This window comes from Acutalibacter sp. JLR.KK004 (assembly GCF_036941085.1).
GTDB lineage: Bacteria > Bacillota > Clostridia > Oscillospirales > Acutalibacteraceae > Acutalibacter.
Genome location: NZ_JAYMNQ010000001.1, coordinates 729,938 through 787,608, shown reverse-complemented (window position 1 = coordinate 787,608; position 57,671 = coordinate 729,938). Strand labels below are relative to the sequence as shown.

Here is a 57,671-nt window from a genome sequence, read left to right as displayed (position 1 = left end):
GCACACCGCCACTTCTTACGCGGAGCTGAAAAAGCCCGAAATGCTCCTGAAGTTCTTCCTGCGCTTTGCCCTGACAAAATACGCCGTGGGAATGGCCTGGCCCATTGTAACGGGCATTGTCACGGTATGCGGGGCACTGACAGGCTCTGTCTTTGTAAGCGCGGGCCTGACCGACGGCAACGCCTGGGCCGGGATAACCGCTCCGGACTTCGGGGGGAATTCCATCATGGACATTATCGCCAGCACCGTGGGCGCGCTCTTAAACCCCCTTGCCAAGGTGCCGGAGCTGCTTTTGGGGCTTTTAGGCTTTATCGTGGCCCTGGTGCTGTCCGTCACCCTCATGCTTACGGTCATCGGCAGGTTTTTTAAAATCTACCTGTTCGCGGCCCTGTCCCCCATCCCATTAAGCTGCTTCGGGGCGGAGGACACCCGGCACATCGGGCGGGGGTTCCTCCATTCCTTTGCCGCCGTAAGCCTGGAGGGCCTTGTCATCGGCCTCGCCATGATTGTCTTTGCCGCCTACTCCCAGAACCCCCTTATCACTTTTGAGAGCTGGGGGATTTTCAACTGGCTGGGGGCCGCGGCGGAGGAAATCACCTATATGTTCACCCTTATCTTTAACATGCTGCTCCTGCTGGGCCTCATCAAGGGGGCAGACCAGGCAGTGCAGCAGATTTTCAGCCATCATTAACATGAGAAAGGAAGAAAGCGTATGCAGATAAAAGCTGCCCAGGAGGTGCGGGACTGCCAGACAGAGGTATTCTTTGGCATGAACCTGCGCCAGCTCGTCTTTACAGGGCTTGCGGGTGCTTCGGCTGTCCTGTGCTGGTTCCTGCTGCGGGACAGGCTGTCCATGGAAACCATCAGTTGGCTGTGCATCCTCGCGGCCCTGCCCTTTGGGGCCTTCGGGTTTGTGCGCTGGCACGGGATGTACCTGGAACAAATCCTCCCGGCCCTGTTCCGTTCCCGGATCCTGCACCGGGACGTCCTGTATTTCCGCACGGACTGTACGGAAAAGAAGCTTCTGGAATTATACATGCAGGAGGAAAGGAAGGGGAAAGCCCATGCTTTTAAGCGAAAAGAAGGTAAAGACAAAACACCGTGACCCCCAGTATTTCAAAAAGCCCCGGCGCACCCAGGACGCTGTGCCTCTGGAGCGGGCCTATGAGAACGGGATGATCCTTTCCGGGGGCGGGATATATTCCATGTGCTTCCGGTTTACGGACGTGAACTATTCCATAGCGGAGGAGGGCAGGCAGCAGGAATTCATCAAATCCCTGCGGGCCGCGGCCAAAAGCTGCACCCCGGCGGAGGTTTCCCAGATAACCATTTTCAACCGCCGCATAAACGAGGAGGCCCTGGAGCGCCTGCGCCATCCTCTGCAGGGGGACGGCTTCGACCCCCTCCGGCAGGAGCTGAACGCCATGCTGGAATCCCAGGCCGGGCGGGGCAGCGGCATTATCCAGGACAGGTTCTTCACCATGTCCGCTGCCCGCCCCACCCCCAGGGAGGCGGAAACCCACTTTGACCGGGCGGGCACGGAGCTTGCCCTGCGCTTTGCCGGCATGGGTTCCACACTGCGGCCCCTGGGCCTGTCCCAGCGGCTGCGGCTGCTCCGGGACTTCTACCGCCCGGGGGATGAAAACTTCTGGGACTTTGATTTCAGGGACATGCGCCGGCAGGGCATAAGCGTGAAGGACTGCGTGGCCCCCCTGTCTTTAAGCCTGAAAAGCAGCCACTTCAAGACAGGGGACAAATTCGGGCGGGTGCTTGCCATGACCCGCCACGCCAGCTTCATAGACGACAAGACCCTCAACAAGCTGACAGACCTGGACGTGGAGCTTGTCCTGTCCGTCAGCTTTATCCCCATCCCCACAGACGAGGCGGTAAAATTCTTCCAGGGCAGGCTGGATTCCGTAGAGGCAAATGCCCTGCGATCCCGGCAGAAGCAGCTCCAGCGCAGCCAGGTGGCGGGGCCGGAACCCTACCATTTCCGGAAGGACAGGGCCAATATCCAGGACGTCCTGGACGACATCACCCAGCGGGACTGCGGGGTGGTGGTAGCCTGCGTCACCCTGTGCCATATGGCACAGAGCCTGGAGCAGCTTGACGCGGACACAGAGCTTATCCGCTCCACCGCCCGTTCCGCCAACTGCGAGCTGGACGTCTGCACAGACCAGCAGCTTGACGCCCTGAACACCGTCCTGCCCTATGGCCTCCAGCGGCTGCACATCGACCACGGCCTGACCACTGAGAGCCTTGCGGCCTTTGTGCCCTTCAACGCCCAGGAGATATGCGATCCCGGCGGGGTGCTTTACGGCCAGAACGTGGTGACCCGGAACCTGGTAGCTGTGGACAGGCTGGCAAAATCCTCCGGAAACGGCTTTGTCCTGGGTATGACCGGGGGCGGCAAATCCTTTTTCTGCAAGCAGGAACTTCTCTCCCTGCGCCTGCGGTATCCTCCGGAAAAGGCGGACTTCCTTATCCTGGATCCGGAATCCGAGTACAAAAAAGAGGTGCTGGAGCTGGGCGGGGAGATTTACCACATCGGCAAAGACAGCATCAACCCCTTTGACATGGAGCTGGACTTTGCGGAGAAAAACCCGCTCTCCTACAAGACAGAATTTATCACCGCCTGCTGCGAGAAGATTATGGGCGGGGGGCTGGACGCCCAGAGCAAGTCCCTGATAGACCGGGCTGTGCGCGGCGTGTACAGGGAGTACCTCCGCAGCCATGGGAAAACCGCCCCGCCCCTGATGGGGGATTTCAAGGATGCGCTGGAAGCCATGGGCCACAAAAAGGCAGGGGAGCTGTCCCTGGCCCTTGAGCGCTTTGTGGACGGCTATCTCAACGCCTTTGCCGCCCCCACCAATGTGGATTCTGACAACAGCCTTATCTGCTACAGCCTCAACGGCCTGCAGGATCAGATGAAGTCCCTGGGTACGGTTATCACCCTGGATCACCTCTTAAACCGGGTGATGCGCAATTTCCGCAGGGGGAAAATCACCTTTGTGTACGCGGACGAGTTCTCCCTCCTGTTCCAGGACGAGGAAACCGGGGCATTTTTCGGGAAGCTCTGGCGCAGGATCCGGAAATACAACGGCTTCTGCACCGGGGCCACCCAGTCCGTGGAGGAGGTGCTTGCCAGCGAATCCGGCAGGGCCATGCTGGCGAACACGGATTTCGTGGTGATGCTCAACCAGTCCCCTGCCAACGCCCAGCAGCTTTCCGAGCTTTTCGGGATCTCCAAAAACCAGCAGTCCTACTTTGAGAACGTCCCGCCGGGCCATGGCCTTGTGAAGGTGGGCGGGGCAATCGTCCCCTTTGTGGGGAACGTGCCCAGGGATACCCGGTGCTATGGGCTGATGGCGACAGATCCCAGGGAGGGAAGCTGGGCCTGCGGGGAAAGCCAGGAATAGCCCCTTCTGGAGCGCATAAAAAAGATACGAAAGTATGATATATAGCTTGACAACCACTGCCCACTGTGTTATAATTGTTTCAGACGGAAAGGAAAAGGCCGGGGGAACCCGGAAAATCTGACACAGGAGGCAGCAGGTTTATGAAGCGGGGGAAATTCTTTAAGAAGCTTTTAAGCATGGTTTTAACAGCGGGGATGCTCTTTGCTACCCTGGCGGGTACGGCAGGGGCGGCAGGCATGGGGGATTTTACAGACGTAAGCCCCAAAGACTGGTACTATGAGGCAGTGGAGTACGCGGTAGAAAACAAACTGTTTTCCGGCACAAGCAGCACAGAGTTCAGCCCGGAAACCCCTATGGACCGGGGGATGTTCGTGACCGTGCTGGGCAGGCTTGCCGGGGTATCGACAGGGTACGGAGCAGGCCGGGAAAACCCCTTTACAGACATACGCTCTGGGGATTACTTCTATCCCTACACCCTGTGGGCTGTGGACAACGGCATAACAGGGGGTACAGGGAACGGGAAATTCTCTCCCCGGGACAGCGTGAACCGGGAACAGATTGCCGCGTTCCTGCACCGGTATTTCCAGAAATTCGGCTTTGAGCTGAAGGAGCAGGAATCCCCCTTCGGGTACTTCCCGGACAGCGGGAAAGCCTCCTCCTTTGCGGTAGGGCCGCTGAAATGGGCTACAGCCTATGGGATCATCGGGGGCAGTGACGGGAAGCTGGTGCCCGGAGGGATTGCAACCCGGTGCCAGGTGGCACAGATGCTCCTGAATTTCAGCAAAATAGACGCTTATAAAGCAGACGGCGAAGCGCCTGCCCCCAAGCCTGGGGAAGATGACGGGGATAAGGATCCGGACAACACACCCACGCCTCCCCCCACCCCCTCTCCCAATCCTGGGGATGGTGATGACGATAACGCCGGCACAGAACCCAGCCCCACCCCCAAGCCCTGGGAAAACTACAACCCCACCTACACCCTGCCTACAGGGAAATCCCCGGTGGACGAAAACGGCGGGTATTATGACTATGACCTTGCCAATGAAATCCTCCGGCAAGTGAACGAACTGCGGGTAAAAGAAGGCCTGGGAGAACTCAAGCACCATCCTACCATCCAGAAATGGGCTGCTGTTAGGGCAAAGGAGCATAGCTATGGAACAATAGCCCATGTACGGCCTGATGGAAGCAAATGGGATACGGTGGGAGCAAAACTCCATGCTGAAAACCTTGTGCGTTCCCAAAATGATCCAGAGTATGATATTACAGGAGAGATTTCAAACGATTTACAGGCCAGCGCCAATAAACGGGTAACTGCATGGCTTAACTCTGTCTCACACCGCAATGCTATGTTTAAGGACGTTGACCAAGTAACTGGTGTTGCCGCTTACGTGATAGATGGCAATGTTTACGTAGCACAGCTTTTCAGTCAGCAGAACTGCTACTTTTATGACTATCTTATGGGCTAAGCGTATCACTGAGCACAGTACGGCATGTAGGAAAATATGCTGGACATCTTGAAAAGCCATGAAAGCTTTTTCAGAAACATCACACAGCGCACACACAGGATATCCGGCTGGAAAGTCTCTGGCGGAAGTGCAAAAAAGATACCGGATATAGCAGTATGCTGCCCAAGACAGGTGCATAGAACCATCTCTGATTATGCCAGCTCTGTAAAGATCCTTTTGGAGTGTGCGCTGCTAAAAGCCTATTGAATTTGCCGGCTCCTCTAATGACTGCGGAAACTGGCAACTGTAAAAGCAAAGGAGAATCCTATGAACGAAACACAGACCACCCCGGCGCAAGCTGTGGAGGAGGAAGAATATGATTATCCCGGCGTGTACGGCGGGGCGCGGCTGCGCTATTTGCAGGAATACGACCGGGAGTTGTACCAGTCTCTGGTATCCGGCGGCAGGCTGGAGGCGGAAATCCGGTATGTGGAGAAAGCCGCCCGGCAGAGGCTTGCAGACTGGATCCCCCACATGGCAAAAAAAGACGGGCTGGACGAAGCCCTGAAAATGCGGGATCCCATGAAGTGGGTGGGCGGCATGAACGCCATCAAGCACTGCGTGGAGGAAACCATCTACCACGACCTGGTGTACCAGGAAGATTAAAACATCATACTTTATACTTTGTAGACCCCCCGCTCCCATCTGGAAGCGGGGGGGTTCTCATGGAAAGGAGAGACTGCCTCATGATACTGAAAAAGCTGGCGGCGGCTGTTTTAACAGCCGGCCTCCTGCTTTCCTGCCACACCCCCTCCCAGGCCCTGGTTCGGGAAAGGCCGGAGCCTGACCTGGTATTTTACCGGGTAAAAGCTGAGGATACCTTTAAGGGGGAGCTGGAGCTTCCAGAGGGCAAAACCAAAGTGGACAGCGTAGAGGTAAAGGCCGGGGAATCCCCGGCCTTTGCTGTTTCCGCCTTTGACGATACCTCCCTCGCGTTCGAGGATCTGTACCGCAGCGTTTCCCAGACCCTCGTCCTCACAAGGGAAGCGGAGGAAGATGGTGAAAAGGGAGCGGAGGAGGAAATTACCGCCTGCCTTGCGGTATACGACAAGGTATCCCTGGAGCCGGAAACGGGCGGGGCCACCCTCACTGTGACAGACGGCAAAACCGGAACCCCCATCCCCGGCGCGGCCTATTCCCTCTACCGGGAAGGGAAACGGCAAAAGGATTTCACCACCAACGCACAGGGGGAAATCATCCTGCAAAACCTGGCGCCTGGGTTATATGAACTGCGCCCCGGCGCGGCCCCGGCAGGGTATCTCAGGGCGGAGGCTCCCGTTTCCTTTGAGATTCCCAGCCTGTCCCTCTCCGGAGGAGAAAGCTGGGTGCGCACCTCCCAGGGAAAAAAGTATCTGGCAGAGGACAATGAAATTTTCCTTGCCGGGGCGTTTTCCCCTGACATGGAGCTGGCAGGGCTGGGGGAGGAAAATATCCAGTCCATCACTATTACCTTTGAAAATTTCGGAGCGGCCTTGGGCAAGGAGGGCAGAAAGACGGTAAAAAGCTTCGTCACTACCAGGGAGGCGGAAAAGTATCTGAACTACCGGAAGGCCCAGGGGGAAATCTGCGGGCCTGTAAGGATTTCCTATACGTTAAAGGAAGAATGCCTTACGCTCACGCAGAAACTGGAAGCAAAGGCGGCGCCTGCCCCCACCCCTGCTCCCACGCCCCGGCCTGCGGCGACGCCCGTCCCCACTCCCCGCCCTGTGCAGCCCACCCAGCGGCCCGGCCAGAGCCAGGTTCATAATACCTACAAGGGGAATGCCACCCAGACGGCGGCTCCCGTTTCCACTCCCGCCCCTTCTGTAAACCCCATCACCACCCCGAACCCGGCAGACCTCCAGAACCTCACCATTGCTTGCACCTCCAACACGGACAGGCGGGAGGGCTTTGTCTTTGAAGTAACGGGCGCAGGGGCGGACAGCGCCGCCTTTCAAAAGGAATATAAGACCGACAGCCAGGGCCTCATCCGGGCAAACGTCCCTGCCGGCCTTTACACCATCGCCCCCAAAGACTGCCTTTCCAACAAGGGCTTTGCCCTGCCCGAACCCCAGACCGCACAGGTGGCGGCAGCGGGCAACGCCTATTTCTCTTTCTCCTTTCTGAGTTCGGAGCGGGATTTAACCCTTACGGTAGTGGACAATGAGGGCCTGCCCCTGGAGGGGGTATTGGTAGGGATTTTCGACCCTGCCCTGCTGGAAGAGGCCCCGCCAGACGCCAGGCCGGACAGCCATGCCGTAGATATCAGCCAGGAGATTTCCGAAATCCAGGAGCAGGAAGCCTTCGAGGCACTGCTGGCAAACCCCTTTGAAAAGAAGAACGCCCTGCGCACCGCCTATACGGACAGCGAGGGGCGCGCTGTTATCAAAAGCGCCCCCACCACTGCCCTGCTGGCTGTGCCCATGGACACGCCCCAGGGCTACACCATGGAAGCTGAAGCTACAGAGCTGCCGGAGGGAACGGGGACGGAATTTTCTGTACTGTGCGAATACATAGAGGTTTTCCTTTCCATCCTCAACAGCGGCACGGGCCAACCTGTCATGGGGGTAGAGGCCCAGCTCCTGGACAGCGCCGGGAAGGAACTGGCGGCATGGGTTACAGATGGAGAAGCGAAACCCTTCATACGGGTGCCCGCCGGCGTCTATTCGCTGCGCCTTGCCTTTGATGGGATGGAAATCACAGAAAGCTATACGGTGGAGCGTGTGCCCACAAAGCAGGAAATTGAGATAAAAACCCCCATCCGGGGCATTGTCCCAGAGGAGGATATCCCGGAGGACGCGCCCTGGTACCGCACTGCCTGGGCCGTCTGCGCTTACGTCCTGCTGGGCGGCGCGGCCCTGGGCGCGGGCGGGCATTACCTTTACAGATGGATCCGCAAGCGCCGGGGCGGGATTGCGTAAAACAAACTTTTTCTGCCCCCGGCGGAGGCGTTTTGAAATCCCGCGCGTATTTACAGGCAGAGAGGCCCCGGGGAGCATGAGCGCCCCGCCCTTATCAGAAGAAAGAAAATTTCATAGCCTGTGCATTTTTTACGGCTGGAGCCAATTTTGGCCCCGGCCTTTTTTTGCGCCCATTTTTAGAAAGGAGGCTGACAATATGCCGCAAAAACACCTGCTGCGCCGCCTGCGGGTGCCGCCCGGCCGCTGCGGGGCACGCTTTCGAAAAGCAGGACAGCATCATCAAAACCTTAAAAAATTATTGGGAAAGGACAATTCATTATGAAACGAAGCTGTAAGAAAATGCTTGCCGCCCTTCTGGCGGTTTTAGCGGTGCTGAGCACCTTCGCCCTGCCTGCCGGGGCCAAAGAGGCGGTTGAACCCGGAAGCCTGGGCAGCGTTACCGAAACCTTTATAGACGAAGCCACCGGGCGGGAAATCGCGGATCCCCGTACCGCCAAATCCTCCTGGACAAAGGAACCTCCCCACGTGGAGGGATATGAGTACCAGGGCTTCACCCAGGCCACGCGGTACGTCTACTCCCAGGAGGATCTGACCTATATCCTGGGATACCCGGACAAAACCGTGCATGGGGAATGGAACCTGACCCGAGCCGAAACCGCCGCCATCTTCTACCGCCTTCATGCAGGGGCCTTCCCCGCCCCCAAGCGCCAGATGAGCAGCACCACCTTCCGGGACGTGCCCCAAAACGCCTGGTACTATAAGGAACTGGAAATGTGCTACAACCTGGAACTGGCAAACGGCACGGACGGGAACAGGTTCGCGCCGGATTCCCCCATTACCAGGGCGGAATTCGCCGCCTTTGCCGCCCGCTTCGCCCAGCTTGAGAATTCCGGCAAGGCCCTCTTTAACGACGTGACTCCAGACCATTGGGCCTACCAGGCGGTTAACGCCGCCGCTGAGGCCGGCTGGATCAAAGGCTACCCGGACGGCTCCTTCAAGCCCGACGATTTCATCACCCGCGCCGAAGCCGTCTCCCTTATCAACCGTATGCGCAACCGGGTGATCACCGCTGAAGAGCTGAAGGCCCTGGGCATTGCAAACCCCTACACTGACCTGGTGGAAACCTACTGGGCCTATGGGGATCTGCTGGAGGCCACCATCAAGCACTCTGCGGCGGATTGGCACAAGCTGAACTTTACCGATGGGATGGACCAGGTAACAGAGCGCTTTGTGGATGAAAAGGGCCGCGAGATTGCCGAAAGCGTTACTACCAGCGGCACAGAAAAGTTTGCCCACAAGGACATTGAGAACTTCCACTACATGGGCTATATCACCGAGGTCACCTATGTGTACACAGACGGCAGGCCCGCTGCCGCCGTCACAAAGTCCGTGGACAAAAGGGAAGCCAAAGTGGGAGACACCCTCACCTATACCATTCAGGTGCAGAATGCCCCGGACGCCAGCGCGGATCTGGAGAACGCAGTCCTTACAGATCCCATCCCCTCTTTCCTCACCTTTACACGGGGCAGCGTGGAGGTGGACGGGGAAAGCGCCAGGCACTCCTACAATACCCAGACCAGGGAGCTTTCCGTAAAGCTGGGGGATATCAGGCCCGGAGAGGAAAAAACAGTGGTTTTTACCGCCCTTGTAAACGATACCGCTTACGGGCAGGCTTTTCGGAATACCGCCGTTGTCTCCTCAGATAACGGGGAACCCGGTACTGGCACGGACGAAGGCGTTTCCGTCAGTGACGGCAAGGCAAAAATCCTGGCGGAAAAGTCTGTGGATAAATCCGCTGCCCAGGTGGGGGACGTGCTCCACTACACCGTAAAGGCCGGCAATATGGAGGATGCCGATGTGGCCCTCGAAAACGCGGCGCTGGAGGACGTTATCCCGGAGGATCTGGAGTTTTCCTATGGAAGCGTGCAGGTGGACGGGGTTTCCGCCTCCTATTCCTTTGACAGCGCCAGCCGCCTGCTTTCCGTGAAACTGGGGGACTTGCAGCCCGGGGAGATGAAAACCGTCACCTTTGCCGCCGCCGTAAAGGACAGCGCCTATAACAAAACCATCCAGAACACCGCCGTGCTCTCCGCGGATAACTGCGGGGACACCCAAGCCAAAGACCAGGGGGTTGTCATCGGGGACGGCAAAGCCTGGCTCCAGGCGGAAAAGTCTGTAGACAAATCCACCGCCCAGGTGGGGGATACCCTCACCTACACCATTAAGGCTCAGAACGCCGGAGTTTCCGCCGTCAGCCTGCGGGATGTGAAGGTTACAGACTATATCCCCTCTTACGTGGACTTCGCCCCGGGCAGCGTGGAAATAGACGGTTCCACTGCCGTCCATTCCTATGACGGCGCCAGCCGCACCCTCACTGTAGAGCTGGGGGAGATTGCGCCGGATGAGGAAAAAACCGTCACCTTCCGGGCTGTGGTGAACAGCACAGCCTATAACAAATCCTTCCAGAACGTGGCTGTGCTCACAAGCGAAAACGCACCGGACGTCACCGTCAAGGACGGGGGGACGGTTATCGGGGACGGCTTTGCCCGGATGTACGCACAGAAGGCCGTTGACCGGGATACCGCCAGGGTGGGGGATATCCTCACTTACACCGTCACCGCCCAGAATTCCGACGCCGCCACTGTGAACCTGCGCAGCGCCGTTATGACGGACGTGCTGCCGGAGTATGTCACCTTCTGCTATGGCAGCGTGCAGGTGGACGGGCTTTCCGCCCCCTATGCCTATGACAACGCCGGCCGCGCCCTTACGGTAGAGCTGGGGGATCTGGCCCCGGCCCAGATAAAGACCATTACCTTTAACGCCGCTGTCAACAGCAGCGCTTACGGGCAGACCTTCCAGAACACCGCCGTGCTGTCCAGCGAAAACGACAACGACAAGCCCGCCGCAGATACAGGCGTCACCGTTGACCCCGGCGAAGCCCAGGGCAGCGTGGGCGCGAAAACCGTAGACCGGCCCTATGCCCATGTGGGGGAGGAGCTGACCTACACCATCACCCTGGAAAACGGGCAGGCCGCTACCGCCCCCTGGGAGGGCGCGTCTGTGACAGACGTGATTCCGGAGCACCTGTCTTTTGTGGCAGGCTCTGTGGAGCAGGACGGGCAGGCCACCGCAAACTATGCCTATGACGCGGGCACAAAAACCCTGACCCTGCTGCCGGAAAGCATTGGTATTGGGGAGAGCACCCGCTTCACCTTCCGGGTTACGGTAGAGGATGGCGCCCAGGGCCAGTACATTGTAAACACCGCCGTACTCCACAGCCCTGGAAAAGAGGATTCCCAGCTTCCCGACACAGGGGTGCAGATTGACGGGGGAGAAACAAAGCCTGATATCAGCAAAACCGCCAATGTTACAGAGGCCCATCCGGGGGACGTCATCCGCTACACCCTCCAGGTGCAAAATGGGGCGGACGCCACAGCGGACTGGAAAAACGTGGTGGTGACAGACGTACTGCCTGCCGGGGTGAAACTGGTGTACGGCTCCGTCATGGTGAACGGGGATACCGGAGACTATGGCATGGAGGGCCAGTCCGTCACCCTGCGGTTAGGGGATCTGGTCCCCGGACAGAGCGCCCGCATCACCTTTGAGGCCCGTTTAGAGGACGCGGTGGAAAACACCACCATCTACAACACCGCCACTGCGAAAGGGGATAACGGGGAAAAGACCGTTACCGACCCCGGCGTAGCAGTCCTGCCCCTGACGCCTCAGAATCCCAACGATGTGGGGGGCAGCAAGGACGTGGACAAGACCGTGGTGCAGGCAAGGGATAAGGTTACCTATACCATCACCGCCCGCAACGGCGGCAAAGATTTATGGCAGGGCGTGCAGGCATACGACGTGCTGGATTCCTCCAGGCTGACCCTGATAAACGACACCGTGTACATTGACGGGGTGCGCTATATGATGGGCAGCGGCAAATGGTTCCTCCAGGACGGGCAGCTCGTTTTAAACCTAGGGGACATCCCTGCCGGGGAGAGCGTAGAGGCCAAATTTACCGTACAGTTTAAGGCGGACGCTGCAAACTCCACCTATATCAATTACGCCTCCCTCCAGAGCAATAACAAGCCCGCCGTGCATGTAAAGGCCCCGGAGGTAACGATCCTGGGTAACAGCGGAGGCAGTTCCAAGCCGGATGCGCCTGACCCCACTTCCGACATCCACTACAAGCTGTTCTCCGGGTTCGGGGAGCATGACGGCACCCTGCTCTATGAGTGGGAGCCTGATTCCAACATATCCCGCCTGCACATGTGCTATATGGCCTACCGCCTTATGTCCGACGGCTACAAGCAGAACCTGCCCATGGGTACTGTTTCCGTACCAGACCCCTCTGTAAACAAGGCATATGGCCTGACCCCGGTGCGGTACTTCATCTCCCATGGCGTGCTGGAGCGGGACGCCTTTGTAAACGGTTCCGGGGACAGCGTGTGGGCCACCAGGAAGCAGATTTATGCCCTGCTGGAATTCGCCACAGGCAAAACCCTGGGCAGCGATGCGGGACAGAACCCCATGAAGCGCATTGACGTGGCAAAGCTGGTGTGCCAGGTTACAGGCCGCGACCCGCGCTCCAATACCAACGGCTGCCTGGTGGTAAACTTTACGGATTCCGGTTCCAACAAAGCACTCATCGACGAGGTGAGCAACTCCCACGAGTATACCATGGACAGCATGGGCAATGAAACCTGGATCCGCACCATCTCCGAGCCACCCACTTACGAATAATCCGTCAGAGAAATACAGCAGAAAAGCATCAGGAGGGCCGGGGTTTTCCCGGCCTTTCTTTTTTTAAGAGGTGAAGCCGGTCTGATTTACAGGCATACCCTGCGGCGGCTGCGCGTGCCGCCTTAGAAAAAATTACACTCTATTTTAAGAGAGGATGATACGCACATGAAAAATAACAGCCATAAAAAGGAAGGGAAAGCCCCTGGAAAAGGCCTGGCCCAGAAGGGGGCTTCCCTGCTCCGCTCAAAAGCGCCCGGCCCTTCCCGGGAACAGGAAAGGCCCCCGGAGCAGTACGCCATAAGCGCGGCGGGGGGCAAAGCAAAGGACGCTGCGGATCCCCTCCTGGACCAGGGGAAGCAGGCTGTAAAAAGCTTTTTGAAAAAAGAGCTTTTGGGGGAGGGTTCCAGGGGCGGGAAAGGCAGTTCCCCTGAAGCAAAACAAGAGACGCCGGTTTCAAAAAATGGGATCCCGCCTGCCCTCTCCCCCTCTCCTGGGGAGGTTCCGTCTTTCAAGAAAATGCCGCCTGACAAGGGCAGCAGCTTCCCTCCCGCGAAACAGGAAGCGCCATCTGGCAGAAATATTTTTTCTGAACCAGGGCAGGAAGCTTCTGTCCCTTCTTTCAGGGAAGAACCACCCGGCAGAAAGGAAGCCCCCTTTCCCGCCCCGGCGCGGGCCTCCCCTGCCGGGGACAGGCCCCTGGATATCCGAAAGACAGAGAAAGCCCCTTTACAGCAGCGGAAGGAAGCTTCCCTGCAAATGGACGCCCCCCTGCGGGATATGTCCCAAAAGCCGGATATGCCCTCCGGGACGGAAGCCCCTGCCCCACCTGCAAGGCCCATATTTACCACCCAGACGGGCGGGGATATACGCGCGGCTCCTTCCAGGGACGCGCCCCTGCGAGTTTACAGGGAAAGCAGCCTGCACACCCGGACAGGCAGCCCGGAAGTCCGAATGGACAAAGCTTCCCTGCGGTTTTCCCCGGATGAAGCTTTGGAGCTGCGCACATACGCCCGGCAGATGCAGGCGCGGGAAGGGGACGGGATACATACAACAGAAAACAGGTCCCGCGCGGCGCAGCCAGACGAAAAGCCGCCGCAAAAGGGCCTGCCGCTGGAAAAGCGTTCTGCCCCGCAGGACGGGGCCACCCTACCAGAAAGCCCCTCCCTTGATGGGGGATTGACAGATCTGCCCCAGGCAGAGAATCCTTCATCCGCCCGCCATGGCTCCGCGCCTGCCCCACAACAGTACCGGCGGCAGCGGGCCCAGCCCGGGCCGGAGTTTAAGGCCAGGGGGCAAATTGCTGTAAGGGATACCCGCGGGACAGGGGTAAAAGTGAGGGAAAGCCGGGAGAACGCCTCCCTTGCCGCCAACAATGCCGGAGCCGGCCTGCGCACCTGGGAAAAGGATCCCCTGGCAAATTCCCTCAAGGCCCAGACAAAAAACGCCGCCCTGCACACAGGAGGGCAGGCCCTGCAGACCTCCGCTCTGCAGGGCGTTGGCGCGGGGGCCGCTTCTGCCGGGGCGGGGGCTGCTTCCGGCGGCGTCACCGCCGCAGTGGAAGCCGGGAAAAAGGCAGCGGATAAAATAAGGGAAATGGTGGAAAACGCCGCCAGGGCGGGAAAGCAGAAGGCAAAAAATGCCCTCTCCCCCTTGGCGGCGTTCCTGTTTGTCCCTCTGTTTTTCCTCCTCGCCCTGGGCGGGGCGGGCTTTGGCGGCTCTGCCTCCAACGTAAACCTCTCGGAGGACGTGCTGTCCCTTATGCCCCAGATTATAGAAGCCTGCGAGCGCCACCACATCCCGGAATATGCGCCCCTGGCGGCGGCAGTGATGATGCAGGAATCCGGAGGCCACGCGGATCTGGTAAACGGGGACGTGATGCAGTGCGCGGAGGGCATGGGGTACCCTGTGCACACCCCCGTGCCTGTAGAGGTTTCCATTGATTTCGGCGTAAGCATCCTGGCAGGCAACCTGCGAATGGCAGGCTCCACAGGGCCTGCGGATCTCCCCGCCATCAGCCTTGCCCTTCAGGGCTACAATTTCGGAAACGGGTATATCACCTGGGCGCTGGCGCGGGGCGGGTACTCCAAAGAGAACGCCAGGGAATTTTCCATCCAGCAGGCTGCGGCCCATGGCTGGTCTGGATATGGGGACATAGACTATGTGGATCACGTCCTGCGGTACTACCAGATAAACGGGGGCGGTGCGGGCATGGGGGACGCCAGCGCCATCCTGGGGGGCTTTTTTGCCTACCCCTCCGGAACCACGCCCTGGATAACCTATCCGGGCCATGAGGGTATCGACATCCAGGCAGGGGAAGGACAGCCCGTCTATGCCTGCGCACCCGGCGTCGTGTCCTATGCCCAGGGCGGCTGGCACAGCGGCATGGGGGTAAACGGCATTGCTTCCTATGGAAACTGCGTGTTCATCGACCATGGAAACGGCTGGCAGTCCCGGTACGCCCACATGGCCTCCATTACAGTGGCTTCCGGCACGCCTGTCCAGCAGGGCCAGCTTATCGGCTATGTGGGGAACACGGGCAACAGCTTTGGCGCCCACCTGCACCTGGCCCTGTACTATAACGGCAGCCCCTCCTCCGGCGGGGTGATTTACGCGGAGCAGGCATGGCCCCAATATAAATCTTAAGGAACCACTGAATAAATCACACCTGACGGCTTGGCACACATCTCGTATCGACAGATTTAATCAGTACTTCCTTAAACCGCTAAAACGAAAAAGAAAGGATGAGAGAAATGTTAAACATGACTGTGCTGACCGGGCGGCTTACGGCAGACCCGGAGCTGAAGCATACGGAAAACCATATCCCCTACACCCGCTTCACCTTGGCGGTAGACCGCCCCTACGCCAAAAAGGGGGAGGAACGGGAGACGGACTTCATTGACATTGCCGCGTGGCGCAGGCAGGCAGAGTTTGCCTGCCGCCATTTTACAAAGGGCCGGGCCATGACCGTGCAGGGTTTTATCTGCACCCGCAGGTACGCGGACAGGCGGGGGGAAAGCCGCCGCAGCTTCCAGGTAACAGCCAGGGAAATCTACTTCGCGGACTTCACCCCCAGGGAACAGCCTGCCCAGGAGCCGGAAGCGCCCCCGGACAGTATAGCAGAGGAAGAAGCGTCCCCCGCAGAGGAGGACGCTTTCGCTTTCTTAGACGAAGATTTGCCCTTTTAGGAGGTAGGGAATATGCATGACGCTTACAGAGCTTATGAACGGCAGCAGAAGCTGGCGCAGCCCCGGATGGTATCTGACCCGGCACAGTTTACCCGGTATTTTAAGAAAAGCGGCGTTCCCTGGGAACGGCCCTTCCCCCTCCGGGACGCGTTTCCATACGGGGCTTCCTTCCCCATTTCCATGCTCAGCGCCTATACGGAGCAGGAGTTTTATAAGGCCATCGCGGAAAACTGGATGGACAGCCCCAGCGATTATAACCGGGCCTCCGCCGCCGTTGTGGGCGGGCCGGGGCAGTGGGAAAAGCTTGTAAAGGATGAAAGCGTCCTGGTGCGGGCCGCTGTGGCCCAGTATGCCACAGACGGGTTCCGGGCGGAGCTTCTGGGGGATCCGGATCCTGTTGTACGCAGATACATTGCCAGAAACGCCGGGGACGCCCTGCGCAAAGCCCTTCTGGAGCGGGAGCAGGATCCGGAGGTGGCAAAAACCGCCTGCCAGTACGCCGGCAGCACAGACACAGCGGACAGCCTTGTGGGCGCCCATTGGGACAGCCCCCAGGTTTTAGCGGCCTGCGCCCCCTATATGGGGAAGGCGGCCCTGGGGAAGCTTTCGGAGCATCCGGACGCGGCTGTGCGGATGGCGGCGGCAGAGCACGGCGGGGTGGAAATCTGCCGGCAGGTGCTTATCCGGGAGGAGGACGTATTGAACCGGAACCTGCTGGAGGAGCTCCTCGCGGGCATGGAGGAGGAAGAACAGGAGGAACAGCGGCGGCAGGCAGAGGCGGCTAAGGCGCAGAAGAAAGACAACGCGCGGCTCTGCCTGTGGGCTGCGGCCCAGACAGAGGCCCTTGTTTTGCAGGACGGGGAGAACTGGGGGAAGTTCCTGGAAACAGCGGGCAGGGTGTATAAATATCCATACGAGGACGCCCTGCTGATTTTCTCCCAGCGCCCGGAAGCTGCGGCCTGCGCGGAGGCGGATCTCTGGAGCAGCCGCATGGGCAGGCAGGTTGTCCGGGAGGACAGGGCCATTGTACTGGCGGCAGAGGACAAAAACGGCGCATACCTGCGGTATGTGTACGATGTGTCGGACACAGAGGGCAGGCCCTTCCCCCGGCCCTGGCAGTATGGGCCGCGTTTTGCGGAAGCTGTACAGAAAGCGCTGGGGCAGGCATATGGGGCCAGAGGGGAAACCCTCCCGGCCCTTGTAGAGAGCGCGGCCCGCAGGCTTTTGGACAGGCAGTTCCCGGAGGCCGGGGAATACCGCAGGTTTATAGAAAGCAGCGCCTGTTACATGGCGCTCTCCCGGTGCGGGCAGCAGCCGGAAGAGGATTTCTCCCGGTTCCTGCCTCTGGAGGGGGACAGGCGGGAAATCCACATGGCGGCGCGAACTGCCGTGCAGATCAGTTCCGCCCTGCTGCGGCAGGTGGAGCGGGCCGTGCGGGAAACCGTGCTGGAATCCCACAGGCGGCAGCGCCACCCCCCTGCCCAGACGCCGGGGCAGGTTTCTTTTTTCTCCATGGAGCTGGAAAAGGCCGAAGCGCCCGCGCCTCAAAAAAACAGCCCACCGCCTGAAAAGGAATCCCTAAAACCCGCAGGCCTGTCCCAGACCGTCTTGGATGAGGCCCTGCGCATTGGCGCGAACGACCCCAGCAGCAGGCTGCGCATTATTGCGGAGTTTATGAAGGATAAGCCAGTGGAGGAAAACGTCCGGTTTTTGCAGGCCCATTATAAGGAGAACGGCGCTGGCTTCTATGTGGGGGAGAGCAAATATTCTCTTTGGTATGACGGGGCCGGGATGCTGATATCCCCCGGTGAGAGCGCCCATGGCAATTTTGCAACAGCTTTGACCTGGGAACAGGCGGCAATCCGTATCCGGGAACTGCTGGACGCAGGGGAATATGCCAGCCAGCTTATGGTATACCGGGCCTGGCCCTTTGAGCGGGGCCGGGTGGCGGAAGCCCTGGTTTTCCTGCAAAGGGATATTGCGGAGGACGCCCAGGACAGGTATTTCCCCACGCTGGGAAAAGCCTTTCAGGACTTTTTGGGGCATTATGACAAATTAGCCAAAGTGAAAGAGTGGATGGAGAAACCGGAAAGCCTGCAAAGGCTGGTGGACGAGTGCGGCGCTTTCCTATCCGCTTATGCCCGCAACCGGGGCCTGCTGCGGTTCCATTACCATAGAACCGATGAGATTTTGCAGGGCTTAAAGGATTTGCAGCTTGAGCCTATAAAATTCACCGCCGCCGGGGATTTCACCCCCCAGCGGCGGTTCTTTATCTCCCAGGACGAAATTGACAAGCTGCTGCGGGAAGGGCCTGACCAGCACGATTACAGGCTGGGCATTGTCAAATTCTTTGAACAGCACCCGGACAAAAAGGAACGGGAAAAGTACCTGTCAGGCATCCATGGGGTGTATTCCGGCTTCCATGGCGTTAATGACAATATTGTCTATACCTCTAAAGGGGTGGAATTCAGCCATGGAGATATTGTGGAGCCTTATGCCAAGGTAGAGCTGAAATGGGGCGCGGTACGAAAACGTATAGAGGAACTGATCAAAAAGGACGCTTTCCTCTCTGCGGAGGATAAGGAGGTTTTGGAGGGGCGGTATCTGGAGGGGCCGGCAGCGGATGGGCAGGAGGCCACCGCTGCCCCCACTGTCCGGGACTTGTACCAGCAGTACAAGCCCATGGTACTGGCTGCTGTGATGGAGGACACAGCCTACCGCAACGCCTGCCGCAATTCCGATGAAGCAAGCGCCCGCCTGGAGTGCGACGCTGCCATAAAAAGGGTTGCGGCATCAGCTAGTAATTTGCAGTTTGCTAAGCTCTACTATGACATGCAGGGGTTTCATGCCCGCCTGCACCGGGATATTTGGGATGAAACGTACCCTGCGCTTTCCGCAGACAAACAGGAAACAAAGCCCCGCTATCAGGTAGTTGTGTACCACCATTTTGAAAACGGCTTTGATGAGAAACTGGATTACCCCACTTTAGCCGAAGCGGAAAAAGCCGCCCGGAGGCATCTTGACGGCTCTATGGAAGAAGATGGTTTTCAGTATGAGGGCGCTGCCGTCTACGACCTCCAGGAGAAAAAATGGCTGCGGGTTTTCGGGCATTTCCCCGATGAAAAGGCCCAGGAACAGGTTAAAACCACCCCCTCTGCGAAGGCTGTTCCCGAACAGGCCCCACCGACCGCAGAGGAAAAAGCGCCTGCCCCGCAAGAACAGGAGAGTGCGCCCACGCCTTCTCTGTCCATAGATCCCAGCAGGCCCTATATCTTCTGCGAATGGAGTGAAAGCGAAGTTTTCCAGGATAAGACCTCTTATTCCCTCGCTGAATTTGACCGCCTGATGAAAGAAACCGACAGTCATTATGTAAAAAAACAGGCAGAAGGAATCGAAAAATACGGCTCCTGGCAGGCTGTGTACGCTGCGGACGACCCGGAATACGGCCCATATTTGGGCTATGATAAAGTGAAATTCACCCTGCGTATGCCGGATGGCAGCAGCTATACGGAGCGCCAGGACATTGGAGACGGGGACGGCGGCGTGATAGATTTCCTCAGCCAGTATGAGAAGTACCGGGATATCGTGCCCATCCTGCGGGAAGCTGTCCGGCAGGAGCGGGAAACACCTGCCGCCCCGCCGTCTCCGGAGGAGAAAGGCCCTGTCCGGGATCCGGACGGCTGGCTGGTTTCCGCAGAAGATCCCGCCGTGCAGAATCATTTTCCGGCCCCTGTGCAGGCAACTGGTTCCGGCAGGCAGGAGAAGCCCGCCCCTGTCCCCAATTTCCGCATTACAGATGAGAATCTGGGTGTAGGCGGCCCTAAAGCTCACTACAAAATGAACGTGGAAGCCATCAGGCTTTTGCGGCAGCTACAGACGGAAAACCGGCAGGCCACGCCGGCGGAACAGGACACACTCTCTAAATATGTGGGCTGGGGCGGGCTGGCGGACGCTTTTGATGAAAGCAAGCCCGCCTGGGCCAGCGAATACAAAGAGCTTAAAGGGCTTCTGCCCCCGGAGGAATATGAATCTGCCAGGGCTTCCACCCTTAACAGCCATTATACCACGCCCGTAGTTATCCGCGCTATGTACCAGGCCCTGGAAAACATGGGCTTTCGGGGCGGCAGGATTCTGGAACCCTCCATGGGCACAGGCAATTTTTTCGGGTGCCTGCCTGAAAGCATGGCAAAAAGCAGGCTGTACGGGGTTGAGCTGGACAGCATCACCGGGCAGATAGCCCGGCAACTTTACCCCCAGGCGGACATAAAAATCGCGGGCTTTGAAACCACCAGCCGCCATGATTTCTATGACCTTGCCATCGGCAACGTGCCTTTCGGGCAGTACCAGGTACACGACCCGGCCTATAACAGGCTGGGTTTTTCCATCCACAATTACTTTTTTGCCAAGGCTTTAGGCCAGGTGCGCCCCGGCGGTATCGTAGCGTTTCTCACATCCCGTTACACCCTGGACAGCCGGGATACCAAGGTCAGAGAATACCTGGCCCAGCACGCCGACCTGCTGGGGGCCGTCCGCCTGCCTAACAACACCTTTAAAGATAACGCGGGCACAGAGGTTGTCAGCGATATCCTTTTCCTGCAAAAACAGGAATCCCCGCCGGAACAGGAGCCTGCCTGGGTGCAGACCGGGGAGTCAGCCCTGGGCTTCCGGGTAAACCGGTATTTTTTGGATAACCCCCACATGGTACTGGGGGTGGAAACCGCCAAAAGCACCCAATATGCCGGGCAGGGTTACACCGTTGCCCCCGCGCCCGGCGCGGATCTGGCAGGGCAGCTTGCACAGGCCGTCACCCATATTCATGGAACATATCAGGAAGCAGGCCCCCGCCAGGAGGAGGAAAAGCCCGTCTCCCCGGAGGACGTAAAGCCCTACAGCTTTGCGGTCATAGACGGGGAAGTATACTACCGGGAAGGGGAATCCCTGGAAAAGCCAAAGCTCCGGGGGGACGCAGGGGAACGGGTGAAAGCCATGGTTTCCCTGCGGGACTGCACCCGGCGGCTCCTGCGGCTTCAGATGGAGGACGCCCCGGAGGGGGAAATCCAGCAGGCCCAGGGGGAGCTGAGCCGGCTCCACCACAGCTTTCTGGAGCGGTTCGGCCTGATAAACGACAGGAAAAACGCCCAGGCTTTCGACCGGGATTCCTCCTACTACCTGCTCTGCTCCCTGGAGGAAGTAGGCAAAAACGGGGAATTAAAAGGCAGGGCAGATATCTTCACCAAACGCACCATCCGGCCCCACCGGCCCGTTGCCCATACGGATACCGCCGCCGAAGCCCTGGCTGTGTCTTTAGGGGAGCGGGCCAAAGTGGACATGCCCTTTATGGCGCAGCTTACGGGGAAAACGGAGGAGGAAATCTACCAGGAGCTGAAAGGGGATATTTTCTTAAACCCCCTGTTCGGCCACGGTCCCGGGGAGGAAAAATACCTGTCCTCCGATGAGTATTTATCCGGCAATGTGCGGGAAAAGTGGCAGGCGGCAAAGGAAGCCGCCAAAGGGGATCCCGCGTTTCAGATAAACGCGGGATCCCTGGAGCGGGTGCAGCCCCGGCCCCTCACAGCCGCCGAAATCGACGCGCGCTTGGGGGCTGTGTGGATAGAGCCTGCGTATATCGACCAGTTTATGGCGGAAGCCTTCGGCCTGTCCCCTGCCGCCGCCACGCGCACCCATGCCTTCTACAGTGCCGCCACCGGGGAATGGCAGGTGCACGGCGTCCACGCCACAGCCCTCTCAGAGCGGTTTGGCACCACCCGGAAGTCTGCCTATGAGGTGCTGGAAGCCTCCCTGAACCAGCGCCCTGTCCGGGTGGTGGACTATACGGAGGATCCCCGCACCCATAAGCGCACAGGCCGGGTGAACGAACGGGAAACCACCCTGGCCCGGGGGAAGCAGCAGGCCCTCCGGCAGGCTTTTAAAGACTGGCTGTGGAAAGATCCCCAGCGCCGCCAGGCCCTCACTGTCCGCTATAATGAGCTTTACAACAGCACCCGGCCCCGGGAGTATGACGGGAGCCATCTTGTCTTTGACGGGATAAACCCGGAAATCAGGCTGCGCAAACACCAGCTCGACGCCATTGCCCGCACCATCTATGGCGGCAACACCCTCCTGGCCCACTGCGTGGGGGCCGGGAAATCCTATGAAATTGCTGCCGCCGCTATGGAGATGAAGCGCCTGGGCCTGTGCCATAAGTCCCTGATTGCGGTTCCCAACCACATTGTGGGCCAGTGGGGCATTGAGTTTTTGAAGCTCTACCCCGCCGCCAATATCCTGGTGGCAAAGGAGACGGATTTCTCTGCCCGGAACCGGAAAAAGTTCTGTGCCCGCATTGCCACCGGCAATTACGACGCCGTGATTATCGGGCACAGCCAGTTTGAGTTCCTCCCTTTAAGCGAAAAACGGCAGGAGGAGGGCCTGCGCCGGGAAATCCAGCAGGTGGAACAGGGCATGAAGCAAGCGAAAAAGGAGTCAGGGGAGGGCGCACGGTTCACCATCAAGCAGATGGAGCGGACTAAGCGCTCCCTGGAAACCCGGCTGCAAAGGCTCCGGGACGGGGTGAAGCGGGACGATGTAACCTCCTTTGAGGAATTGGGGGTGGACAGGCTGTTCATAGACGAAGCACATGAGTTTAAGAATTTGTCCTTTGTCACAAAAATGGGGACTGTTGCGGGGCTGAACCCGGAGGGGAGCATGAAAGCCTCCGACCTGCTGATGAAGTGCCGGTATCTGGATGAAATCACCGGGGAAAAAGGCGTGGTGCTGGCAACGGGCACCCCTGTGAGCAACAGCGTCGCGGAGCTTTACACCATGATGCGGTACGTGCAGAACAGCACTTTGCAGGAAAAGGGCTGGGGGTTCTTCGACAACTGGGCCGCGCAGTTCGCGGAAACCGTCACAGAGGCGGAGCTTGCGCCGGAAGGAACAGGCTACCGGGAGCGCACCCGTCTGGCGCGGTTTACGAACCTGCCGGAGCTGATGAACATTTTCAGGGAGGCCGCGGACATCAAGACAGCGGAAGACGTGGGCCTGCCCGTCCCGGAGGTGGAGTTCCATGTGGAAAAGGCCCTGCCCTCCCCGGAGCAGGAGGCGTTGGTGCGGGAACTGTCCGCCAGGGCGGAGGCCGTACACAATAAAATGGCAGGCCCCGCAGAGGACAACCTGCTGAAAATTACCACGGACGGGCGCAGGCTGGGCCTTGACCAGCGGCTCCTGGACCCTTCCCTGCCGGACTTCCCCGGCAGCAAAATCAACATGTGCGCGGCAAACGTCCTGGATATCTGGCGGGAGGGGCAAGCAGAAAAAACCACCCAGCTCATATTCTGCGATACCTCCACCCCCAAAGGGAAGGCAGGCGCGCCCCAGGCCTTTAACGTGTACGACGATATTTACAAAAAGCTGGCGGCAGGGGGCGTCCCCCCGGCGGAAATCGCCTTTATCCATGATTACCCTAAACGGGAGCAGAAAAACGCCCTCTTTGAAAAGGTGCGCAACGGCGAAGTGCGCGTCCTCATAGGCAGCACCCAGAAAATGGGCAGCGGCATGAACGTCCAGGACAGGCTCATCGCCTGCCATGACCTGGACTGCCCCTGGAAACCGGGAGATCTGGAACAGCGCCTGGGCCGGGCGGCCCGGCAGGGGAACCGGAACAAAAAAGTGCATATTTACCGGTACGTGACGGACGCCACCTTCGACGCCTTCCTCTGGCAGACCGTGGAGAAAAAGCAGCGGTTCATCTCCCAGATAGTCACCTCCAAATCCCCCGTCCGCTCCTTTGAGGATGTGGACGAGACAGCCCTCAGCTATGCGGAAATCAAGGCCCTGTGCGCCGGGGATCCCCGGATAAAGGAGCGCATGGAGCTGGACGTGGAGGTTTCCAGGCTGAAAATCCTGGAGGCCGGGCATAAGGGCAGGCAGTATGAACTGGAGAACCGGGTGCTGTCGGAGTACCCTAGGGAGATAAAACGGCTGGAGCAGTCCATACAAGGTTTGGAATCGGACGCCGCCCTGCGGGACGCCCATCCCAGCCCGGAAAAGGGCTTTGCGGGCATGGAGGTGCTGGGCAGGCGGTATACGGAACGGGAAGCTGCCGGGGCGGCGCTGCTGGAAGCCTGCCGGGCCGCGAGATATACGGAGAATATGGAGCTGGGCAGTTACCGGGGCTTCGGGATAGCGGCGGAATGGGACGCTTTTTCCCAGGAAACCCGGCTTATCCTCCGGGGGAAGGGCAGCTATTACCTGGACATGGGGGAAAGCGCCGGGGGCATGATAACCCGGCTGGAGAACCGGATGGACAATATCAGCAGGGATCTGGACAATGAACGGCACAGGCTGGAAGCCGCCCGCCGGGACCTGGAAAACGACCGGGCGGAGCTGGGCAGGCCTTTCCCCCAGGAGGGGGAGCTGGAGGAAAAATCCCGGCGGCTCCGGGAGCTGGCCCTCCTGCTGGATCTGGGCGGAAAGGCCCCGGATATCCAGGGATTTGCCCAGAGCGTATACGAGCTTGTGCAGGCCTGCCTGCCGGGGGAAATCCCGGAGGAGGTAAGCGAAAAGGGCGTGGTAGACGGTCTGGAAAGGGCTGTCCGGGAAGGGCGCCTCCAGCGGATACAGGGCCTTCTGGATAGGATTGACCGGGGGCCGTACACCCTCACCCAGAAGGAGCAGGCCCACCTGCTGCTGGAGGAGATGAAGCTCTTTTCTGAGAAGCAAGCTTTTTTGGAGCAGGAAAAGCCCCCTGTACGGGACGATGGGCCGGGCAGGTGAAAAATCTTAAATAACAGAGGAGCATAAGACTATGAAGAATATTTATATAAATTCAGTCGGCGTGTTGGCAAAGCCGAATCTGGAACTGGAAAGCCTGGAGGAACTGTTCCAGCCTGGATATTTTGCAAACCTTGCCCCGGAGTGGAGCATGATAGAGGCCGCAAGGCTGCTGGCAGGGCAGGAGGGCTGTCAGGTGTACATTCTGGCGCCGGCGTTTCCCGGCCCTTACGCTATGGAGGAGCAGCAGGCGTGGCTTGACCGGTATCTGCCGGAAATCCCCCAGGAAAACAGGCTTTTCGTGCCTTTGGGACAGAGTAAGGCCCAAGCCCTGGGCAGGCCTTTAACCCAGGAGGACGTGCTTGTGGACGGTTTCAGCAGGAACCTGCCGGACTGGGAAAAGGCGGGCGGGGTGGGGATTCAGTCCCTGAAAGGGGTTCAGATACCGGCCCGCAGAGATAAGCACAGACAGTTGGAGGGAGTGCCCCATGGGGCGCTCCCTCTTTTTTTATTGCCAAAGGGATATTCCCTGTTGACAAAATTCGACAAACCCGCTAAAATACAATCAGTATAAAAGTTTATATAATGTACAAATGGTATATTTCGGTTTAACGGATAAAGGAGCGGATGATTTATGCAGCAGCCTGTTTGCTTAAACGATTTCAAGATGAGCATACCCAAAAGCCGGAAACGGGCTATGGAGGACAGTTTGGCAAACCCCAGCAGGGTGTACTGGCTCATGGACAAGGTACACGTGCGGATCCTGACCTATGACGACCCGGAAAAGGCGAAAGCCAAGCTGCGGGACGGGTTCCGGATTTTAGCGATTTACCGCAACGGCGAGGATATTATGAACACACAGGCCGCAAAGGATGAGGGCCTGCTGCTGGTATGAGTGACAGCCCCGGCCCTCATGGGCCGGGGCTTGTCTGTTTACAGATGGCACGGTTGCGATTGCCCCAAAAAAGGAGCGAAACCATGAAAAAAACCGGTTGTAAGGATATCAAGTGGAACGACCGATTGATTATAGAGCGGATGCTGAAAAACAGGGAAAGCAAGACAAAAATCGCGGCGTATATCGGGGTGAGCCGGGCAAGCATTTACAACGAAATCCATCGTGGCATAACCTTGCAGATGACCCCAGAGTATGAGTTCGTAGAGGTTTACTGCGCTGATACGGCGGAGCGCTGGTATCAGGCGCATTTGGCGGTTCGCGGGATGGATTTGAAGCTGGGAAACGACTTCGCTGCGGCAAATTACATCGAACGGATGATAGTAGAAAAAAGATACTCTCCCGCTGTTGTGGCGGCGAAAATGCAGGAGGAAAGGGGGTTTTCCACCCGGTTATGTGTGAATACCATTTACAATTACATCTACCGGGAGGACGTATTCCTGAAGCTGAAAAAGGAGCACCTCCTCTATAAAGGCAGGCGCCGGAACCGTAAGTCCAGCCGCCCTAAAGCCGCACGGGCTTCTGCTGGGGACAGCATTGAGAAGCGCCCGCCGGAGGTGAAGGAGCGGAAAACCTTCGGGCATTGGGAAATGGATACGGTTGTCAGCGGGAAGGATGGGCGCGGCGCTCTGCTGGTGCTGACAGAGCGTACAACTCGATATGAGATTATTGTCCTTTTGCCGGACAGGACAGCCGGCAGCGTGGTGAAAGCCCTGGACGTTTTGGAGAAGAAATACGGCAGGCGCAAGTTCCGGCGCACCTTCAAGACCATCACCTGCGACAACGGCAGCGAATTCGCGGACTGCCAGGGCATGGAGCACACCCGTTATGGACGCGGCCCCCGCACAAAAATCTACTACTGCCACCCCTACAGCGCTTACGAGCGGGGCAGCAACGAGAATGCCAACGGCCTGATACGCCGTTTCTTCCCCAAGGGCACGGATTTCAGTAAGGTAACGAAAAAGGCAGTCCGGCAGGTGCAGGACTGGATGAACCAGTACCCCAGAAAGATACTTGGCTGGAAGTCCGCAGAGGACATGACGTCCATTTTCATGTCCTCTGCCTGACCTGCCAAAACTGAATAGCCTGGGCCAGCCGAAAAAGCAGAGGCTTTTCCGGCTTGTTTGCTGTACGCCGAACCAATGCAGCACCGCCTCCGTACAAAGAAAGCCCCGTGTTGTTGTACAACAACACGGGGCTTTCTTTGTATACTCCTACAAACCTTGCTGCTTCTCAAACTTTTTTCTAAAAACTTCTTGACATTTGGGGCCATACGCAAAAAGCCCCGGGCGCGTTCCCAGAGCTTTTTGCGTATTAAAACATCCCCATACGAAAAATACAGGGAGGCCGCATCCGTCCTGCGGCCCCCAAAATTAAAGGAAGTGCATTACCTCTTATACGCTGTGTTATACAGAAAGCGAACGCCCCCCGCTCCTTCCTCCCCATGGATTCCCTGGGAGCTTCGGGCTATTTCGTTGTATTTAGTATACGCTGAAAAAGCCCTTGACGCTTTCACAAAAGCGGCATATACTAGTACAAAAGCGAACACCTGAGGAGAGGCCCCGCGAAAAATGCGGAAGGAAGGATTACGCTGTTATGATAAAACGCACGCCCATGCTGCAAAAAAACCCCTCTATGAACCTGGACGCCCAGAGGCGGGAGCTTACCGAGGACATCCCCCACTTTTTCGACCTGATTGTAAACGATGTCAGCGGGCCATACCGGGGCTGCCATCCTTCCGCCGTCCCCTCCCACTGGCACCCGGAGATGGAGGTTTTCCTGCTGCTGGAGGGCCAGGCCCAGATGGGCATTGGGGACAAGCTCTACAGCATTTGCGCCGGGGACGCTTATTTTATCAATTCCGGGGCGCTGCACTCCTTTGCCTTCACCCAGGGAGATTCCCAATACCGTTCCTTCCTGTTCGACGCCGCCATTGTGGCTGGATCCCCCGGCAGCGTGTTCGACACCATATATGTGCGCCCGCTCATAGAGCAAGGCCCGGCTGTGATAAAATTTTCCCCCGGCCCGGAGGACAAGTCTTTCTTTGAGGACTTCCGGCGGGTTTTCGAGGCCTGCCAGGAGGAGCCTCCGGCCTATGAGTTTCTGGTGCGGGAGGCCCTGTCCCGCATGGTGCTGCTGGCAAGGCAGCGGGGCCAGGTGGCTCCCTCCCGGCAGGTGGCGGAGGTGCAGGAAGACCGGGTGAAGGCCATGCTTAAATGGATGGAGGAGCACCTGCGGGAGCCTGTTACCTTGGGGGACATTGCCGGGCAGGTGAACATCTGCCCCCGGGCCTGCCAGAAGGCCTTCCAGCGCTACCTGCACTGCAGCCCCATGGAATACCTCCAGCGCCGCCGGGTTTTTGCCGCCGCCGAGCGCCTCTCCCTGACAGACGAGCCTGTTACCGCCATTGCCCTGGACTGCGGCTTCTCCAGCCCCAGCTACTTTGCCAAGCAGTTTAAGGCCCAGACAGGCAGCACCCCTATGGAATACCGGGCCGCTGTCCGGCAGTCTATGGAGTCTGGCGCCGGCGGCCCTCCGCCCCCCTCTGAAGCTGCAACCTGAAAAAGGCGTTTTTCTTAGGCAGGGGGATAAAAATGACAAACTAGTAAAAAGATTACAAATGGTTTACAAAACCCCCGGTTTTTCCCAAAAACCAGGGGTTTTTTGTACGGAAATTCCCATTGTTCACAGTTTGTTCACAACCTGTTTTGCAAGTTTTCCTACCCCATCCTTCATTTTCCCACCCGCTGGAACTCTGTCATATTCTGCCAGTACCGCATGGGCATGTTGCCCCGGCGCAGCTTGGGGTTTATGCGCCCCTCCACAGCGGCAGTGTCATAATACCGCTTCCACAGGGCCTGGAAGCATTCTTCCTCCGGGGTGTGGGCCGGGAAGTCGATACGGTCGGCCTGGAAAAAGCCGCGCTGGCCTCCCCGCCTGTGGAAAAAGCCGAACTGGTGGGTCTTTTCGTAAATCATAAAATTTTCTGTGTTAAAGCGCTCACAGAAATGGGGGGCAATCAGGGGCAGCACCGTGTTGTTGGGGGTGATGGTGGCCCCCAGGAAGTCCCCGTAATCCGCGAAGCGGAGGAACTCCACGTGGTAATGGGCCTCGTTTTTCAGGTAGAGCAGGGCCTTGTTCACAGCGTCCACATCGCTGTTGACAGCCAGCCGGGCAGCCCTGCCCCCCTCCTTGTAGCCCAAAAGCAAAAAGCGCAGCAGGCGCATTTCCTTTTCCTCCATACAGGTGAGGAACCCCCGGCGTGCCATGTCCCACACCTCTGGGGAAATCTTTTGGGGGACGGAGCGGGCCACCCTGTCCGCAAGGGCCTCCTCCGTCACGATTTCCCGCACCGGGAACAGGGTGGCCTGTGGCTCGTCCAGAGGCTCGATTCCCAAAGGCAGGGCTTTGTCGAAAAAGCATTGGGCCACACAGCACAAAAAGCCTGGAAAACTGCCGTCATACCGATATACAACTCCCTGTGCCATCCTTTTCCCTCCTTTCTCTTGCGGTTCCTGGATAAAATCGTCCAAGCGGACATTGATGAATCCACCTGAAAAACACAAAAATTCCGTCCATCCGTTTTACGAATGCATCACCTTCTTCAAAGCTAGCGCGGGTCTTTAGGGGGTGAGCCTCTGCCCTAAATCTGCCCTGTCAGCCGCTGCACCTTATCCGCCGGGGTGGGGGCAAAAAGGGAAAGCTGCTCCGGGGCGGAAAAGGCTTCCCCCTGCCAGCTTTGCAGGGAGGCGGCGTTTTGGGCAAAGCCCCGCTCGCTGATGGCCCCGGCTATTACCGCCGGGTTATCCATGGGCAGGGGAGAAATGCTTTTGCCCTTGCAGGTGATGAAGTACCGGGCGCGCTTGAGCACCACCCCCAGCTTTTTCAGGCCCTCAAAGTCAAGCTGGCAGTACCGCCGGGCCGACCGGATGCGCATGGCGCTTTTCACCCCGATGCCCGGCACCCGCAGCAGCATTTCATAGGGGGCCTTGTTTATTTCCAGGGGAAAATGCTCCATGTGGTTTACGGCCCAGTTGCATTTGGGATCTAAAAGGGGGTTGAAGTCCGGGTGGGCGTCGTCCAGGATTTCCCCGGCGGCAAAGCCATAAAACCGCAGGAGCCAGTCTGCCTGATAGAGCCTGTGCTCCCGCAGAAGGGGCGGGGGCGTGGAGCGGGCAGGCAGCAGGCTGCTGTTTTCCACCACAGGCATGTAGGCGGAAAAGAACACCCGCTTTAAGCTGTACTTTTTATAGAGGCCCTCGGTGAGGTTTAAAATCTGCCTGTCGCTTTCCGGCGTGGCCCCGATGATCATCTGGGTGGACTGCCCCGCAGGCACAAAGCGGGGCGCGCCCCTGTACACCGCCAGATCGTGGGCATTCTCCTGGATGCCGTCCCGTATCTGGCCCATGGGCTTTAAAATCTTCTCCTTGCTCTTTTGGGGGGCCAGCAGGGAAAGGCTTTTCTGGGAGGGCAGCTCAATGTTCACGCTCATGCGGTCGGCGTAAAACCCCAGCCGCTGGGTTAAAAGGGGATCTGCCCCGGGGATGGCCTTTACATGGACATACCCCCAGAACTTTTCCTTTTCCCGCAGCATCCGGAGGGTTTGCAGCATCAGCTCGCAGGTGTAATCTGGGTTTTTTACCACAGCAGAGCTTAAAAACAGGCCCTCAATATAGTTGCGGCGGTAAAACTCCATGGTGAGCCTGCACAGCTCCTCCGGGGTGAAGGTAGCCCGGGGGCTGTCCGCTGTGCGGCGGTTCACACAGTAGGCGCAGTCAAAGGCGCAGTCGTTGCTTAAAAGCACCTTTAAAAGGGAGATGCACCGCCCGTCTGCCGCAAAGCTGTGGCAGATGCCCGCCTTCACCGCGCTCCCCAGCCGCCCGGGCACTGCCGGCCTGTCCACCCCGCTGGAGGTGCAGGCCACGTCATACTTTGCCGCGTCTGTCAGCACCTCCAGCTTTTCCATCAGGTTCAAACGTCCTCTCCCCTTTCCTTCTGTTTTGGCTCCCCCATGGCTTCTGCTTCCCTGCCCGGACGGTGCATTTCTTCCTTTAAGGAAGAAATGTGCAGGGGCGAAGCCCCGCAAAACCGGCGCAGCCGGTTTCACCGTCCGGGGGGCTGCTGTTTATCGCGCTCCAGCCCCAAGGCCCGGCCCACGCTGTCTTTCCCGAACCGGGCGCGCAGAACGTCCACAGCCGTCTCCAGCTTTTCCCGGCGCTCTGTGCCATCCTCCTGGGAAAAAAGGCTGAGCTGGGCCTCCCCCGCGTCCACCAGATGCCCGGCCCGCAGGCCCAGCAGGCGCACAGCCCACCGCCTGTTTTCTTTGTGGTACAGGGCAAGGGCGGCCCGGTATAAGGACTGGGAGTCGCACACAGGGGCGGGAAGCTTCTGCTGGCGCTGGTACTCTTCAAAGTCCGCGCTGCGCACTGTAATCTGCACTTCTCCGGCCTTCAGGCTGTGCTTGCGCAGCCGGGCCGCCACAGTTTCCGCCAGATCCAGCAGGGTGCAGCGGATCTCGCTTTCTGTGGTGATATCCCGGGGCAGGGTGGTGCTGTTGCCGATGGACTTCACTTCTGTCTCCCCGTCCACAGCCGCCACCGGGGCATCGTCCAGGCCGTTGGCATATTTCCAAAGGGTATCCCCCAGCTTTCCCAGCATTTGGCGCATGGCAACAGGCTTCATGCGGGCAATGTCCCCGATGGTGTGCAGGCCGAACTTCCCCAGGGTTTTCGCCGTCTGAGGCCCCACAAACAGCAGATCCGTACAAGGCATTTTCCAGATAACCTCCTCCATGGCCTCCCTGCCGAACACTGTCACCGCATCGGGCTTTTTATAATCGCTTCCCAGCTTTGCGAACACCTTGTTGTAGGAAACCCCGATGGAAACCGTCAGTCCCAGCTCCTCCTTCACAGCCCGGCGGATGCTGTGGGCAATCTGCTCCCCGTCCCCGAAAAGGCTGCCGCTGCCGTACACGTCCAGCCAGCACTCGTCCAGGCTGAAGCTTTCCACCCGGTCGGTATAGCGGCTGTAAATCTCCTTGGCGAGCCTGGAGAAGCGGGCGTACCGCTCGTGATGGGGCGGCAGGATTTGCAGGCCCGGGCACTTGCGCTTTGCCTGCCAGATTGGCTCCGCTGTTTTCACGCCCTTTTCCTTTGCCAGCATGTTTTTGGCCAGGATAATCCCATGGCGGCTTTTCTCGTCCCCTGCCACTGCCATGGGCACGTCCCGGTACTGAGGCGCAAAGAGGCACTCCACAGAAGCATAGAAATTGTTCATATCCACGTGCAGAATCCCGTTTTCCATGGCCGCGCCCCTTTCATTTGCTTTCTACAGCCTTTATTATAGAACATATATTCTTAAAAAGCAAGGGTTTTCCGAAATTTTGTTCTCGCCTTGTTTCCCGCCGGGGAACCGGACAGGCCGGGGAAAAGTTCTTTCAAAATTTCACAAAAAGTGTTTGCGTTGCACCCCAACATATAGTATAATTGGGGCAAGGGAAGATCCCCTGAATTTCTTTTGTGAAGGAGTCATGTTTTATGTACTATCTTGGCATCGACCTTGGCGGCACCAACATCGCCGTGGGCATTGTAGATGAGGAAAATAAAATCATTGCCCGCGCCAACAGCAAGACCCAGACCGAAAACGCGGAGCAGGTGGCGGACGCCATGGCGGAAACAGCCCGCAAGGCTTTGGAAAGCGCCGGGCTGACCCTGGCAGACGTGCCCTGGATAGGGGTAGGCTCTCCCGGCACTATCAACAAATCCACCGGCATTATTGAATTTGCCAACAACCTGCCCTTTAAAAACACCCCCATGCAGGAAATGCTTTCCCAGCGCCTGGAGGGCAAGCAGGTACTGATGGAGAACGACGCCAACGCCGCAGCTTTCGGCGAGTACATGGCGGGCGCCCTGAAAGGCTCTGACAACGCTATTGCCATCACCTTGGGCACTGGCGTTGGCGGCGGCATTATCATCAACCACAAAATCTATTCCGGCAGCAACTTCGCCGGCGCCGAGCTGGGCCACACCGTTATCGTGGTGGACGGCCGCCCCTGCACCTGCGGGCGCCACGGCTGCTGGGAGACTTACGCTTCCGCTACCGGCCTTATCAAAACCACCAAAGAGCATATGGCGGACGCTCCTAAGGACTCCCCCCTGTGGACGCTGGCCGACGGCAGCATGGACAATGTAAACGGCCGCACCGCTTTTGACGCCATGCGCCAGGGCGATCCTGTGGGCAAGGAAATTGTGGACGAGTATATCCATTATTTCAGCGTGGGCCTTATTGACATGATCAACATCTTCCAGCCCGACATCCTCTGCGTGGGCGGCGGCATCAGCAACGAGGGCGAAACCCTGCTGGCCCCTGTGCGGGAGTATGTAGAGAAAGAGCAGTATGCCATGAATTCCACCAAAAAGACCACTATCTGCCGGGCAAAGCTGGGCAACGACGCAGGCATCATCGGCGCGGCCCTGCTGGGCAAGATGGAGGACTAAAATACTCCCATGCCTATTTCTGTAAAAACTTTTGGCACTTTGCCTGACGGCAGGGAGGCAAAGCTTTACATCCTGGAAGGCCCGAAGGGGCTTACTCTGGAAGCGACGGATTACGGCTGCCGCGTTCACCGCCTGTGGGTGGCGGACAAGCTTGGAACCCCGGGAGACGTGGTGCTGGGCCACCGCACCCTGCCCGAATATTTCGGGGCGAACTTTCAGGGGGCCGCGGTGGGCCGGTATGCCAACCGCATTGGGAACGCGCTGTTCCATCTGGAGGGGAAAGCTTATCCTTTAGCCAAAAATGATGGGGAAAATTCCCTGCATGGCGGCCCGGGAGGCTTTCACCAGGTGCTGTGGCAGGCCAAAGCCCAGGACGGGGAGGAGCCGCAAATCACTTTCTCTGCGGAAAGCCCGGAGGGAGAGGAGGGCTTCCCCGGCAGGCTTTCTGTGACGGTGGCTTACACCCTCACAAAGGACGGGGCGCTGCGCATGGAGTACAGCGGCACAGCAGACAAGCCCACGCCTTTTAACCCCACCAACCATTCCTTCTTTAACCTTTCCGGGAATCCCCAGGCGAAAATTTTTGACACCACCCTGCAAATCCATGCCGGGCAGGTGACAGAGGTAACAGACGATCTCATTCCCACAGGGACGCTTCTGCCTGTACAGGGCGGGCCGCTGGACTTTACTTCCCCCAAGCCTTTGGGCCAGGATATGTTCGCGGACGACCATCTGATCCAGGTGTGCGGCGGCTTTGACCACAATTTCTGCGTGGACGGGGAGGGCTTCCGGAAGCTTGCCGAGGCCTTTGAGCCGGAAAGCGGACGGGTGATGGAGGTGTGGTCGGACATGCCCGGCGTGCAGCTTTACACCTTTAACAAGGCGCCGGAGCCTTTAACCGGCAAGGACGGCAAGGCCATGGAGCCTCACACCGCCTTCTGCCTGGAAACCCAGTTCTATCCCGATTCCCCTAACCAGCCGGGCTTCCCCTTTGCCTTCTTAACCCCGGGAAAAGCTTTTGCTACCAAGACCGAATACCGTTTCTCCATACGGTAAATCCTTGTACTGTACCGGGCCGCCTGGGCGGCCCGGTTTTTCACAGCATGGAGGTGACATGATGAAACGCATAGCCGCTCTTTTGACATTGCTGCCCGCCCTGCTCTTTGCTGCCTGCGGCGGGAAAGATATCGCCCTCACTATCTACGTGCCCCCTGGCAGCGGGGAGGAGTTCGCCTATTCCCACGAGGAAATCTCCTCCGATGGGGGCAGCATTACCCTTTCCTGCGGGGAGGGGCTTGGGGACACAGAAGTGGCCCTGCTGCCTGTGGACGACACCCGGCCCCCAGAGCCTTTTTATCTCACCCCCGGGATGCCTGTCACTGTGGAGGTGGAAAAGGGCAAGTGGTATAAGGTGGGGGTGAGGATGGAAAACACCGGGGACAAGGATGCCAGCGTCTCTGTGCAGGTGCAGGGCGCAGTGGCGCGCATTGAATAACCCCCCTTGGAAAGGAGCCGGAACATGAAAAAAGAAAAGTCCTGCGGCGCCATTGTCTACCGGCAGCGCGATAGCTGGGTGGAGGTGCTGCTTATACGCCACAAAAACGGGGGCCACTGGGCCTTCCCCAAGGGCCACGTGGAAAAGCAGGAGACAGAGGAGGAGACTGCCCTGCGGGAAATCCGGGAGGAAACCGGGCTTACGGTGAAGCTGAACACCGCTTTCCGCCACATGGTCACCTACAGCCCCAAGCCGGGGGTTTTAAAGGATGTGATTTATTTTGCCGGGAAGGTTTCCGGCGGCGACCAGAAGGCCCAAGAAGAGGAGGTTACCGGCATGAAATGGGAAACCCCTCAGCAGGCCCTCGCCAGCGTCACCTATGAAAACGACCAGGAAACCCTCCGGGCCTTCCTGCGCTGGTGGGAAAGCCAGCCTTTGTAATACACCCCCGCTTCTGCCCCGCGCCCTGTGCGCGGGGCTTTTTTTGCCTTCCGCGGTTCCCGGTTCTAATCCCCCGGCCTGTCCCATAGATATAGACAGAACGGGAACAGGCGCACGAAGGTTTTTGGAGATTCGTAAGAAGTTTTTCCTTAAAAAAGGTTCTTACGCCGCCGGAGCCATGTACATCAAGAAAGGGGGAAGCCGCATGGATACCATGGGTTTTGACAGGATTGCCAGGGAACTGCCTGCCTACCGGGACAGGCTTTTGGGCGTGGAGGACAGCGTGAAGGCCCAGGCCTTTGACATACGCTTCTGCCTGGGCCAGCCGGTAAGCCTTTGCGGCAGGGACGGCATTTTCTTCCTCACAGAAGGGGGCGGCGCCACCCGGGCGCTGACAGGCGCTTTGCCCGCTGTGACGGCGGAAGAGCTGCAGGCGCTGTTTTTACAGGTGTGCGGGCACTCGGTGTTCAGCCACGAGGAGGAGATCCGCCAGGGCTATGTATCCTTTGGGGGCTTCTGCCGGGCCGGGCTGTGCGGCACGGCTGTGCTGGAAAACGGGAAAATCAAAACCCTGCGGGACATCACCACCCTGGTTTTCCGCATCCCCCGGGAGCGCCAGGGCTGCGGGGACAGGCTCTTTCTGGAAACCGGGGGGCTTACGGGCGGGGTGCTCATAGCCGGGGAGCCTTCCAGCGGCAAAACCACCCTTTTGCGGGACATTGCCCGGTCTTTGTCTTTGGGGAAATTCGCCCCGGCTAAACGGGTGGCGGTGCTGGATCAGCGGGGGGAAATCAGCGGGCCATGGGACTTAGGGCCATGCACCGACGTGCTTAGGGGCTGCCCCAAGGCGCTGGGGCTGGACATAGCCCTGCGGATGCTCTCCCCAGAGGTGGTGGTGTGCGACGAGCTGGCCCCTGAGGATTTCGCCCCCCTGCAAAAGGCGGCCTTTTCCGGGGTGACCCTTATCGCTTCTGTCCACGCCGCCCCGGGGGATCTGCTGCGCCGCCCGCTGTGCCGCCGGCTTTTGGGCACGGGGGCCTTTTCCCTGGCGGTAACTTTGGCGGGCCGCGGCCATCCGGGGGAAATTGCCGCCATAGAAAGCATGCAGGGCCTTACAAGCCCCTGCGCGGAGGATTCCAGATGAAGAAACACGAACATGCCGCAGCCGGGCGTACATGCCCCGGCTTCCGGATATGATGAAGCTTTTAGGCAGCGCTTTCCTGCTGCTGGGAGGCCTGCTCTGGGGCTTTTCCAAGGCCCGGGAGCTTTGGCAGCGGGAACGGCTGCTGGGGCAGTGGCAGCGGCTGATTGAATCCCTGAAAACCGGCGTAAGCTTTGCCGCCCGGCCTTTGGGGGATCTGATACGGGAGGACGGCTCTCCCTTCTGCCGGGAAGCCGCCGCCTCCCCCCTCTTTTCCCAGAACCCCCAGCAGGCCCTTTTGCAGGCGGGGAACCGGCTTTTGCCCCGGCAGGGGGACAAGGCCCTGTATCAGGGCTTTGCCCAAGGGCTGGGGGCAAGCGACGCCGCCGGGCAGCTTCGGCACCTGGAGCTGTATGCCTCCCTTGTGGGCCAGGCCCTGCTGGAGGCCCGGGAGGAGCGGGACAAGCGGAGCCGGCTTTACATCTGCCTGGGGCTTTTCGGCGGGCTGACCCTGTGCTTACTCTTGCTTTAGGGCATGCCCGCTCAAAGCCAAAGCATCCCGGGGAAAGGAAGGAACAGGAACGTGGAAGTAGACCTGATTTTTAAAATTGCGGCTATCGGCATTATTGTGGCGGTTTTAAACCAGCTTCTCATCCGCTCCGGCAGGGAGGAGCAGGCCATGATGACCACTTTGGCGGGGCTGATTGTGGTGCTGATGATGATAATTAACGAGATAAACGCCTTGTTCCAGGCCGTGAAGGCCATTTTTGACCTATGACCGCCTGGGCTGTCTGCGCCCTGTGCGCCGCGGCCTTTGGGGCTGTCCTGAAAAAAAACAACCGGGAGCTTTCCCTGCTGCTTACGGCGGGGGCGGCGGCGCTGCTGCTGCTCTCCGCTTTAGAGGGCCTTGCCCCCCTTGTTTCCCGGCTGGAGGACACAGCGGCGGCCCTGCCGGGGGAATATGGAAAAATCATGCTGAAGGCGGTGGGCATTGCTGTGACAGGGCAGTTTGCCAGCCACACCTGCAAGGACGCCGGGGAATCTGCCCTGGCCTTTGCCGTAGAGCTTTCCGCCAAGGCCGCCATCCTGGCGGCGGCCTTTCCCCTGATTACCCAGCTTTTGGGATATGTGGGGGAAATTCTGGGGGCATAGGCAGAGCGCTGGCACGCCCCGCAGCCCCTTTTAAAAGCAAGGAAAACATGTCTGGGGCTTCTAAAACAAAGGAAAGGAGGGGGCCGTCATGGAGCGAACCGCAAAAACAAAGCTGCTGGCTGCCGTCCTTTCCTGCCTGGTGATGTTTGTCCTTCTGGGGGCAGGCACAAAGGCCCAGGGTGCAGAGGCGGAAAGCCTGCCGGAGCAGATTGCGGAAAAAAGCGGCCTGACAGAAGCCATGGACAGCCTGGACAGGGGCACAAAGGCCCTGTTAAACCAATGGGGGGCAGATAATCTGGGGGAAGAGGGCCTGGATGGCGGGAGAATCTTTCAGGCCCTGTGCGCCCTGGTGCAGGAAAAGCTGACAGGCCCCTTAAAAGCCTGGGGGGCTGTTCTGGGCGTTCTGCTGCTGTGCCGCCTTGCCGGATGCATGGAGGAAGGCTCCCTCAGCCCTATGGTTCCTCTCATCGGGTGCCTGGCCTGCGCCGCCATAACCCTGCCTGCCATCCTGGCCCTGCTGGCCCAGTGCGCTGTTACGGCGGAAAGCGCCTCTGCCTTCCTCCTGGCCAGTATGCCCGCCTACGGGGCCTTGCTTGCCGCTTCCGGCAGCGTGGCGGCAGGCAGCGCCTACACCTTTCTCACCCTGGGGGCGGGCAGCGCCCTGCCCCTGCTTTCCTCCGGCCTGCTGCTGCCCCTGCTGCGGATATATCTGGCCCTGGCTGTTTCCTCCGGCGTTTCCGGCATGCCGGTGCAGAGGCTTTCCGCCAGCCTTTACAGCTTCATAAAGTGGATGCTGGTGCTGGCGGTTACCCTGTTTTCCGGCATCCTCTCCATCCAAACCATCCTTAACACCCACATAGACGCTGCCGCCGGAAAAACCGTGAAGCTGATTGCCTCCTCCGCCATCCCCATTGTGGGAGGGGCGCTGGGGGACGCGGTGGGGGCCATTCAGAGCAGCGTGCAGGTGGTGCGCTCCGGGGCCGGGGCCTTTGGGATGCTGGCGGCGCTGTGCATTTTCGCCCCGTCCATAATAGAGGCTTCCATCTGGGCCGGGGTGTGTACCATGGGGCAGATAGCTGGGGAGCTTTTTGGCGTTCCTGCTGCCGCCGGGCTTTTAGGCTCCTGCGCCTCGGCGGCAAAGCTGGTGCTGGCAGTGCTTGCAAGCCTTTGTGTGGTGTGCATCACCTGCGCGGGGGTGGTGCTGTTTGCGAAAGGAGGATAAGCGTATGAAAAACACAAAAGAAAGGAAAGATACCGGGTACAAAGCGCCGCCTTTTCATGGCTTTTTGTGCATATCCTGTATCCCGAAACGATTATGGCTCAAGTTTTAGAAGGGGCTTCCTGGCTGTGTACGGCCCTTATCGCCATTGGGGCCATAGGAAACCTGTGCCCCCAGGACAAAATGGTGCGCTTTGTCCAGTCCCTCATTGTCCTCACCCTGCTGGCCTCCATTGCCTCCTCCCTGCTCACTGCCCGGTGGGATTTTGCCCTGCCAAAGGCCCAGGCCCGGGAAACCGGGGCAGATCTGACGGCTTTTTTAAACAGCCAGTATGAGCAGGCCACAGAGGAGGAAGCGGAAGGGGCTGTGCGGGGCCTTTTGGGGGCCGCAGGGCTTTCCCCGAAAAAAATTCACGTAAGCATAACTAGTTCGGCGGATTCCGGCATAGTATTAGCGAAGGTAAGCGCGGCCTTTTCCTATCCGGCAGAGGCGGAGAGGGCCAGGGCGCTGCTGGGAAATGTGCTGGGGGACGGCGTGATACTTGAGGTAACAGCAGATGGATCTTAAAAAAGCGGGAGAATGGGTGAAAAAAGCCCTGCAAAAGGAAAACGCCCTGCGCTGGGCTGTGATTTTAGGCATATGCGGCATCGCTTTGCTGGCCCTATCAAGCCTTGATTTGCAAAAACCCCAGCCACAGGAGCAGCAGGCAGAGGAAGCAGAGGACGGCACTGCCTATGCCAGGGCGCTGGAGGCGGATTTGTCCCGGATTGTCACCGCCATCACCGGGGAGCACAGCCCCGCGGTGATGATAACCCTAGAAAACAGCGGCAGGCGGGTATTCGCCGCAGACAAGCGGGAAAGCGGGCAGCAGGGCGGGGATGGGGCCTGGGAAAAGGAATCGTCCCATGTGCTTGTGGAGGACGAAAGAGGCTCTCAGCGGCCCCTGACCGTTACGGAAACCCAGCCGAAAATTCAGGGAGTGGTGATTGTCAGCGCCAAGGCGGGGGATCCCGCTATCCGGGAAAAGCTGGTGAACGCCGCCAAAACCGCCCTGGGCGTGCCCTCCTCCCGGGTGTGCGTTACCTGCGGGGGGTGAGGGGATTTGGAGGAAAACATAAGCCACTGGCAAACATATAAAAACACACTGGAGGTATCAGCATGAAATTCGGCAGAAAGCAATTGGTTCTAGCGTCCCTGGTTCTGGCCCTGGGAGCAGCGGTCTATCTCAACTGGCAGTTTGCGGGCACCAACAAACTGCCTATTGGGGACGGGGAGGACACCAGCAGCCAGTTGGGCGCGGCCCAGCTTGTGAACAACGCCTACGTGGAAACCGTTACCGACGACCTGCAGGCCAAGGCTGGAACAGACATGTTCGCTGAGGCCCGCTTAAGCCGCCAGAACTCCCGGGACGAGGCCCTGGAGCTTTTAGACGGGGTGCTGGAGGATGTGGACGCGGACAGCGAGGCCAAGAAGGCCGCTGTGGAGGAGGCTTCCGCCATGGCCCAGAACATCCTCAAGGAGACAAATGTAGAAAGCCTCCTCAAGGCCAAGGGCTACGAGGAAAGCGTGGCCTACATCACAACGGAGGAGTGCAGCGTGGTGGTGGCCGGGGATTTGCAGGACAGCGACATGCTGATTGTGCAGGAAATCGTCATAGAGCAAACCGGCCTGACGGCAGAGAAAATCAAAATTATCGGTACAAAATAGAAACAGGGGAAATGGCTTTTATAGGAAACGCGGTTCCTATAAGATTGCCATTTCCCCTGTTTTTGGCGTTCCCCGCCTGCCCGCTAAATTTCCCGAAAAGATTAGAGTCTGTTTTAAAACCAGAGAAATGCCAGTATTTTTGTTCAGGGCAGGCGGTTTCAAGGCAAAAACCGCAAGAAATACTTTCGTATTTCGAGGATTTTTAACACAGAAACCGTTTGTCACTGGGCAAAAAGACGGCGTTTCGGAGTTTTAAAACAGACTCTAGGGCTGCGGCCTATTGGTACAGCTTCTTAAACCTGCTGGGCCGGGAGACTGTCCTCTAAAGGGCCAAAGGGCGGCTTTTGGGCTGAGATCACTTGGGTGACCGAGCAGGGCGGGCCGCTGTTCTGGGGGAACCAAAAACCGCCCAGGGCCACTGCCAGGGCGGCAAGAAGGAGCAGCACCAGCCGTCCTGTTTTCTGTTCCTTTTCTGTCATAAGGCTCCCTCCCGGCGCAGTTTTTCCAAAAATGCTTCGAACACTGGGGGCACCGGAGACGCAAACTCCATATAATTCCCTGTGGCGGGATGGAGGAAGCCGATTTTTCCCGCGTGCAGGCACTGGCCCTCCAGGGCTGTTATCACCTTTTTAGGGCCGTATACCGGATCCCCTGCCACAGGATGGCCCAGGCTTGCCATGTGGACGCGGATTTGGTGGGTGCGGCCAGTTTCCAGCCTTAAGCGCAGATAAGTAAAGCCTGGAAAGCGCTGCTCTACAAAATAGTGGGTGACCGCGTGGCGGGCAGAGGGGGAATCGGGCCGCACAGCCATTTTTTTCCTATCCGCCTGGTGCCTGCCCAGGGGCCTGTCCACTGTGCCTTCGTCCTCCTTCACCCTGCCATACACCACGGCCCTGTACTCCCGGGTGAGGCTGTGGGCCTGTATCTGGCTGGCTAAGGCCTGGTGGGCCTGGTCAGTTTTTGCCACCACCAGCAGGCCGCTGGTATCTTTGTCAATGCGGTGGACAATGCCGGGGCGCAGCACGCCGTTGATGCCGGAGAGGGAATCCCCGCAGTGGAAGAGCAGGGCATTTACCAGGGTTCCCCTCTCGCTGCCCGGGGCCGGGTGCACCACCATGCCTTTGGGCTTATTCACCACCAGCAGCTCCCCGTCCTCATACACCACGTCCAGCGGGATGTTTTCCGCCTCTGCCAAAAGGGGCTTTGGCTCTGGCAAAGACACCTCCAGCAGCGCGCCTGCCGGAAGCCGGGCGCTTTTTGCCAGGGGCTTCCCTTCCCGCGTTACAAGGCCCTCTGCTAGCAGGCGCTGCACCCCGGATCGGGTGACGCCCGGCAGGGCCTGGGCCAAAAGCTTGTCAAGCCTTTGCCCCTCTTCCTCCACTGTGACGAAAACCCTTTCCCCCACAGCTCAGCCCTCCCCGGCGGCTTCTTTTTCCGCTTTCTCCCGCCGGGCCGTTACCAGGTAATGGCAGAAAAAGCACACCACGCCAATGGTTACGCAGCAGTCTGCCACGTTGAAGATATAGGGAAAAAACAGCACATGGATGAAATCCACCACAAAGCCATGGGAAAACCTGTCTATGAGGTTTCCAAGCCCGCCTGCCAGCAGCAGCATGGCGGTGATATAGCTGAAAACTGTGTGCCCTTTATAAAACAGGAGGGCCAGCAGGATAAACACGCACACCACGGCTGTGCAGGCTACCACCAGCCAGATAAGCCCGTCGAAAAGGCCCATGGCCGCCGCGTAATTTTCTACATAGGAAAATTCCAGCAAGCCCGGGATGACCGCTACAGGGGGCTTACCCCGCAGGTTTTCCAGCACCATGGCCTTGGAAGCCTGATCCCCCCCTACCAGCAGGGCCGCGCCCAAAAGCACAGCCAGGGCTGCCCACCACTTTTTCTTCGTTTCTGCCACGCTTTCCTCCTTATTTCTTCCGCTTGCGCCCCTTGGCGTCCAGCTCTACCCCGTCGCCAAATTCCAGGTTGCTGTAATGGCTGCTCTTTTCCCGGCGCAGGGTTTCCGGAATGCTGCTGTAGGTTTGCAGGTCGATGCCCACGTCAGACAGATCCCCGGCCATATAGTCGCTTTCCGGCACAGAGGGCTGTAACTGCTCCTGGACATAGCTTACCCGGTCATGCAGCCCGGGGGCCTCCTCCGCCTCCTGCCGCTGGCGCTGGGCTTCCCGCTGCTGCTCAAGCTGCCGCTGGCGCTGGGCTTCCCGCTGCTGCTCAAGCTGCCGCTGGCGTTCCGCCTCCCGCTGCTGCTCTAACTGCCGCTGGCGTTCCGCTTCCCGCTGCTGCTCGAGCTGCCGCTGGCGTTCCGCTTCCCGCTGCCGTTCCAGCTCCCGCTGGCGCTGGATTTCCCGCTGCCGCTCCAGTTCCCTTTCTTCCTCCATCTGCCGCTTCTGCTGAGCCTGCCGCTCCTCTAACAGCCGCTGTTCCCGCTGTACCTCAGACTCCTCCTCCCGATGGCTTTCCTCTGTTTCCTTCAGACGGAAAGAGGGGATGTGGTCGATACACTCCAAATGCTTTTTATACATTTCCAAAAGGGACACCCGGAAGGTGGATACCTGCCGCTTGATTTCCTCCAGCTCCGCCTTTTTGGACTCTGCCTGGGCGGCATACTCCCCGGCGGTTTTAGACGCCTCTGTTTTGGCGTCATCCAGGATTTTTTCCGCCTCGTCCTTGGCGTCCTCCAGCATCAGGGAGGCCTTGTCCCGGGCCTGCTGCACAGCCTCCTTGCCCATGCGCTGGGCGCTGATGATGGCCTCTTTAATGCCGTCCTCGTCTGCCCGGTAGGACTCGATTTTCTGGGCCAGGATGGAGAGCTTTTTCTGCAGCTCCCCGTTTCTGGCGTTTAGATCTTCGATTTTCCCGGCAAGGGCCGCGTTCTGCTGGCTAAGCTCCTGAAGCTGCTGCCGGGCGGCGTCCCGCTCCTGCTCCAGTTCTGTGAAAGAAGCCGCCACCTCGTCAATAAAATTATCTACATCCTCCGGCTTATAGCCGGAAAAGCCGGCCTTTCCAAAGCTTACCTCGTTAATTTCCTTTACTGTCAGCATTGGTTCGGTATCCCCCTTATTCATATTTCCTGCATTGTACCGAAAGCCGGCCCTTTTGGGTTAAGGGTCCCAGCCGGTCTATAATATATTTCCCATGCCCCCGGATGGAGAGCACGTCCCCCTCCGCCACCCGGGCGCTGGGGCTGCAAATTTCACGATGGTTTACCTGCACCAGCCCCAGAACCACCATGGAGGCGGCTTTTTCCCGGCTGATGCGGGCGGCGAGGGCTGTGAGGCAGTCTAAGCGGCTGGAAGCCGCCACGCCTTTTATCTCCTTAAAGGTGTGGCCCACAGGCAAAGGCTCTTCCGCACCCAGCCGGGCCTTCACCCCCACCCGGCCTATTTTCGGAAGGTTCTCCGCGAAATAGGGCGCAAGCTCCGCCTTCACAAAGGCTACGCAGCGGCCCTCCCCGATGAGGATGTCCCCTACCACGCTGCGCTCCACCCCCAGGCCCAGCATGGCCCCCAGGAAGTCCCGGTGGCCGGGCTTGTCGGCGGGGCGGAAGGAGAAGGTTACCGCCTTTATGGGGAAGGCCTGGGCGTCTGCCTCCATATAATCCGGAAAAAGCCCCAGCATGGCGCGCTCCGCCTCCGGGAAGCCGCCCCAAAAGGCAAAGGAAACATCCCGCCTGCGGGAAAGGGCTTCTGAAAGGACTGCCCTGCCGCCCTCGTCCAGGAACCCTAAAAAGGCCGGACGGCCCCGGGCCTTGCGCAAACCATCCTCCAGCTTTCTCAAAAGCAAATCGGCATCGTATCCCACAGCCTGCCCCTAGAAATACATGCCGCTGCTTTCCAGCTCGTCCAGGATTTCGTCGCCGGAAATATCCACGTCATAGGGCGTGATGATAAAGGTGCTGGTGGCAACCCGCTGTATTTTCCCGTTGTTGGCATAGGCCACGCCGCTTAAAAAATCTACAATGCGCCTGGAAACGTCCTTCTCCGTCTTTTCCAGGTTCAGCACCACTGTGTGCCTGCGCAGAAGCTCGTCCGCAATGGTTTTGGCCTCCTCCCCAAAGGAAACCGGCCGGAACAGCACCACCTGGGGCCGCTGCTTTGCATGGAAATCCACCACCTTGCCTGTGTCCCGCCCGCTCCAGGAGGAGCTGGAACGGGTGGAAAAGGTGTCGAAGCCGTAGTCCGTACTGCTGCGCCTGGGTTCCCCGTAGGATCCGCCGCCGGAGGGCTGGGGATCCTCTTCCTCCTCCCCCTCCTCGTAGTAGTCGTCATATTCATATTCGTCATCCGGCGGATTCCACATCCGCTGCAATTTTTCTTTTAAGCCTGCCATATCAACCGCCACGGGGCGCGGGGCCTCTGCGGGGAAAGGCCTTTTCCCCTGCCGCCCGGCGCCGTTTCCTTTCTTCCGTATTTTTCACCCGGCCGTCTTTCCGCCGCTTCCCCTTTTTTCACACATACTGGCGCGCCCCGAACAGGGAAGAGCCTACCCGCACCATTGTGGCCCCGCAGGCCACAGCCAGGGGGAAGTCTGACGACATGCCCATGGAAAGGCTGTGCATATTAACATTATCCAATTTTTTAGCCGCTATGTCAACATAATATTTGCGCATGGCGGAAAAATAGCCCGATAATACAGTTTCTTTGTCACAAACAGGGGGAATTGCCATCAATCCGTTTACAGAAATGCCCGGAAATTCCCTGATTTGGTCGATAAACCCGTATAAGGCGTCGGGGTCCACCCCGCCCTTCTGCTCCTCCCGCCCGATGTTCACCTGCACCAGCACCTTGGTTACAAGGCCCTGGGCGGCGCTGAGCCGGGCGATTTCCCTGGCAAGCTTCACGCTGTCCACCGACTGGATGCAGCTTACCTTTCCTATCAGGTATTTCACTTTGTTGGTTTGCAGCCGCCCGATAAACTGCAGGTCGCAGGCCTCCCTTTCCAGTGCGCCATACTTGTCCAGAAGCTCCTGCACCCGGTTTTCCCCGATGTGGAAAAGCCCCTGGGAGAGGGCGTACCGGATGGTTTCCACAGGAACGGTTTTGGTGGCTGCCAGCAGGGACACTTCCCGGGGATCCCGCCCGGCCTTTTCCGCTGCCCGGGCTATTTCCTCCCCCACCCTCTTAAAATTCTCATCAAAGCTTCTCATGGCTTCTGTTGCCAGGCTTCCCACACGAATCCTCCCTTTCTCCCGGGCAGGGGCTAACGCACCACTTTCCCGTCATACAAATCTGTCCCGCTCACAACCACCTGGTCGTAAAGCTGTACGGTCTGGTCTGTGACCATGCTTTTCTTTTCCTCGTCTGTCAGGTTTGTGCGGCACACGGCATAGCCGTTCACGTCCTTTTCCGTGAAAACCTGCACAAACCGCAGCCGCCCCGCATACTGGACATACACGCCTTTTACGTTTTCCCGCACCTTGGTAACCGTGTTCCCGTTTTCGTCCGTCTCCGTATACTCTACGTCCTCAAAGCGCAAGGCCCGCTCGCTGACCAGCACACCTTCATAGGTTTTCACGCTGATATGCACCATTTCGTTTCGCACAGCGGCCAAGTCCGCGTCCATGTAGGCGCATTCAAACACCACCGCCGTTTCCCCTGTGTTGGGATCCCGGTTTTTCGCCGCAACCCGGGCCGGGATAGTCTCGGCGCTTGCAAAGGGGATGTCCAGGGTGACGGCGTCCACCCCTTCAAACTTCACCATCTCATCGTCCGGTATGACGCATACCAGCTTCCAGGTGAAATCGGCGCAGATTTTCCCGATGGATCCCGCCGGGGCGCTCCAGGGGCCTTGCTGCTCTAAAAGCTTCTTTGCCTGGGAAACTGTGATGTTCTGCACCTTGTCCGGCTCCATCACGCTTTCCAGGCCGTCCACGCTGTCAATAAAATATCCGGCCCTGGGGGCTTCTACCACGCCCACTGCCCGGCTTCCCCTTGCTTCCAGGGCGGCAAGCTCGCTTTCCAGGGCTTCCACCCGCTCTTCATAGTCCTCCGCGCTTTCTTCCCCGGCAATCACCTGCTTGCGGCTCAGGGCGTTTTGCAGGGAATCCTTAAGCCTGCCTATCTCGGAAAAGTTGTTCTGCCGGATTTCCCCGGAAATATCCCCCAGGGCGTTATAAATCTGCGCGCCAATCATGGCGGGGTTTGACACAAAAAGATCCGAGGGCTTTGCAAGCTGCCGGAGGCTTTCGATTTCCCGGTTCAGGCTGTCTATCCTGTTCTGGGCGGCGGCGTCGTTTTCGCTTTGGTACACCTCCGCAATCACCCCGCCCTGGGACACCCTTGTGCCGCTGGCCACCCGGTAATTGAGCACGCCGCTGAAGCTTTCCTCCAGCACCTCCTCGTCCCGGATGGCAAAGCCCTGGGCCTGGAGGGTGTCCGACACCTGGCCCCGCATGGCAGGCTCTGTTACAATCCCGTCCTGGGTGAAGGAATCTGCCTGTCGGTTTACAAAATAAAATCCCACATAGAGGAGAATCAGAATGGCTATGCTGGCAGCCGCCATAGAGCGCACCTGCTTCTGGTTCAAAAGGCCCCGCCTCCTTCCTGCTTCCACGCTTCCGCCATTCCTATGGCCTTTAAAAGGGCTTCCTCCGGCGCAAGGCCGTCCAGGTAAAGGGGCCGCGCCCCAGGCTCCCGGGCAAACCAGGTGATCTGCCTTTTGGCATAGCGGCGGCTTTCCTGCTTTATCCGCTCCACTGCCTCCGAAAGGGGAACCTCCCCCTGGAAATAGGGGAAAAGCTCTTTATAGCCAATAGCCTGGGCCGCGGTGGGCGGGGGATCCATTTGCCGGCAGCGGCGGAAAAAGGCTTCTGCCTCCTCTAGAAGGCCCGCTTCCAGCATGGCGTCCACCCGCCGGTTTATCCTGTCGTATAAAAGCTGCCTGTCTTTGTAAACCGGGCAGATCAGCAGCGCCCGGTAAGGGCTTTCCGCCTGGCGGGAACGGGCTGCCTGCCGGGAGAAAGGCTCCCCTGTTAAAAGGCAGTATTCCAGCGCCCGCAGCACCCGCTTCACGTTGCGGGGGTGTATCTCCCGGGCGGCGTCCGGGTCTAAGGCCGCAAGCCGCCTGTGGGTTTCCTCCGGGCCGTCTTCTTGGGCCTCCTCCAAAAGCCTTGCCCGCAGGGCCTCATTCCTGGCTCCTTCCTCAAAAGAAAAGCCGTTTAGAAGGGATCGCACATAAAGCCCGGTGCCCCCCACCAGAAGGGGCAAGCGCCCCCGGCCCGCAATATCCGCAATGGCTTTTCCCGCAAGCCCTACATAATCGGAAACGCTGAAGGGCTTTTCCACCTCCAGAAAGCCCACCAGATGGTGGGGGGCCTGGGCCTGCTCCGCGGGAGTGGGCTGGGCGGTGCCGATGGGCAGGCCCTTATACACCTGCATGGAATCGCAGGAGACGATTTCCCCTTGGAAGCGCCTGGCAAGCCCAATTCCCAAGGCTGTTTTCCCTGTGGCGGTAGGCCCGGCCACTGCCACTACAGAAAGCTTTTTGTCCATCTGCTTGCCTCCTTTCCAGAGCATGCATATCCCCTGCATTACACCCGCCCGAACTGCTTTTCAATCTCCCGCCGGGGCAGCAGCACATACACCGGCCTGCCATGGGGGCAGTAGCGCACCTGGGGGTTCTCCTCCAACTGGCGGCACAGGGCCGCAAGCTCCTCCGGGTGGGTTACGTCCCCGGCCTTGATGGCGGCCCGGCAGGCCACGTTGTGGTATACCCAGTCCATGTGCTGGGTGGTGAGGGTGGCTTTCTGCTGGGCCAGATACCCCGCAATCTCCATCAGCGCCGCTGCCCCGTCCCCGCCGTCCAGCAGCAGGGGCACAGCCCGCACCAGCACTGTGCCCGGGCCGAAATCCTCCACCTCAAAGCCTGCTTCCCGCAGCCTGGAAAGGTTTGCCGTTACAGCGCTGTACTCCTCCTTCTCCAGGCTGACAGGCACCGGCTCCAGCAGGGCCTGGGCCTCCCCGTTTGGCCCCTGGGCCTTCAGCCTTTCGTAAATCAGCCGCTCGTGGGCCGCGTGCTTGTCAATGAGCATCAGGGCCTGGGGGCTGTGCTCCACCAGGATATAGGTGCCAAAGGCCTCCCCTATGATTTTCCCATGGAAGGGCTGATCTCCCAGCAGAGAGGGGGCTTCCCCCTGTTCCTCTGTCTGGGCCGCTTCCAGGGGGAGGGGGGCAAAAACAGGCCGGGGGCTTTCCTCCAGGGGGATTTCCGGCAAGGGAAGGGGCGCGGCTTCTGCCTGGGGGGATTCTGCCGCCGGGCGGTTTTCCAGGGCATTTTCTACCAGCGGGGTGAAGCCCTCCGGTTCCCTTTTCACAGCGGGAAGCTTTCCCTCCCCATATGTCCGGCCCAGCCGGGGCACGCTGATTTCCGGCTCCGGTTCCGGCAAAAGGGAGGGCGGCGCTTCCGGCTCCGTCTGGACAGTCGGCGTTTCCGCCGGGACGGGCTGCTCCGGCGCGGAATCCTTTAAAAACAGGGGGCGGCCCGGCTCTTCCTCCAATCCTCCCGAAGGGCTGATACTGGTGATGGGCACCACCTTCCGGGGGGGCATTTCATAGCTGCGGGACTGGTTTAACCCCATCACCTTGGGGGAGTCCCCTTCCCGCAGGGCAGACTTCACCCCGTAATACACCGCGTCAAACACAGGCTGCTCGTTTGCAAAGCGTATTTCCATTTTCGCCGGGTGGACGTTTACATCCACCGTTTCCTTTCCCAGCTCCAGGTGTAAAGCGCAGGCCGGGAACTTCCCCGCCATTACGGCCCCCTTACAGGCCTCCTCCAGGGCCACAGAGGCAGTGCGGCTGCGGATATACCGCCCGTTGATGAAAAAATTCTGCATGGATCGGTTGGCCCGGCTGGCAGCGGGTTTGCTGATAAAGCCCTTTACCCCCACGCCCTGCAGGCTATAAGAAACGGGGATGAGGGAGGCGGAAAACTCCTTGCCGTATACCGCGTACAGCGCGGAGGAAAGCTTCCCGTCCCCCGGGGTGTGGAGCACCTCTTTGCCGTCCCGGATGTAGCGGAAGGAAATTTCTGGGTGGGACAGGGCGATTTTATCTAAAATGCCCGCAATGGCGTTGCCCTCCGTCACATCCTTTTTCAAAAACTTCATCCGGGCCGGGGTGTTGAAAAACAGATCCCGCACAGTGATGGTGGTGCCCTGGGGGCAGCCCGCCTCCTCTGTCTCCGGGTGCAGCCCGTCCAGGCAGCTATAGCGCAGGCCCAATTCCGCGTCTTTTGTGCGGGTGAGCATTTCAATGCGGCTTACCGCCGAAATGGCGGCTAAAGCCTCCCCCCGAAAGCCCAGGGTGCCGATGGCGTCCAGGTCTGCCTCTGTGACAATTTTGCTGGTGGCGTGGCGCAAAAAGGCTGTGGGCACCTGCTCCGGCGGGATGCCGCAGCCGTTGTCCGTCACCCGCATATAGGTTCTGCCTCCCCGCTGGGTTTCCACCGTCACCACAGCGGAACCGGCATCAATGGCGTTTTCCACCAGCTCTTTTATCACAGAGGAGGGCCGTTCCACCACCTCCCCGGCGGCAATCAGCTCTGCCACCTGCCTGTTGAGCACTTGAATTTCGGGCATGTCCCCGCCTGCCTTTCTAAAAATAGGGCGAAAGCCTGCCTGCAAGCAGGCCTCTCTTTATTCTGTGATTTTCCGGTACAGCCGGGCGGGGCTTTCCTCCCCGTCTCCCTGGGCCATGCAGAAAAACTCCCAGCCGTACCGCTCGTAGAAGCTGTTGTGGTCTGTCAAAAGGTACAGGGTATTGACCCCTAAAGAGGCCATGTCCCGGCACACCGTTTCCAGCAGCGCCCCGGCAATGCCCTTCCCCCTGTAAGCCTCCTCTGTATATACGGCGCACACGTTGGGGGCTAAATCCTTGCGGTTGTGGAAGTCGTTTTCAATAACCCCCAGCCCGCCTATTATTGCCCCGTTTTCCAGCGCCGCATACCACTGGGGCACCGGGGACGCGCCTTTTAAGCAGTCCTCCATGCTCTCCCGGTAGGCGGCTTCGTCTATGCCCCATTTATCATGGAACCACCGGGCCGCCCTGTTTAGCAGGCCCGAGTTCTCCCGGAGCTTTTGAATTTCAAACATAGCTTTCCCTTCTTTATCCTTTGGCTGGCGGCTTCCAAGGAGGCGGGCACAAAAGTGTGGTGCGGCCCACGTCCGGCAAAACGTCGTAAATAGAGCACCCCATGCGGTCTTCAAAATATTCCTTTATTTCAAAGGTGCGGTTCCACCTGTCCACGCTGTTTTCCCATATGCCATAGCGCCTTGCCACGTCGATAAAGCGCTTTTCCAGGATGCAGAAGCCATAGTCCGCGGCAAGGCTGTCGCAAAGCTGGATAAGCCAGTCGTACGGGCCGCACCGGCACCCAAGGATGTATTCCTTGACGCGGGCTTCCTCTACACTTTCCGTCTCCTTGTCAAATTCTTTTTCCATGAGAGGGTAGGAATGGGTCATGCAGATTTTCGCCGCCTCCTCCCAGCCCTTATCCATGGTGTAGCGGTACCCCTCGTACACGTGCCTGGGGATATTCACCACTCCCACCCTGCGGCCGATGTCGTGGAGCAGGCCCAGGATATAGGCTTTTTCCCCGTCAAGCCCCGCCTTTTCCCCAATGTTCCGGGCGGCGACGCCTACGTTTACAGAGTGCTTTGTCCAGGGTCCGGGGTTCATCACCCCCGCAAGCTCCAGTTCCTTTTCAGCGGTTTCCCTGTTTGGCAGCATATTGTGCCCTCCTTCCCGTTGTTCTTAGCCTCAGCCCTTCACCGCCCTGGTGGCCCAGAAGGTGGGGATGTTGTGTTCGTGGAGAATCCCTTCCCCGTTTGTGTCCTCGTACACATGGGTGAGTGTGAGGCCCGCTTCCAACTGGCCCCCAATCTGCTCCTCTAAGGTGTGGGAAAACTGCATGCCGTCGTTTTCCGCTTCCAACTGCGCCCGCTGTTCCGGGTTTGCCACCGGGTCAAAGGGGAAAACGCACAGCTTGTCCCGGCTGTTCTCATCCAGGAACATGAAGTTTACGCCGTTGTCAAGGCCCGAAAGCAGCGCCCCGCCGGGGGCTAAAACACGGAAGCACTCTTTAAAAATGGGCTTTACCTCCCGCACGTAGCAGTTGGAAACAGGGTGGAAGACAAGGTCAAACTCCCCGTCAGAAAAGGGCAGGGGCTTTGTCATGTCCCCCCTGATGATGCGGATCTCATATCCCTCCCGCTGTGCCACCATGCGCTCGCTTTCAATCTGCCTGGGGGAGTAATCCAGCACTGTGCAGTCTGCCCCCAGGGCGGCGAAAATGGGCATCTGCTGGCCCCCGCCGCTGGCTAACCCCAGCACCTTTTTCCCCTTTAAATCCCCCAGCCATTCATGGGGCACAGGCTTTGTGGGGGTGAGCAGCACGTCCCACTTGCCGGCCCTGGCATTTTCATAGGCCTCGTGGGTGACAGGCTTTCCCCACTCCCAGCCTTCCTCCACCCAACTGTCAATGGTGCGGGCGTTGATGTCCTGATAGCTTTCCATTTCGCCTCTCCTTTCCCCAGGGCGTGTTCACATAAGGGTCTGCAAGCCGCCTAGCGCAGCATTTTCCGCAGCTCAAACAGGATGTTCATGCACTCAATGGGGGTGAGTGCGTTTACGTCGATGGCCTGAAGCCTTGTAATTACCCGGCTTTCCGGGGAGTCCATGGTAAGCTGCACAGGCTCTTCCTTCGGCGGCAGTCCGGGCTGCCGTCCCGCCTGGGGCAGGCTTCCCTTTTCAAGCTGGGCCAAAACCTCCTTGGCGCGCCCCAGCACCTTGTCCGGCACCCCGGCAAGCTTTGCCACCTCAATGCCAAAGCTGTCGTCCGCCCCGCCGGGGATAATCCGCCGCAGGAAGGTGATGTCGTCCCCCCGCTTTTTCACCGCCACGTTGAAGTTTTTCACCCCGGGCAGCTCGTCGGCCATGGCGGTCAGCTCATGGTAATGGGTGGCAAAAAGGGTTTTTGCCCCCACCTGCTTTGTGTCGTGGACATATTCCAGCACAGCCCTTGCAATGCTCATGCCGTCAAAGGTGGAGGTGCCCCGGCCGATTTCATCGAACACCACTAAAGAGTTTTTCCCGGCGCTTTTGAGGATCTGCGCCACCTCCGCCATCTCCAGCATAAAGGTGGACTGCCCGGCGGAAAGGTCGTCGGAAGCCCCCACCCGGGTGTAAATCCCGTCTACAATGCCGATTTCCGCCTTGGAGGCCGGCACAAAGCAGCCTATCTGGGCCAGTATCGCGGTGATGGCAATCTGCCGCATATAGGTGGATTTTCCCGCCATGTTGGGCCCAGTGAGAATTTGCACCCGATTGTCCCCCATATCCATGTCCACGTCGTTGGGCACAAAGGGCCTGTCCCTTAAAAGGGCCTCCACCACTGGGTGGCGGCTGTCCTTGAGATAGATTTTCCCGCTGAGGTTTACTGTGGGCCGGGTGTAGTCTCGGGCGGCGGACACCGCCGCAAAAGAGCACAGCACGTCCAGCACGGCAATGGCTCCGGCGGCTGCCTGGATATAGGGCAGCGCCCGGGCAAGATACCGCCGCAGGTATTCAAAAGCCCGGCTTTCCAGCTCCAGCGCCCTGTCCTGGGCGCCCAGAATACGGGCTTCCAGTTCTTTCAGCTCCTGGGTGACGTACCGCTCCCCGTTTGACAAGGTCTGCTTGCGAATATAGTCTGCCGGGGCCATGTTCTTATAAGAGTTTGACACCTCTATGTAATAGCCGAAAACCCGGTTATACCCGGTTTTCAGCTTGGGGATGCCTGTGCGTTCCCGCTCCCGGGCCTCCAGCGCCGCCAGAAGCTCCCTGCCCCCGTCCCTGTCCCGGCGCACCTCGTCCAGCTCCGGCTCAAAGCCCGGGCGGATGGTGCCCCCGTCCCGGATGGAGAGGGGCGGCTCGTCCACCAGGGCCTTGTCCAGAAGGGCGGGCACGTCCTCTAAGGGATCGATTTCCCTGTCCAGGGTTTGCAGCAGGGTGGCCTGGGCCTCTTTCAGCACTGCCTTGATTCCCGGCAGCCGCTTTAAGGCCTCCCCCACAGCCTTTAGTTCCCGGGCGTTTGCCGAGCCATACACCACCCGGGTCATAATGCGCTCCAGGTCGTGGATGCCGCCAAGCTTCTCCGTTAAATCGTCTAAAAAGGGCGGGTTTTGCACCAGCTCCTCCACCGCGTTCTGCCGCAGGGTGATTTGGGCCGGGCTTAAAAGGGGCTGGGTTACCCACTGGCGGATAAGCCGCTTGCCCATGGCGGTTCTTGTCTTGTCCAGCACCCATAGAAGGGATCCCCGGCGCTCTTTGCCCCTCATGGTTTCCGTCAGCTCCAGGTTCCGCTGATCCATCAGGGACAGGGCCATAAACGCGCCGTCCTCCATCAGCTCCAGCCGGTTCATGCGCTCCCTGCCGCTCATTTTGTTGTGCTCCAGATAGGAAAAAAACGCAAAAAGGGCCAGCACTGCCAGGGGCCTGCCAGTGAGGCCCAGTTCCGGCAGGGTGCGGTTCCCTAAAAGGGAGACGACGGCTTTTTCCGCCCGCTCCTGGTTTTCATACAGCGCCGGCGGCGCTTTCTCCCCCGCGCCGCCGCTGCGCTCCCGGATAAACCGGGTAAGCTCCTCCCAGGCGGCGGCTTCCGGGTCTAAGAGGATTTCCCGGGGGGCATACCGCCCCAGCCGGTTTGTAACGGCCCCCAGAAGCTGGGCTTTGTGGGGCAGGTTTAGCTGGGCCGCGTATAGCTGCCCGGTGGAAACGTCCCCCATAGCAATGCCCACAGCCCCCGGGCGGTATACCAGGGAGCAGATATAGTTATTCCGGGATTCATCCAGCATACTGCTTTCCACCACTGTGCCCGGGGTCACCACCCGCACAATGTCCCGCTTCACAATGCCCTTGGCAGCCTTGGGATCCTCCATCTGCTCGCAGATGGCAACCTTATAGCCCTTTTCCAGCAGCCGGGCGATGTATCCCTCCGCGCTGTGGAAGGGCACGCCGCACATGGGGGCAAAGTCCCCGTTGCCGCAGGCCCTTTTGGTCAGCACCAGATCCAGCTCCCGGGAAACCCGCTCGGCGTCGTCAAAAAACATTTCGTAAAAATCCCCAAGGCGAAAGAAAAGTATCTCGCCGGGATACTTTTCCTTGGTTTCCATATACTGCTTCATCATGGGGGAATATTCCATAGCCTTTTACCCCTTCCCTGTCTTTCCTGAAACGCTCCGCTTAGTGGCAGCTTCCCCCGCAGGAGGAGCAGTCCCCGCTGCAACTGGCCGCGTCATAGTCGCAGGTTTCCGGGTTTTCCCCATCGGCGCACAGGCCGATGATGCCGGTAATCCGCTGCAGGAGGGCGTCGAATTCCACCTTGGAGTCGTTATACGCCTGCATGTGGCCGTTTTCCATAATCAAGGCGTAAGCCGCCCGGAACTCCCCGTTAAGCCGCTGGAGGGTTTCCTCATCGCGGTCGTCCTTCTGGGCCTCGTTGTTGATGGCCATGCGCTTTAAGTTAAACTCCCCGATGGCCTTCTGCAGGCCCTCGTCCTCGTCGCAGGCCTGCTGGGCCGCCCGCATTTTAATATAGCTTTCCTCGGCCTGCAGCTGCTTGCCCAGCTCCCGGGTGATTTCGATGATATCCATGTTTTGTGTCCTCCCTATGAATTTTTTCTTTCATTTCTCGGTTTTTTTAAACCACTGCCCTGCTTTTTCCCGCAGCAGGGGCTTGTGGGGGGTGATATCGCTTTTGCCCTCAATCTGGCAGAAAAAGACGCCCTCTGAAAACGTGATGCCCATGTGCCCGCACCAGTGCTCGATGGTGCCCAAAATGTGCTCGCACTCCATGGGCCGCACCCCGGTGCGCAGGGCGATGCCATAGCACCGCTTGCCCGCCCGCAGCCGGGGACCGTCCGGGTCGGGGTTGGTGTCGCTGTAGGGGGTGCAGCGGTCGATAAAGGACTTGCACACCCCAGGCACGTCCGCCCAATAGGAGGGGGCGGCCAGCACCAGCACGTCCGCGGCTTCCACCTTGTCCATCAAAGCCCTCATGTCGTCCTGCACCACGCAGGCCCTGATTTTATAGCAGGCCTTGCACCCCTTGCAGTACCGGATGTCCCAGTCCCCCAGGCACACAAGCTCTGTTTCGGCTTCCTTGGGCGCCGCCTCCTGCAAGGTCTTGAGTATCTCTTGGGTGGCCCCATAATTTTTCGGGCTCAGGTTCAGCAGCAATATCCGCATAATTTCCTCCTTTTACTCGTCTAAGCTTACGATTACGTTCCCGTTTCTGTCCAGCAAAGGGGTGACGCAGGTGGGCCCGGTGCTGGGCGAGCAGGTGCATAAATACTGCACGCCGGTCTCCCGGTCCTCCACCACCTTCAAAATGCCCCAGGCAAAGCTCTCACTGGAAACCTCATCAAACCGCTTTCCTTTTCCAAACACAGCCATTTCCTCCTTTATATTTCATTGATTTCTACGCCCCGCAAAGCAGGGCCTTTTGCTTCCGTAACCTGCACCTCTGTAAAGGCCCCTATCTTTTCCGGGCCGCCGGGGAAGTCCACTGTAAGACTGCCCGGGGTGCGGCCCTGCAAAAGCCCGGTTTTTTCGTTCATGTGCTCCACCAGCACCCGCTGCCTTGTGCCCACAAGCTTCTGGCAGTTGCGGCTGGCAATCCCCTCCTGCACCCGGAGAAGCTCCGCGAACCATTTTGTTTTTTCCTCGTGGGGGACGGGGTCTGGCATACCTGCTGCCTTTGTGCCCTTGCGGGGGGAATAGATAAAGGTAAAGAGGTTCACAAACTCCACCTCCTCTATGAGGGAAAGGGTGTCCTGAAACTCCTCATAGGTTTCCCCGGGAAAGCCTATGATTACGTCGGTGGTGAAGGTGATGTCCGGCATCAGCTCCCGGGCGGCGCGGATGAGGGAGAGATACTTTTCCCGGGTGTATTTCCGGTTCATCTCTTTAAGCACCCGGTCGTTGCCGGACTGGAAGGGCAGGTGGATGTGGTGGGGGATGTGCCGGCTTTGGGCCATTGCCTCAAACAGCTCCCGGGAGGCGTCTTTGGGGTGGGAGGTCATGAAGCGTATCCGGTAGTCCCCCTCTATTTTGTCTATCTCCCGCAAAAGCCCCGCAAAGTTTACAGGGGCGGAAAGCCCTTTGCCATAGGAATTCACATTCTGCCCCAAAAGGGTGATTTCCTTAAAGCCCGCCTCCACCAGCTCCCGGCACTCCGCCACAACGGCCCCCGGCTCCCGGCTTTTCTCCCGGCCCCGGACATAGGGCACAATGCAGTAAGAGCAGAAATTATCGCAGCCATACATGGCCGTTACCCAGGCCCGGCTGCTGCCGTCCCGGCGCACAGGCAGGCCCTCCAGGCGGGCCTCCTCCTGGCAGCCCCGGAGAAAGGCCCGCTTCCCTTCCCCCAGCACCTCTAAAAGCATTCCCGGCAGGCGGTGGATGGCCCCGGTGCCGAAAACCATGTTTACAAAGGGGAAGCTTTTTTGCAGGCGCTCTGCCACATGGGCCTGCTCGGTCATGCACCCGCACACCGCGATAACCATTTCCGGCCTGCGCCGCTTCAGGTTCTTCAAAGCGCCCACGTTGCCAAACACCCTGTCCTCCGCGTGTTCCCGCACGGCGCAGGTGTTGAAAAGCAGGAAATCCGCCTCCTCCGGCCCCTCAGCAAACCCAAAGCCCATTTCCGCCAGCAGCCCCTTTATTTTTTCGCCGTCCGCCACGTTCTGCTGGCAGCCATAGGTGCGCACGAAAGCCAGGGGGCTGTCCCCCCAGCGCTCCCGTATCCGTATTCCCGCTTCCCGAAGCTGCTCTGCCACCTGCTGATCCAAATTTCCGCCTCCCCTTTGCCGTTTTCACGTATACTGCCAGTATTCTACCACATTTCACAGGAAACTGCAAGCTTGCTGGAAATGGGGGGATGAATTGCAGGCTTCTCGAATCCCTTGCCGGAGGACGTCTGATTTGCTCATGAGGGCCTGGATCCCCTTGCTTTCAGGAACCAGACCCTCGCGGCCTAATTTTCTTTTTTTCATCTGTCTACTTGACAGGGGGCGGTTCAAAAATCAAAGCCCCGTTTCTTTAGGCAATACCGCATAAATCCTAAGCGGCATATCACAACAGGAATTTATTCATCAGCGTGCATAAAAGATGAGCAGGCAAGCTGGCGCTTGTCAAGCAGACTTTGTGTGCTGTGACGGGGAAATTACCTGTGAAGTGCCGCTTAAGATGTCAGCCGCCATAAAGCACATACCCTGTCGGCAAAACCCGACGGTCATTGACATATCAAAAAAGCCCGTCCAGTGCCGGGAACCTCTCTGACCTTGAATATGAACTGCCTAAGAGTTTATGCCAAAGCTTTCCAGGCGGGGAAACTTGGGCAAAACCCATTTCTGATAGAGAAAGGCGGTGCCAAACCCCAGGAGGGCGCCCAGCAAGGCGCCTGCCAGCACGTCGCTGGGAAAGTGTACCAGCAGGAACATGCGGGAAAACCCGATGAGGGAGGCCAGCAGGAAAGCGAAAATCCCCTCCCGCCTGT

At 58.9% G+C, this 57,671-nt stretch carries 49 protein-coding genes (2 of these 49 running past the window's edge); 27 read left to right on the top strand and 22 right to left on the bottom strand.

What is annotated here, in order from left to right:
- The 15 genes from VSQ30_RS04470 to VSQ30_RS04400 all read left to right on the top strand — a co-directional run.
- Positions 1-691: the 3' portion of a hypothetical protein gene (locus tag VSQ30_RS04470; protein ID WP_334462310.1), read on the top strand. Its footprint begins 179 nt before the window's first position; the window shows 691 of its 870 coding nt (coding positions 180-870); its start codon lies off the left edge, out of view; it ends in the stop codon at positions 689-691.
- Positions 692-712: 21 nt separating this feature from the next.
- Positions 713-1,105 carry a PrgI family protein gene (locus VSQ30_RS04465; protein WP_334462308.1) on the top strand — a complete coding sequence of 131 codons (393 nt, stop codon included), beginning with the start codon at positions 713-715 and terminating at the stop codon, positions 1,103-1,105.
- Positions 1,065-3,419: a VirB4-like conjugal transfer ATPase, CD1110 family gene (locus VSQ30_RS04460; RefSeq protein ID WP_334462306.1), complete on the top strand. Its 2,355-nt coding sequence runs from the start codon at positions 1,065-1,067 to the stop codon at positions 3,417-3,419. Before VSQ30_RS04465 ends, VSQ30_RS04460 begins: the two co-directional genes overlap by 41 nt.
- 140 nt (positions 3,420-3,559) lie before the next feature.
- Entirely contained in the window at positions 3,560-4,885 is a 1,326-nt protein-coding gene (locus VSQ30_RS04455; protein ID WP_334462305.1) for a CAP and S-layer homology domain-containing protein, read from the top strand.
- 306 nt (positions 4,886-5,191) lie between these two features.
- Positions 5,192-5,530 (top strand): TnpV protein, encoded by a 339-nt coding sequence (locus VSQ30_RS04450; protein WP_334462304.1) that lies wholly within the window; start codon positions 5,192-5,194, stop codon positions 5,528-5,530.
- An 80-nt stretch (positions 5,531-5,610) separates the two neighbouring features.
- Positions 5,611-7,824: a SpaA isopeptide-forming pilin-related protein gene (locus tag VSQ30_RS04445; protein ID WP_334462303.1), complete on the top strand. Its 2,214-nt coding sequence runs from the start codon at positions 5,611-5,613 to the stop codon at positions 7,822-7,824.
- 196 nt (positions 7,825-8,020) lie between these two features.
- Complete coding sequence (locus VSQ30_RS04440; protein WP_334462302.1) at positions 8,021-8,146, top strand: hypothetical protein; 126 nt, start codon at positions 8,021-8,023, stop codon at positions 8,144-8,146.
- The gene (locus VSQ30_RS04435; protein ID WP_334462301.1) at positions 8,143-12,561 is read left to right on the top strand and encodes an isopeptide-forming domain-containing fimbrial protein; all 4,419 of its coding nucleotides are present in this window, start codon (positions 8,143-8,145) and stop codon (positions 12,559-12,561) included. Before VSQ30_RS04440 ends, VSQ30_RS04435 begins: the two co-directional genes overlap by 4 nt.
- A 165-nt stretch (positions 12,562-12,726) precedes the next feature.
- Positions 12,727-15,204, top strand: a complete 2,478-nt coding sequence (locus VSQ30_RS04430; protein WP_334462299.1) for a peptidoglycan DD-metalloendopeptidase family protein — start codon at positions 12,727-12,729, stop codon at positions 15,202-15,204.
- Between the two features lie 107 nt (positions 15,205-15,311).
- A complete protein-coding gene (locus VSQ30_RS04425; RefSeq protein ID WP_334462298.1) occupies positions 15,312-15,746 on the top strand; it encodes a single-stranded DNA-binding protein in 435 nt (144 codons plus the stop codon).
- A 12-nt stretch (positions 15,747-15,758) separates the two neighbouring features.
- The gene (locus VSQ30_RS04420; RefSeq protein ID WP_334462297.1) at positions 15,759-24,518 is read left to right on the top strand and encodes a helicase-like domain-containing protein; all 8,760 of its coding nucleotides are present in this window, start codon (positions 15,759-15,761) and stop codon (positions 24,516-24,518) included.
- A 31-nt stretch (positions 24,519-24,549) separates the two neighbouring features.
- Positions 24,550-25,089, top strand: coding sequence for a 5' nucleotidase, NT5C type (locus VSQ30_RS04415; RefSeq protein ID WP_334462295.1), 540 nt, complete (start codon positions 24,550-24,552; stop codon positions 25,087-25,089).
- A gap of 60 nt (positions 25,090-25,149) precedes the next feature.
- Positions 25,150-25,410: a hypothetical protein gene (locus VSQ30_RS04410; protein WP_334462293.1), complete on the top strand. Its 261-nt coding sequence runs from the start codon at positions 25,150-25,152 to the stop codon at positions 25,408-25,410.
- 83 nt (positions 25,411-25,493) lie between these two features.
- Entirely contained in the window at positions 25,494-26,534 is a 1,041-nt protein-coding gene (locus VSQ30_RS04405) for an IS30 family transposase (protein ID WP_334462291.1), read from the top strand.
- 529 nt (positions 26,535-27,063) lie between these two features.
- Complete coding sequence (locus tag VSQ30_RS04400; RefSeq protein WP_334462289.1) at positions 27,064-28,029, top strand: helix-turn-helix domain-containing protein; 966 nt, start codon at positions 27,064-27,066, stop codon at positions 28,027-28,029.
- A gap of 170 nt (positions 28,030-28,199) precedes the next feature.
- Here the strand turns inward: VSQ30_RS04400 and VSQ30_RS04395 are convergent, their stop codons facing one another.
- The 3 genes from VSQ30_RS04395 to dinB all read right to left on the bottom strand — a co-directional run bounded on the left by VSQ30_RS04395 (position 28,200) and on the right by dinB (position 31,770).
- Complete coding sequence (locus VSQ30_RS04395; RefSeq protein WP_334462288.1) at positions 28,200-28,955, bottom strand: TIGR03915 family putative DNA repair protein; 756 nt, start codon at positions 28,953-28,955, stop codon at positions 28,200-28,202.
- Between the two features lie 155 nt (positions 28,956-29,110).
- Complete coding sequence (locus VSQ30_RS04390) at positions 29,111-30,442, bottom strand: putative DNA modification/repair radical SAM protein (RefSeq protein ID WP_334462286.1); 1,332 nt, start codon at positions 30,440-30,442, stop codon at positions 29,111-29,113.
- A gap of 128 nt (positions 30,443-30,570) precedes the next feature.
- A complete protein-coding gene (gene dinB / locus VSQ30_RS04385) occupies positions 30,571-31,770 on the bottom strand; it encodes a DNA polymerase IV (RefSeq protein WP_334462285.1) in 1,200 nt (399 codons plus the stop codon).
- A gap of 233 nt (positions 31,771-32,003) precedes the next feature.
- Between dinB and VSQ30_RS04380 the strand changes: the two genes are divergently transcribed.
- The 12 genes from VSQ30_RS04380 to VSQ30_RS04325 all read left to right on the top strand — a co-directional run bounded on the left by VSQ30_RS04380 (position 32,004) and on the right by VSQ30_RS04325 (position 40,118).
- Positions 32,004-32,963, top strand: coding sequence for an ROK family protein (locus tag VSQ30_RS04380; protein WP_334462282.1), 960 nt, complete (start codon positions 32,004-32,006; stop codon positions 32,961-32,963).
- A gap of 9 nt (positions 32,964-32,972) precedes the next feature.
- Entirely contained in the window at positions 32,973-34,019 is a 1,047-nt protein-coding gene (locus VSQ30_RS04375; RefSeq protein ID WP_334462279.1) for an aldose epimerase family protein, read from the top strand.
- A 58-nt stretch (positions 34,020-34,077) separates the two neighbouring features.
- Positions 34,078-34,458 carry a hypothetical protein gene (locus tag VSQ30_RS04370; protein ID WP_334462277.1) on the top strand — a complete coding sequence of 127 codons (381 nt, stop codon included), beginning with the start codon at positions 34,078-34,080 and terminating at the stop codon, positions 34,456-34,458.
- Positions 34,459-34,482: 24 nt separating this feature from the next.
- Positions 34,483-34,899: a bis(5'-nucleosyl)-tetraphosphatase gene (locus tag VSQ30_RS04365; RefSeq protein ID WP_160643077.1), complete on the top strand. Its 417-nt coding sequence runs from the start codon at positions 34,483-34,485 to the stop codon at positions 34,897-34,899.
- A gap of 205 nt (positions 34,900-35,104) precedes the next feature.
- Positions 35,105-36,043, top strand: a complete 939-nt coding sequence (locus tag VSQ30_RS04360; protein WP_334462273.1) for an AAA ATPase domain-containing protein — start codon at positions 35,105-35,107, stop codon at positions 36,041-36,043.
- A 31-nt stretch (positions 36,044-36,074) separates the two neighbouring features.
- Entirely contained in the window at positions 36,075-36,572 is a 498-nt protein-coding gene (locus tag VSQ30_RS04355; protein ID WP_334462270.1) for a stage III sporulation protein AB, read from the top strand.
- Positions 36,573-36,623: 51 nt separating this feature from the next.
- Positions 36,624-36,818, top strand: a complete 195-nt coding sequence (spoIIIAC, locus tag VSQ30_RS04350; protein ID WP_160643074.1) for a stage III sporulation protein AC — start codon at positions 36,624-36,626, stop codon at positions 36,816-36,818.
- Positions 36,815-37,192, top strand: coding sequence for a stage III sporulation AC/AD family protein (locus VSQ30_RS04345; RefSeq protein ID WP_160643073.1), 378 nt, complete (start codon positions 36,815-36,817; stop codon positions 37,190-37,192). The genes spoIIIAC and VSQ30_RS04345 overlap by 4 nt, the downstream gene beginning before the upstream one ends.
- 88 nt (positions 37,193-37,280) lie before the next feature.
- The gene (locus VSQ30_RS04340) at positions 37,281-38,414 is read left to right on the top strand and encodes a stage III sporulation protein AE (protein ID WP_334462264.1); all 1,134 of its coding nucleotides are present in this window, start codon (positions 37,281-37,283) and stop codon (positions 38,412-38,414) included.
- 93 nt (positions 38,415-38,507) lie between these two features.
- Positions 38,508-38,978, top strand: a complete 471-nt coding sequence (locus tag VSQ30_RS04335) for a hypothetical protein (protein WP_334462262.1) — start codon at positions 38,508-38,510, stop codon at positions 38,976-38,978.
- The gene (locus VSQ30_RS04330; RefSeq protein WP_334462260.1) at positions 38,968-39,507 is read left to right on the top strand and encodes a SpoIIIAG-related protein; all 540 of its coding nucleotides are present in this window, start codon (positions 38,968-38,970) and stop codon (positions 39,505-39,507) included. Before VSQ30_RS04335 ends, VSQ30_RS04330 begins: the two co-directional genes overlap by 11 nt.
- Positions 39,508-39,569: 62 nt before the next feature.
- Complete coding sequence (locus tag VSQ30_RS04325) at positions 39,570-40,118, top strand: SpoIIIAH-like family protein (RefSeq protein ID WP_160643069.1); 549 nt, start codon at positions 39,570-39,572, stop codon at positions 40,116-40,118.
- Positions 40,119-40,411: 293 nt separating this feature from the next.
- On the opposite strand, the gene VSQ30_RS04320 is transcribed toward VSQ30_RS04325, so the two are convergent.
- The 19 genes from VSQ30_RS04320 to VSQ30_RS04230 form a co-directional block, all read right to left on the bottom strand.
- The gene (locus tag VSQ30_RS04320; protein ID WP_334462258.1) at positions 40,412-40,597 is read right to left on the bottom strand and encodes a hypothetical protein; all 186 of its coding nucleotides are present in this window, start codon (positions 40,595-40,597) and stop codon (positions 40,412-40,414) included.
- Complete coding sequence (locus VSQ30_RS04315; RefSeq protein ID WP_334462256.1) at positions 40,594-41,523, bottom strand: RluA family pseudouridine synthase; 930 nt, start codon at positions 41,521-41,523, stop codon at positions 40,594-40,596. Before VSQ30_RS04315 ends, VSQ30_RS04320 begins: the two co-directional genes overlap by 4 nt.
- Positions 41,524-41,526: 3 nt before the next feature.
- On the bottom strand, positions 41,527-42,033 hold the full coding sequence (gene lspA / locus VSQ30_RS04310; protein ID WP_334462254.1) for a signal peptidase II: 507 nt from the start codon (positions 42,031-42,033) through the stop codon (positions 41,527-41,529).
- 10 nt (positions 42,034-42,043) lie between these two features.
- Complete coding sequence (locus VSQ30_RS04305) at positions 42,044-43,177, bottom strand: DivIVA domain-containing protein (protein WP_334462252.1); 1,134 nt, start codon at positions 43,175-43,177, stop codon at positions 42,044-42,046.
- 16 nt (positions 43,178-43,193) lie between these two features.
- Positions 43,194-43,937, bottom strand: a complete 744-nt coding sequence (locus VSQ30_RS04300; protein ID WP_160643064.1) for a YlmH/Sll1252 family protein — start codon at positions 43,935-43,937, stop codon at positions 43,194-43,196.
- A 9-nt stretch (positions 43,938-43,946) separates the two neighbouring features.
- Positions 43,947-44,465 carry a cell division protein SepF gene (locus VSQ30_RS04295; protein WP_160643087.1) on the bottom strand — a complete coding sequence of 173 codons (519 nt, stop codon included), beginning with the start codon at positions 44,463-44,465 and terminating at the stop codon, positions 43,947-43,949.
- 118 nt (positions 44,466-44,583) lie between these two features.
- Positions 44,584-45,306, bottom strand: a complete 723-nt coding sequence (locus VSQ30_RS04290; RefSeq protein WP_334462249.1) for a YggS family pyridoxal phosphate-dependent enzyme — start codon at positions 45,304-45,306, stop codon at positions 44,584-44,586.
- Between the two features lie 29 nt (positions 45,307-45,335).
- The gene (locus VSQ30_RS04285) at positions 45,336-46,661 is read right to left on the bottom strand and encodes a biotin/lipoyl attachment domain-containing protein (RefSeq protein ID WP_160643063.1); all 1,326 of its coding nucleotides are present in this window, start codon (positions 46,659-46,661) and stop codon (positions 45,336-45,338) included.
- Positions 46,658-47,626 carry a tRNA (adenosine(37)-N6)-dimethylallyltransferase MiaA gene (gene miaA, locus VSQ30_RS04280; RefSeq protein WP_334462247.1) on the bottom strand — a complete coding sequence of 323 codons (969 nt, stop codon included), beginning with the start codon at positions 47,624-47,626 and terminating at the stop codon, positions 46,658-46,660. The genes VSQ30_RS04285 and miaA overlap by 4 nt, the downstream gene beginning before the upstream one ends.
- A 38-nt stretch (positions 47,627-47,664) precedes the next feature.
- Positions 47,665-49,713 (bottom strand): DNA mismatch repair endonuclease MutL, encoded by a 2,049-nt coding sequence (gene mutL, locus VSQ30_RS04275; RefSeq protein ID WP_334462245.1) that lies wholly within the window; start codon positions 49,711-49,713, stop codon positions 47,665-47,667.
- A gap of 57 nt (positions 49,714-49,770) precedes the next feature.
- A complete protein-coding gene (locus VSQ30_RS04270; RefSeq protein ID WP_334462244.1) occupies positions 49,771-50,226 on the bottom strand; it encodes a GNAT family N-acetyltransferase in 456 nt (151 codons plus the stop codon).
- A 13-nt stretch (positions 50,227-50,239) separates the two neighbouring features.
- Positions 50,240-50,863 (bottom strand): HD domain-containing protein, encoded by a 624-nt coding sequence (locus VSQ30_RS04265; RefSeq protein WP_334462242.1) that lies wholly within the window; start codon positions 50,861-50,863, stop codon positions 50,240-50,242.
- A gap of 30 nt (positions 50,864-50,893) precedes the next feature.
- Entirely contained in the window at positions 50,894-51,649 is a 756-nt protein-coding gene (locus VSQ30_RS04260; protein WP_334462240.1) for a class I SAM-dependent methyltransferase, read from the bottom strand.
- Between the two features lie 50 nt (positions 51,650-51,699).
- Positions 51,700-54,315, bottom strand: coding sequence for a DNA mismatch repair protein MutS (gene mutS / locus VSQ30_RS04255; protein WP_334462238.1), 2,616 nt, complete (start codon positions 54,313-54,315; stop codon positions 51,700-51,702).
- 40 nt (positions 54,316-54,355) lie between these two features.
- Positions 54,356-54,766, bottom strand: a complete 411-nt coding sequence (locus tag VSQ30_RS04250; protein WP_334462237.1) for a YlbF/YmcA family competence regulator — start codon at positions 54,764-54,766, stop codon at positions 54,356-54,358.
- 30 nt (positions 54,767-54,796) lie between these two features.
- Positions 54,797-55,360, bottom strand: a complete 564-nt coding sequence (locus VSQ30_RS04245; protein ID WP_334462235.1) for a flavodoxin family protein — start codon at positions 55,358-55,360, stop codon at positions 54,797-54,799.
- Between the two features lie 12 nt (positions 55,361-55,372).
- The gene (locus VSQ30_RS04240) at positions 55,373-55,561 is read right to left on the bottom strand and encodes a DUF6440 family protein (protein WP_334462234.1); all 189 of its coding nucleotides are present in this window, start codon (positions 55,559-55,561) and stop codon (positions 55,373-55,375) included.
- Between the two features lie 14 nt (positions 55,562-55,575).
- Positions 55,576-56,964, bottom strand: a complete 1,389-nt coding sequence (gene miaB / locus VSQ30_RS04235) for a tRNA (N6-isopentenyl adenosine(37)-C2)-methylthiotransferase MiaB (protein ID WP_334462233.1) — start codon at positions 56,962-56,964, stop codon at positions 55,576-55,578.
- A gap of 507 nt (positions 56,965-57,471) precedes the next feature.
- Positions 57,472-57,671, bottom strand: the end of a protein-coding gene (locus VSQ30_RS04230) for a phosphatase PAP2 family protein (protein WP_334462231.1). The gene runs 373 nt beyond the window's last position; only the last 200 of its 573 coding nucleotides appear in the window; the start codon falls outside the window, past its right edge; its stop codon occupies positions 57,472-57,474.

What these genes read in the sequence shown, in the direction of transcription:
- VSQ30_RS04465 (WP_334462308.1), top strand. Translation starts at nt 713, where the DNA reads ATGCAGATAAAAGCTGCCCAGGAGGTGCGGGACTGCCAGACAGAGGTA.
- VSQ30_RS04460 (WP_334462306.1), top strand. Translation starts at nt 1,065, where the DNA reads ATGCTTTTAAGCGAAAAGAAGGTAAAGACAAAACACCGTGACCCCCAG.
- VSQ30_RS04455 (WP_334462305.1), top strand. Translation starts at nt 3,560, where the DNA reads ATGAAGCGGGGGAAATTCTTTAAGAAGCTTTTAAGCATGGTTTTAACA.
- VSQ30_RS04450 (WP_334462304.1), top strand. Translation starts at nt 5,192, where the DNA reads ATGAACGAAACACAGACCACCCCGGCGCAAGCTGTGGAGGAGGAAGAA.
- VSQ30_RS04445 (WP_334462303.1), top strand. Translation starts at nt 5,611, where the DNA reads ATGATACTGAAAAAGCTGGCGGCGGCTGTTTTAACAGCCGGCCTCCTG.
- VSQ30_RS04440 (WP_334462302.1), top strand. Translation starts at nt 8,021, where the DNA reads ATGCCGCAAAAACACCTGCTGCGCCGCCTGCGGGTGCCGCCCGGCCGC.
- VSQ30_RS04435 (WP_334462301.1), top strand. Translation starts at nt 8,143, where the DNA reads ATGAAACGAAGCTGTAAGAAAATGCTTGCCGCCCTTCTGGCGGTTTTA.
- VSQ30_RS04430 (WP_334462299.1), top strand. Translation starts at nt 12,727, where the DNA reads ATGAAAAATAACAGCCATAAAAAGGAAGGGAAAGCCCCTGGAAAAGGC.
- VSQ30_RS04425 (WP_334462298.1), top strand. Translation starts at nt 15,312, where the DNA reads ATGTTAAACATGACTGTGCTGACCGGGCGGCTTACGGCAGACCCGGAG.
- VSQ30_RS04420 (WP_334462297.1), top strand. Translation starts at nt 15,759, where the DNA reads ATGCATGACGCTTACAGAGCTTATGAACGGCAGCAGAAGCTGGCGCAG.
- VSQ30_RS04415 (WP_334462295.1), top strand. Translation starts at nt 24,550, where the DNA reads ATGAAGAATATTTATATAAATTCAGTCGGCGTGTTGGCAAAGCCGAAT.
- VSQ30_RS04410 (WP_334462293.1), top strand. Translation starts at nt 25,150, where the DNA reads ATGCAGCAGCCTGTTTGCTTAAACGATTTCAAGATGAGCATACCCAAA.
- VSQ30_RS04405 (WP_334462291.1), top strand. Translation starts at nt 25,494, where the DNA reads ATGAAAAAAACCGGTTGTAAGGATATCAAGTGGAACGACCGATTGATT.
- VSQ30_RS04400 (WP_334462289.1), top strand. Translation starts at nt 27,064, where the DNA reads ATGATAAAACGCACGCCCATGCTGCAAAAAAACCCCTCTATGAACCTG.
- VSQ30_RS04395 (WP_334462288.1), bottom strand. Translation starts at nt 28,955, where the DNA reads ATGGCACAGGGAGTTGTATATCGGTATGACGGCAGTTTTCCAGGCTTT.
- dinB (WP_334462285.1), bottom strand. Translation starts at nt 31,770, where the DNA reads ATGGAAAACGGGATTCTGCACGTGGATATGAACAATTTCTATGCTTCT.
- VSQ30_RS04380 (WP_334462282.1), top strand. Translation starts at nt 32,004, where the DNA reads ATGTACTATCTTGGCATCGACCTTGGCGGCACCAACATCGCCGTGGGC.
- VSQ30_RS04375 (WP_334462279.1), top strand. Translation starts at nt 32,973, where the DNA reads ATGCCTATTTCTGTAAAAACTTTTGGCACTTTGCCTGACGGCAGGGAG.
- VSQ30_RS04370 (WP_334462277.1), top strand. Translation starts at nt 34,078, where the DNA reads ATGATGAAACGCATAGCCGCTCTTTTGACATTGCTGCCCGCCCTGCTC.
- VSQ30_RS04365 (WP_160643077.1), top strand. Translation starts at nt 34,483, where the DNA reads ATGAAAAAAGAAAAGTCCTGCGGCGCCATTGTCTACCGGCAGCGCGAT.
- VSQ30_RS04360 (WP_334462273.1), top strand. Translation starts at nt 35,105, where the DNA reads ATGGATACCATGGGTTTTGACAGGATTGCCAGGGAACTGCCTGCCTAC.
- VSQ30_RS04355 (WP_334462270.1), top strand. Translation starts at nt 36,075, where the DNA reads ATGCCCCGGCTTCCGGATATGATGAAGCTTTTAGGCAGCGCTTTCCTG.
- VSQ30_RS04345 (WP_160643073.1), top strand. Translation starts at nt 36,815, where the DNA reads ATGACCGCCTGGGCTGTCTGCGCCCTGTGCGCCGCGGCCTTTGGGGCT.
- VSQ30_RS04340 (WP_334462264.1), top strand. Translation starts at nt 37,281, where the DNA reads ATGGAGCGAACCGCAAAAACAAAGCTGCTGGCTGCCGTCCTTTCCTGC.
- VSQ30_RS04335 (WP_334462262.1), top strand. Translation starts at nt 38,508, where the DNA reads ATGGCTCAAGTTTTAGAAGGGGCTTCCTGGCTGTGTACGGCCCTTATC.
- VSQ30_RS04330 (WP_334462260.1), top strand. Translation starts at nt 38,968, where the DNA reads ATGGATCTTAAAAAAGCGGGAGAATGGGTGAAAAAAGCCCTGCAAAAG.
- VSQ30_RS04325 (WP_160643069.1), top strand. Translation starts at nt 39,570, where the DNA reads ATGAAATTCGGCAGAAAGCAATTGGTTCTAGCGTCCCTGGTTCTGGCC.
- VSQ30_RS04320 (WP_334462258.1), bottom strand. Translation starts at nt 40,597, where the DNA reads ATGACAGAAAAGGAACAGAAAACAGGACGGCTGGTGCTGCTCCTTCTT.
- VSQ30_RS04305 (WP_334462252.1), bottom strand. Translation starts at nt 43,177, where the DNA reads ATGCTGACAGTAAAGGAAATTAACGAGGTAAGCTTTGGAAAGGCCGGC.
- VSQ30_RS04295 (WP_160643087.1), bottom strand. Translation starts at nt 44,465, where the DNA reads ATGGCAGGCTTAAAAGAAAAATTGCAGCGGATGTGGAATCCGCCGGAT.
- miaA (WP_334462247.1), bottom strand. Translation starts at nt 47,626, where the DNA reads ATGGACAAAAAGCTTTCTGTAGTGGCAGTGGCCGGGCCTACCGCCACA.
- mutL (WP_334462245.1), bottom strand. Translation starts at nt 49,713, where the DNA reads ATGCCCGAAATTCAAGTGCTCAACAGGCAGGTGGCAGAGCTGATTGCC.
- VSQ30_RS04270 (WP_334462244.1), bottom strand. Translation starts at nt 50,226, where the DNA reads ATGTTTGAAATTCAAAAGCTCCGGGAGAACTCGGGCCTGCTAAACAGG.
- VSQ30_RS04265 (WP_334462242.1), bottom strand. Translation starts at nt 50,863, where the DNA reads ATGCTGCCAAACAGGGAAACCGCTGAAAAGGAACTGGAGCTTGCGGGG.
- VSQ30_RS04260 (WP_334462240.1), bottom strand. Translation starts at nt 51,649, where the DNA reads ATGGAAAGCTATCAGGACATCAACGCCCGCACCATTGACAGTTGGGTG.
- mutS (WP_334462238.1), bottom strand. Translation starts at nt 54,315, where the DNA reads ATGGAATATTCCCCCATGATGAAGCAGTATATGGAAACCAAGGAAAAG.
- VSQ30_RS04250 (WP_334462237.1), bottom strand. Translation starts at nt 54,766, where the DNA reads ATGGATATCATCGAAATCACCCGGGAGCTGGGCAAGCAGCTGCAGGCC.
- VSQ30_RS04245 (WP_334462235.1), bottom strand. Translation starts at nt 55,360, where the DNA reads ATGCGGATATTGCTGCTGAACCTGAGCCCGAAAAATTATGGGGCCACC.